The 51021-nt window shown below is 65.3% G+C and carries 55 protein-coding genes and 2 riboswitches; of the genes, 15 read left to right on the top strand and 40 right to left on the bottom strand.

Going from position 1 to position 51021, the window contains the following annotated elements; all coding sequences use genetic code 11:
• Positions 1 to 837: ComEC/Rec2 family competence protein (locus tag PMI02_RS07045; RefSeq protein ID WP_007680748.1), on the bottom strand; the 837-nt coding region annotated here is incomplete at its 3' end.
• A 195-nt stretch (positions 838 to 1032) separates the two neighbouring features.
• On the opposite strand from PMI02_RS07045, the gene gltX reads away from it, so the two are divergent.
• From gltX to PMI02_RS07030, 3 genes are all read left to right on the top strand, one after another.
• Positions 1033 to 2472, top strand: coding sequence for a glutamate--tRNA ligase (gene gltX / locus PMI02_RS07040; RefSeq protein ID WP_007680743.1), 1440 nt, complete (start codon positions 1033 to 1035; stop codon positions 2470 to 2472).
• A gap of 22 nt (positions 2473 to 2494) precedes the next feature.
• Entirely contained in the window at positions 2495 to 3778 is a 1284-nt protein-coding gene (locus PMI02_RS07035; RefSeq protein WP_007680740.1) for a citrate synthase, read from the top strand.
• 155 nt (positions 3779 to 3933) lie between these two features.
• On the top strand, positions 3934 to 4131 hold the full coding sequence (locus PMI02_RS07030) for a hypothetical protein (protein ID WP_007680737.1): 198 nt from the start codon (positions 3934 to 3936) through the stop codon (positions 4129 to 4131).
• A 3-nt stretch (positions 4132 to 4134) separates the two neighbouring features.
• Here the strand turns inward: PMI02_RS07030 and PMI02_RS07025 are convergent, their stop codons facing one another.
• From PMI02_RS07025 to PMI02_RS07010, 4 genes are read right to left on the bottom strand one after another with little or no spacing between them, the layout of a single operon-like run.
• The gene (locus PMI02_RS07025; RefSeq protein WP_007680734.1) at positions 4135 to 5511 is read right to left on the bottom strand and encodes a sensor histidine kinase KdpD; all 1377 of its coding nucleotides are present in this window, start codon (positions 5509 to 5511) and stop codon (positions 4135 to 4137) included.
• Positions 5511 to 6473 (bottom strand): hypothetical protein, encoded by a 963-nt coding sequence (locus PMI02_RS07020; protein WP_007680732.1) that lies wholly within the window; start codon positions 6471 to 6473, stop codon positions 5511 to 5513. The genes PMI02_RS07025 and PMI02_RS07020 overlap by 1 nt, the downstream gene beginning before the upstream one ends.
• Positions 6474 to 6508: 35 nt before the next feature.
• The gene (locus PMI02_RS07015; RefSeq protein WP_238539013.1) at positions 6509 to 7762 is read right to left on the bottom strand and encodes a hypothetical protein; all 1254 of its coding nucleotides are present in this window, start codon (positions 7760 to 7762) and stop codon (positions 6509 to 6511) included.
• Positions 7763 to 7776: 14 nt separating this feature from the next.
• On the bottom strand, positions 7777 to 8079 hold the full coding sequence (locus PMI02_RS07010) for a hypothetical protein (RefSeq protein ID WP_007680727.1): 303 nt from the start codon (positions 8077 to 8079) through the stop codon (positions 7777 to 7779).
• Between the two features lie 123 nt (positions 8080 to 8202).
• On the opposite strand from PMI02_RS07010, the gene PMI02_RS07005 reads away from it, so the two are divergent.
• Together PMI02_RS07005 and PMI02_RS07000 are read left to right on the top strand one after the other, a co-directional pair.
• The gene (locus tag PMI02_RS07005; protein ID WP_238539012.1) at positions 8203 to 10788 is read left to right on the top strand and encodes an ATPase; all 2586 of its coding nucleotides are present in this window, start codon (positions 8203 to 8205) and stop codon (positions 10786 to 10788) included.
• A gap of 465 nt (positions 10789 to 11253) precedes the next feature.
• Positions 11254 to 11766 carry an energy transducer TonB gene (locus PMI02_RS07000; RefSeq protein ID WP_007680721.1) on the top strand — a complete coding sequence of 171 codons (513 nt, stop codon included), beginning with the start codon at positions 11254 to 11256 and terminating at the stop codon, positions 11764 to 11766.
• A gap of 68 nt (positions 11767 to 11834) precedes the next feature.
• Here the strand turns inward: PMI02_RS07000 and PMI02_RS06995 are convergent, their stop codons facing one another.
• The 20 genes from PMI02_RS06995 to PMI02_RS06900 are packed head-to-tail and all read right to left on the bottom strand — an operon-like array spanning position 11835 to position 30404.
• Positions 11835 to 12125 carry a DUF1467 family protein gene (locus PMI02_RS06995; protein WP_036502706.1) on the bottom strand — a complete coding sequence of 97 codons (291 nt, stop codon included), beginning with the start codon at positions 12123 to 12125 and terminating at the stop codon, positions 11835 to 11837.
• A gap of 12 nt (positions 12126 to 12137) precedes the next feature.
• On the bottom strand, positions 12138 to 13763 hold the full coding sequence (locus tag PMI02_RS06990) for a ribonuclease J (protein ID WP_007680714.1): 1626 nt from the start codon (positions 13761 to 13763) through the stop codon (positions 12138 to 12140).
• Positions 13760 to 14539 carry a type III pantothenate kinase gene (locus tag PMI02_RS06985; protein ID WP_007680712.1) on the bottom strand — a complete coding sequence of 260 codons (780 nt, stop codon included), beginning with the start codon at positions 14537 to 14539 and terminating at the stop codon, positions 13760 to 13762. The genes PMI02_RS06990 and PMI02_RS06985 overlap by 4 nt, the downstream gene beginning before the upstream one ends.
• A gap of 23 nt (positions 14540 to 14562) precedes the next feature.
• Positions 14563 to 15279, bottom strand: a complete 717-nt coding sequence (locus PMI02_RS06980) for a biotin--[acetyl-CoA-carboxylase] ligase (protein ID WP_007680709.1) — start codon at positions 15277 to 15279, stop codon at positions 14563 to 14565.
• Positions 15276 to 16739, bottom strand: coding sequence for an NADH-quinone oxidoreductase subunit NuoN (gene nuoN / locus PMI02_RS06975; protein WP_007680707.1), 1464 nt, complete (start codon positions 16737 to 16739; stop codon positions 15276 to 15278). The genes PMI02_RS06980 and nuoN overlap by 4 nt, the downstream gene beginning before the upstream one ends.
• Entirely contained in the window at positions 16739 to 18271 is a 1533-nt protein-coding gene (locus PMI02_RS06970) for an NADH-quinone oxidoreductase subunit M (RefSeq protein WP_007680706.1), read from the bottom strand. The genes nuoN and PMI02_RS06970 overlap by 1 nt, the downstream gene beginning before the upstream one ends.
• Before the next feature lie 4 nt (positions 18272 to 18275).
• A complete protein-coding gene (gene nuoL, locus PMI02_RS06965; RefSeq protein WP_007680704.1) occupies positions 18276 to 20399 on the bottom strand; it encodes an NADH-quinone oxidoreductase subunit L in 2124 nt (707 codons plus the stop codon).
• A gap of 4 nt (positions 20400 to 20403) precedes the next feature.
• Positions 20404 to 20709: an NADH-quinone oxidoreductase subunit NuoK gene (gene nuoK, locus PMI02_RS06960; RefSeq protein ID WP_007680703.1), complete on the bottom strand. Its 306-nt coding sequence runs from the start codon at positions 20707 to 20709 to the stop codon at positions 20404 to 20406.
• Positions 20706 to 21323 carry an NADH-quinone oxidoreductase subunit J gene (locus PMI02_RS06955; RefSeq protein ID WP_007680701.1) on the bottom strand — a complete coding sequence of 206 codons (618 nt, stop codon included), beginning with the start codon at positions 21321 to 21323 and terminating at the stop codon, positions 20706 to 20708. Before PMI02_RS06955 ends, nuoK begins: the two co-directional genes overlap by 4 nt.
• 27 nt (positions 21324 to 21350) lie before the next feature.
• Complete coding sequence (nuoI, locus tag PMI02_RS06950) at positions 21351 to 21836, bottom strand: NADH-quinone oxidoreductase subunit NuoI (protein WP_007680699.1); 486 nt, start codon at positions 21834 to 21836, stop codon at positions 21351 to 21353.
• Positions 21833 to 22879, bottom strand: a complete 1047-nt coding sequence (gene nuoH, locus PMI02_RS06945; protein WP_007680683.1) for an NADH-quinone oxidoreductase subunit NuoH — start codon at positions 22877 to 22879, stop codon at positions 21833 to 21835. Before nuoH ends, nuoI begins: the two co-directional genes overlap by 4 nt.
• Positions 22876 to 24894 (bottom strand): NADH-quinone oxidoreductase subunit NuoG, encoded by a 2019-nt coding sequence (gene nuoG, locus PMI02_RS06940; RefSeq protein WP_007680673.1) that lies wholly within the window; start codon positions 24892 to 24894, stop codon positions 22876 to 22878. The genes nuoH and nuoG overlap by 4 nt, the downstream gene beginning before the upstream one ends.
• Positions 24894 to 26204, bottom strand: coding sequence for an NADH-quinone oxidoreductase subunit NuoF (nuoF, locus tag PMI02_RS06935; RefSeq protein WP_007680671.1), 1311 nt, complete (start codon positions 26202 to 26204; stop codon positions 24894 to 24896). The genes nuoG and nuoF overlap by 1 nt, the downstream gene beginning before the upstream one ends.
• On the bottom strand, positions 26204 to 26872 hold the full coding sequence (locus tag PMI02_RS06930) for an NAD(P)H-dependent oxidoreductase subunit E (RefSeq protein ID WP_007680669.1): 669 nt from the start codon (positions 26870 to 26872) through the stop codon (positions 26204 to 26206). The genes nuoF and PMI02_RS06930 overlap by 1 nt, the downstream gene beginning before the upstream one ends.
• Positions 26865 to 27068, bottom strand: coding sequence for a hypothetical protein (locus PMI02_RS06925; RefSeq protein WP_007680667.1), 204 nt, complete (start codon positions 27066 to 27068; stop codon positions 26865 to 26867). The genes PMI02_RS06930 and PMI02_RS06925 overlap by 8 nt, the downstream gene beginning before the upstream one ends.
• Before the next feature lie 17 nt (positions 27069 to 27085).
• Positions 27086 to 27436: a nuclear transport factor 2 family protein gene (locus PMI02_RS06920; protein ID WP_007680665.1), complete on the bottom strand. Its 351-nt coding sequence runs from the start codon at positions 27434 to 27436 to the stop codon at positions 27086 to 27088.
• A complete protein-coding gene (locus PMI02_RS06915) occupies positions 27433 to 28644 on the bottom strand; it encodes an NADH-quinone oxidoreductase subunit D (RefSeq protein ID WP_007680663.1) in 1212 nt (403 codons plus the stop codon). The genes PMI02_RS06920 and PMI02_RS06915 overlap by 4 nt, the downstream gene beginning before the upstream one ends.
• Complete coding sequence (locus tag PMI02_RS06910) at positions 28641 to 29450, bottom strand: NADH-quinone oxidoreductase subunit C (protein ID WP_007680661.1); 810 nt, start codon at positions 29448 to 29450, stop codon at positions 28641 to 28643. Before PMI02_RS06910 ends, PMI02_RS06915 begins: the two co-directional genes overlap by 4 nt.
• Positions 29451 to 29457: 7 nt before the next feature.
• The gene (locus PMI02_RS06905) at positions 29458 to 30033 is read right to left on the bottom strand and encodes an NADH-quinone oxidoreductase subunit B family protein (RefSeq protein ID WP_007680658.1); all 576 of its coding nucleotides are present in this window, start codon (positions 30031 to 30033) and stop codon (positions 29458 to 29460) included.
• A complete protein-coding gene (locus PMI02_RS06900; RefSeq protein ID WP_007680655.1) occupies positions 30030 to 30404 on the bottom strand; it encodes an NADH-quinone oxidoreductase subunit A in 375 nt (124 codons plus the stop codon). Before PMI02_RS06900 ends, PMI02_RS06905 begins: the two co-directional genes overlap by 4 nt.
• A 455-nt stretch (positions 30405 to 30859) precedes the next feature.
• On the opposite strand from PMI02_RS06900, the gene PMI02_RS06895 reads away from it, so the two are divergent.
• A complete protein-coding gene (locus tag PMI02_RS06895) occupies positions 30860 to 32053 on the top strand; it encodes an acetyl-CoA C-acyltransferase (protein WP_007680652.1) in 1194 nt (397 codons plus the stop codon).
• 88 nt (positions 32054 to 32141) lie between these two features.
• Here the strand turns inward: PMI02_RS06895 and PMI02_RS06890 are convergent, their stop codons facing one another.
• A complete protein-coding gene (locus PMI02_RS06890) occupies positions 32142 to 32759 on the bottom strand; it encodes a YceI family protein (protein WP_007680649.1) in 618 nt (205 codons plus the stop codon).
• 113 nt (positions 32760 to 32872) lie between these two features.
• Positions 32873 to 33079 carry a hypothetical protein gene (locus tag PMI02_RS06885; RefSeq protein WP_007680646.1) on the bottom strand — a complete coding sequence of 69 codons (207 nt, stop codon included), beginning with the start codon at positions 33077 to 33079 and terminating at the stop codon, positions 32873 to 32875.
• 45 nt (positions 33080 to 33124) lie between these two features.
• On the opposite strand from PMI02_RS06885, the gene PMI02_RS06880 reads away from it, so the two are divergent.
• The 3 genes from PMI02_RS06880 (at position 33125) to PMI02_RS06870 (ending at position 34554) form a co-directional block, all read left to right on the top strand.
• Positions 33125 to 34096 (top strand): DMT family transporter, encoded by a 972-nt coding sequence (locus PMI02_RS06880; RefSeq protein ID WP_238539011.1) that lies wholly within the window; start codon positions 33125 to 33127, stop codon positions 34094 to 34096.
• Between the two features lie 70 nt (positions 34097 to 34166).
• Positions 34167 to 34301 carry an entericidin A/B family lipoprotein gene (locus tag PMI02_RS06875; protein ID WP_007680639.1) on the top strand — a complete coding sequence of 45 codons (135 nt, stop codon included), beginning with the start codon at positions 34167 to 34169 and terminating at the stop codon, positions 34299 to 34301.
• 121 nt (positions 34302 to 34422) lie between these two features.
• On the top strand, positions 34423 to 34554 hold the full coding sequence (locus PMI02_RS06870; protein ID WP_007680636.1) for an entericidin A/B family lipoprotein: 132 nt from the start codon (positions 34423 to 34425) through the stop codon (positions 34552 to 34554).
• A gap of 6 nt (positions 34555 to 34560) precedes the next feature.
• On the opposite strand, the gene PMI02_RS06865 is transcribed toward PMI02_RS06870, so the two are convergent.
• From PMI02_RS06865 to PMI02_RS26270, 9 genes are all read right to left on the bottom strand, one after another.
• Complete coding sequence (locus tag PMI02_RS06865; protein ID WP_007680633.1) at positions 34561 to 35085, bottom strand: CcdC protein domain-containing protein; 525 nt, start codon at positions 35083 to 35085, stop codon at positions 34561 to 34563.
• A gap of 3 nt (positions 35086 to 35088) precedes the next feature.
• Positions 35089 to 36690 (bottom strand): aminomethyl-transferring glycine dehydrogenase subunit GcvPB, encoded by a 1602-nt coding sequence (gene gcvPB, locus PMI02_RS06860; RefSeq protein ID WP_007680631.1) that lies wholly within the window; start codon positions 36688 to 36690, stop codon positions 35089 to 35091.
• Complete coding sequence (gene gcvPA, locus PMI02_RS06855) at positions 36687 to 38057, bottom strand: aminomethyl-transferring glycine dehydrogenase subunit GcvPA (RefSeq protein ID WP_007680629.1); 1371 nt, start codon at positions 38055 to 38057, stop codon at positions 36687 to 36689. Before gcvPA ends, gcvPB begins: the two co-directional genes overlap by 4 nt.
• Positions 38058 to 38172: 115 nt before the next feature.
• Positions 38173 to 38544 (bottom strand): glycine cleavage system protein GcvH, encoded by a 372-nt coding sequence (gene gcvH, locus PMI02_RS06850; protein ID WP_007680624.1) that lies wholly within the window; start codon positions 38542 to 38544, stop codon positions 38173 to 38175.
• A 10-nt stretch (positions 38545 to 38554) separates the two neighbouring features.
• On the bottom strand, positions 38555 to 39724 hold the full coding sequence (gene gcvT, locus PMI02_RS06845) for a glycine cleavage system aminomethyltransferase GcvT (protein WP_007680621.1): 1170 nt from the start codon (positions 39722 to 39724) through the stop codon (positions 38555 to 38557).
• A 35-nt stretch (positions 39725 to 39759) separates the two neighbouring features.
• A riboswitch (glycine riboswitch) is annotated at positions 39760 to 39880 on the bottom strand.
• Position 39881: 1 nt separating this feature from the next.
• A riboswitch (glycine riboswitch) is annotated at positions 39882 to 39988 on the bottom strand.
• A 36-nt stretch (positions 39989 to 40024) separates the two neighbouring features.
• The gene (locus PMI02_RS06840; RefSeq protein WP_007680620.1) at positions 40025 to 40765 is read right to left on the bottom strand and encodes an NAD(P)H-binding protein; all 741 of its coding nucleotides are present in this window, start codon (positions 40763 to 40765) and stop codon (positions 40025 to 40027) included.
• 12 nt (positions 40766 to 40777) lie between these two features.
• Complete coding sequence (locus tag PMI02_RS06835) at positions 40778 to 41938, bottom strand: deoxyguanosinetriphosphate triphosphohydrolase (RefSeq protein ID WP_007680619.1); 1161 nt, start codon at positions 41936 to 41938, stop codon at positions 40778 to 40780.
• A gap of 43 nt (positions 41939 to 41981) precedes the next feature.
• Positions 41982 to 42299 carry a hypothetical protein gene (locus tag PMI02_RS06830; protein ID WP_007680618.1) on the bottom strand — a complete coding sequence of 106 codons (318 nt, stop codon included), beginning with the start codon at positions 42297 to 42299 and terminating at the stop codon, positions 41982 to 41984.
• Positions 42300 to 42354: 55 nt separating this feature from the next.
• Positions 42355 to 42480: an aa3-type cytochrome c oxidase subunit IV gene (locus PMI02_RS26270; protein WP_007680617.1), complete on the bottom strand. Its 126-nt coding sequence runs from the start codon at positions 42478 to 42480 to the stop codon at positions 42355 to 42357.
• A gap of 162 nt (positions 42481 to 42642) precedes the next feature.
• Here PMI02_RS26270 and PMI02_RS06825 point away from each other — a divergent pair, with 162 nt between their 5' ends.
• Together PMI02_RS06825 and PMI02_RS06820 are read left to right on the top strand one after the other, a co-directional pair.
• Positions 42643 to 44067 (top strand): sigma-54 dependent transcriptional regulator, encoded by a 1425-nt coding sequence (locus PMI02_RS06825; protein WP_007680616.1) that lies wholly within the window; start codon positions 42643 to 42645, stop codon positions 44065 to 44067.
• A 37-nt stretch (positions 44068 to 44104) separates the two neighbouring features.
• Complete coding sequence (locus PMI02_RS06820) at positions 44105 to 44569, top strand: nuclear transport factor 2 family protein (RefSeq protein ID WP_007680615.1); 465 nt, start codon at positions 44105 to 44107, stop codon at positions 44567 to 44569.
• Positions 44570 to 44644: 75 nt separating this feature from the next.
• On the opposite strand, the gene PMI02_RS06815 is transcribed toward PMI02_RS06820, so the two are convergent.
• The 3 genes from PMI02_RS06815 to PMI02_RS06805 form a co-directional block, all read right to left on the bottom strand.
• Complete coding sequence (locus PMI02_RS06815; protein ID WP_007680614.1) at positions 44645 to 45001, bottom strand: hypothetical protein; 357 nt, start codon at positions 44999 to 45001, stop codon at positions 44645 to 44647.
• A 207-nt stretch (positions 45002 to 45208) separates the two neighbouring features.
• The gene (folP, locus tag PMI02_RS06810; protein ID WP_007680613.1) at positions 45209 to 46321 is read right to left on the bottom strand and encodes a dihydropteroate synthase; all 1113 of its coding nucleotides are present in this window, start codon (positions 46319 to 46321) and stop codon (positions 45209 to 45211) included.
• A 78-nt stretch (positions 46322 to 46399) separates the two neighbouring features.
• Positions 46400 to 47533, bottom strand: coding sequence for a site-specific DNA-methyltransferase (locus PMI02_RS06805; protein ID WP_007680612.1), 1134 nt, complete (start codon positions 47531 to 47533; stop codon positions 46400 to 46402).
• 358 nt (positions 47534 to 47891) lie between these two features.
• Here PMI02_RS06805 and PMI02_RS27580 point away from each other — a divergent pair, with 358 nt between their 5' ends.
• Positions 47892 to 48047: a hypothetical protein gene (locus PMI02_RS27580; protein ID WP_007680611.1), complete on the top strand. Its 156-nt coding sequence runs from the start codon at positions 47892 to 47894 to the stop codon at positions 48045 to 48047.
• A gap of 1 nt (position 48048) precedes the next feature.
• Here PMI02_RS27580 and PMI02_RS06795 read toward each other — a convergent pair whose 3' ends face one another.
• Positions 48049 to 48648: a ribonuclease HII gene (locus PMI02_RS06795; protein ID WP_007680609.1), complete on the bottom strand. Its 600-nt coding sequence runs from the start codon at positions 48646 to 48648 to the stop codon at positions 48049 to 48051.
• A gap of 34 nt (positions 48649 to 48682) precedes the next feature.
• Here PMI02_RS06795 and PMI02_RS06790 point away from each other — a divergent pair, with 34 nt between their 5' ends.
• The 3 genes from PMI02_RS06790 to PMI02_RS06780 form a co-directional block, all read left to right on the top strand.
• Complete coding sequence (locus tag PMI02_RS06790) at positions 48683 to 49858, top strand: PQQ-dependent sugar dehydrogenase (RefSeq protein ID WP_007680607.1); 1176 nt, start codon at positions 48683 to 48685, stop codon at positions 49856 to 49858.
• Positions 49859 to 49897: 39 nt separating this feature from the next.
• Positions 49898 to 50422 (top strand): GNAT family N-acetyltransferase, encoded by a 525-nt coding sequence (locus tag PMI02_RS06785; RefSeq protein ID WP_007680605.1) that lies wholly within the window; start codon positions 49898 to 49900, stop codon positions 50420 to 50422.
• Positions 50423 to 50489: 67 nt separating this feature from the next.
• Positions 50490 to 51021, top strand: a 532-nt coding sequence (locus PMI02_RS06780; protein ID WP_007680587.1) for a DUF1285 domain-containing protein, incomplete at its 3' end; no start/stop codon positions are given.

Raw genomic sequence — 51021 nt, 5'->3', positions numbered from 1 at the left:
GGCGGCCGCCGCAACGGGAAGTCTCACGCGCAATGCGAGCCAGGGAGACAGGGCCAGCACCCTCACGAACAGCACATACACCGCACCTACCACGGCGCCGACATGCAACCCGCTCACTGAGAGGAGGTGCGCCAGTCCGGAATCGCGCATCGCCTCGTCATCCGCCTTGGAAATGCCGCCTCGGTCGCCCGTCACAAATGCAGTGGCTATGCCGGCGCGTTCATCGCCGATCCTGGCGCGGATGTGGTCCGCGAGCGAGCGGCGCAGGCCCGACAACCACCCTGCGGGAACCGCGCCGGGTTCGACGACCTCGACCTCTCCGATTACGGAGCCGCTACCGGCGATGCCTGCGAACCACGCCGTCCGTGCAAAGTTGTAGGCGCCCGGCAACATGGGCGGTGCCGGCGGCATGAGCCGGCCCTTGAAGCGCACGACATCGCCAATACCGACGTGGGCCGCCAGGTTCTTGCCGGGGACGTTCACCCGCACCTTGATGGCCCGGCCTGTCCCTGGTTCTCGCATGGCAAGGATGAGGCGATCGCGGTCGAGGGCGGGCTGAGGCTCGATCTCGAGCACCCTCGCGGCGAAAGTTCCGGCGATGGGATGGTCCAGCGGCGGCTCCCCGATCACAGTGGACCGCGCCCAGATCGCCAGGCATCCTGCCATGGCGAGCAATGGCAGGACCAGCAAGGCCCTAAGCAGCTGCGGATAGTGCTCGCGGCCCGACCATGGCGCGGCGGCTGCGGCGCCGAGAACTCCACAGACCACGCAAAATGCGCTCCACCACACCAGCGAGGGCAGCGAGAACCAGCTTACGATACCTCCGGCGAAGGCCACGGTCAGCCATGGTCCGCGATCAAATCGCGCACTCGAAAGAAATCGCTCGAGAGCACCCAAAACCCTCGACAAGTCGCTCCCGCTGTTCCATGGCCGATGCTGCAATGCAGCGGCTCCGGCGCCTTTCGGAGACGAATTTTCGACGGTTGCGGCCTGGTTCCCCATGGCGCGCATTAGGACAGCAAGGTGGTATCGATGGCAAGCGGCAGTGCAACGGGCGGAGCGACGGGCACCAAAGCCGTCGTCACGCGGTTTGCCCCCTCGCCTACCGGTTACCTGCACATCGGCGGCGCCCGTACCGCGCTTTTCAACTGGCTGTTCGCGCGCCACCACGGCGGCAAATATCTCCTCCGCATCGAGGATACCGACCGCGCCCGCTCGACCGAGCCGGCAATCGACGCGATCTTTGACGGTCTCACCTGGCTGGGGCTTGAGGGCGACGAGGAACCCGTCTTCCAGTTCGCGCGCTCCGACCGCCATGCGGAAGTGGCGGCGCGGATGCTGGAAAGCGGCCATGCCTACCGCTGCTACCTGACCAGCGAAGAACTCGCCGAGCGCCGCCAGAAGGCGCAGGAAGAACGCCGTCCGTTCCGTATCGACAGCGAATGGCGTGACGCCGATCCCTCGACCTGGCCCGCCGACAGGTCCTACGTCGTGCGCATGAAGGCCCCGCGTGAGGGTGAGACGACGATCGACGACCTTGTCCAGGGCGCGGTCACCGTCCAGAACGTCGAGATCGACGATTTCGTCATCCTGCGCAGCGACGGCACACCCACTTACATGCTTGCCGTCGTCGTCGACGACAACGACATGGGCGTGACCCACGTCCTGCGCGGCGACGACCATCTCAACAACGCCTTCCGCCAGTTAATCGTCATCCAGGCGATGGGCTGGGAGGTGCCGGTCTACGGCCACGTTCCGCTGATCCACGGTTCCGACGGCGCGAAGCTGTCCAAGCGTCACGGCGCGCTGGGCGTCGATGCCTACCGCGACGAACTCGGCATCCTGCCCGAGGCGGTCTTCAACTACCTGCTGCGCCTCGGCTGGGGCCACGGCGACGAGGAGATCATCTCGCGCGAGCAGGCGATCGATTGGTTCGACATGGTCGACGTGGGCAAGTCGCCCTCGCGCTTCGACCTCGCCAAGCTTCACAATCTCAACGGGCATTACCTGCGCGAGGCCGACGACGCTCGGCTCGCCGCGTTGGTCGCGCCGCGCCTGAACGGGGCCGCCGACGCGGATCTCGGCCTTCTGACGCGCGCCATGCCCGTGCTCAAGGTCCGCGCAAAGGACCTCAACGAACTTGCAGAAGGCTCTGCCTTCCTGTTCGCCCAGCGCCCGCTCGCCATGAGCGAGAAGGCGCTTGGCCTCCTGAACGACGAGGCGCGTGGCCGCCTTGCCGCGATTCACGAGCGCCTGTCCGGTCTTGGTGACTGGACATTGGAGGGACTGGAAGGAAACCTGAAGGCAATGGCCGAGACACTGGGACTGGGGCTCGGCAAGCTCGCACAACCGTTGCGGGCGGCCCTGACAGGTCAGACGACCTCGCCGGGGATTTTCGACGTACTGGTTTTGCTCGGACGGGAAGAGAGCCTCGCACGTATCGGTGCGCAGGCGGACGTTCCTGTCGGGTAACCGTCATAAGGAGATATAACTGGTGGGTGATCAGGCTAAACTGAGCGCTGGTGGCGCGGACTTCGAATACCCGATCCTTAAGGGCAGCGTCGGTCCGGATGTCGTCGACATCCGCAAGCTCTATGCCCAGACCGGCAAGTTCACGTTCGACCCCGGCTTCACCTCGACCGCGAGCTGCGAGTCGGCGCTGACCTACATCGACGGCGACGAAGGCGTTCTGCTGCACCGCGGCTACCCGATTGGCCAGCTGGCCGAGAATTCCTCGTTCATGGAAGTCAGCTACCTGCTTCTGAATGGTGAACTGCCGAGCAAGGATGAGCTCGACAAGTTCAGCTACACCATCAGCCGCCACACGATGCTCCACGAGCAGCTTGCGACCTTCTATCGCGGCTTCCGCCGTGACGCGCACCCGATGGCGATCATGTGCGGCGTGGTCGGCGCGCTTTCCGCGTTCTATCACGATTCGACCGACATCGCGGATCCCGAACATCGCAAGATCAGCTCGCACCGTCTGATCGCGAAGATGCCGACGATCGCGGCGATGGCCTACAAGTATTCGGTCGGCCAGCCGTTCCTCTATCCCGACAACTCGCTCAGCTACACCGGCAACTTCCTGCGCATGACCTTTGGTGTGCCCGCAGAAGAGTACGTGGTGCACCCGGCGATCGAGAAGGCGATGGACCGGATCTTCATCCTCCACGCCGACCACGAGCAGAACGCCTCGACCTCGACCGTGCGCCTTGCAGGGTCGTCGGGCGCGAACCCGTTCGCATGCATCGCGGCCGGCATCGCTTGCCTCTGGGGCCCCGCGCATGGCGGCGCCAACGAGGCGGCGCTCAACATGCTCAAGGAAATCGGCACGCCCGACCGCATTCCGCACTACATCGAGCGCGCCAAGGACAAGAACGACCCGTTCCGCCTGATGGGCTTCGGTCACCGCGTCTACAAGAACTACGACCCGCGCGCGACGGTCATGCAGTCGACCCTGCGGGAAGTGTTCGACGCGCTCAAGGTCACCGATCCGCTCTTCGAGACCGCCCTGCGCCTCGAAGAACTCGCGCTGAACGATCCGTACTTCATCGAGAAGAAGCTGTTCCCGAACGTCGACTTCTACTCCGGCATCATCCTGTCCGCGATCGGCTTCCCGACCACCATGTTCACCGTGCTCTTCGCCCTCGCCCGTACCGTGGGCTGGGTCGCGCAGTGGAACGAGATGATCTCCGATCCCGGCCAGAAGATCGGTCGCCCGCGCCAGCTCTACACGGGCCCGACGCAGCGCGACTACCTGCCCATCGGCCAGCGCTGATAGACCAGTTCCGCGAGCAGTCGCGGTACCCGAGAAAGGCCCTCGCGAAAGCGGGGGCCTTTTTTCGTTGGCCTTACCGCGCAGACAGGCCACTCTCGCCATAATCCGGCCGCATCCAGGGGGCACCCTGGCGCAAGCAAACGGGGCGCGACGACATGCTTTTCATTCGAATACTGGCGATGATCCTGGGCGTCCTGCTCATTGCCGCAGGTCTGCTTTTCGTGGCTCAGGGCACCGGCGTGATCATGTGGCCGGCAGACAGTTTCATGCTTTCCGACCGAGGCTGGGCCGTGCGGGGCGCAGTCCTGGCAGCCGTCGGCGGGATCATCGTCTGGCTGGGGCGGCGCTGTTGAGCCTCAGGCGTCGGGGTCGACCGGAACGTCAAGACTGAAGCGGGCGCCATCGCCCGCCACGCTTTCCACTGTCAGATCGCCGCCCATGGTGCGCGCCAGGCTCCGTGAGATATAGAGGCCAAGGCCCGATCCGCCGTCGCCGCTGCGGCCGAGGCGCTCGAACTTCTCGAACACGCGCTCCTGATCCTGATCCGCAAGGCCAGGACCCTCATCGGCTACGATCACGCGAGCAAGCTCATCCCGATGCTGGAGCGATACGGTAATGCGCGAGCCCTCCGGCGAATAATGGATCGCGTTGCCGATAAGGTTCAGCAGTATCTGAAGGACGCGGCGAAACTCGGCGAAGGCGGGCAGCGTCTGCTCGGGCGAAGGCACTTCGATGACGATGCCCTTCTCCCGGGCCCGAACGCCGAGGATGCCTGCCGCCTGCCGCGCCACTTCGGACAGATCTATGGGGTCTGGCATGGTGGAGAAGCTGTCCGATTCGACCATCTCGAGATCGGCCATGTCCTCCAGCAGTCCCAGCAGCAGCTTGCCCGCGCTGGCGATTTCGCCCGCATATTCAGCGTATGCGTCCGGCAGCGGCCCTGCGAGGCGCGTGCGGATCGTCTCGGCATTGGCGATGATGCGCGAGATCGGCTGCTTGAGCACGGGCGCAAGGTCCTGGCCGACGAGACTGCGGCGCGGATTGCGGATGACAGGTTCAACAAGGACCGGGCCTTCGGCCGCCGGCTCATCCGACAGCAGCAGCAGCTCGAAACCGGCCGGCTCGAAGCCCGGCGACATGAGCGGAAGCAGCGATACGCGAAAGTTGCGTTCCGAGCCCGGCACGATGACCCGCGATCCGTCGAGCAGGCGCCAGTGGAGCGGCTGCTGGTGCGTCACGTTCTGCGGCGCGAGGAAATCGGTCCAGATCTGGCCTGCCCCCGCCTCCATGGCGGAGGTGATCTCCGTCAACTCGATCGAGTCGGACGTAACCGTCAGCACCCGCTGGCCGGCGTCGAGATAGGCGGAAAGCTCCGCGAGATGCCGGTCGATCCCTGCCCGGCGCTGCGCCGCGAGGGCGCCGTCCTCCTGCAGGACCTGTGCCGTCTGCCAGGTTCGCACACGGATGGCGCAGCCCCCTCCCTCGGCACCCGGCTCGACCTCGACCCAGGCGCTGACCGCATCGCTGCCGTCCTGCGCATTGACGGAGCGGGCGAGAGGGAAACCAGAGCTGCGAACCTTGCGGACCAGTTCGAGCAGTTCGGGCACCGCGATCGTGCCAGGCAATTCGCCCCCGCATCGCACCTGCAGGCCAGCCAGCGGCTCGCCCGCTTCGAGCAATCGGTCCTCGCCGTCGCTCATGGCCTGTGCCACGATAATGCCCCCGCCTCCCATCAGAGGGTATGATCCCGCACCGGACGCGCCGACGAAAGCATCGCCCCCGCCTCTTCGCAGCTCAACCGGGAGAGATCGTGGGGCGGCGGAATTTCGGGATGGAGCAGCAGGCACTGTTCTGCGACGGCGCCCGCGCCGAGGCCCGCTGCTCTCAGGGTAAGGCCCAAGCGGGCGGTCTGGGTCCGATGCATGGACAGCGCGGCGGCATCACGACCCTGTCCCGACCCGATCGCAATGGCGGTCAGGAAGAGCGGCACCCCGGCCTGGGCCACCCACAACGTCGGGGGCCTGTCCTGCACAAGATAGGCGACCAAGTGCGCGGCTCGCCCCAACCGGGTGGCCTGCTCATCGTACGAGCGGCGGATGTCGCCTTCGACCACCGTAGCCCTCTCTGCCAGCGCCGGTTCGATGCCGGCCAGTGTACGTAGAGTGTAGAGCGCGACGTTCAGCAGGTCCGCCGGCAATTCCGTCAGCGGCAGCGACATCCTCCGCTGCGCCTGACACCAGCGCGCCTGAGCCGCGAGAAAAGCCCGCGCCTTGTTTCGCGTCACTTCGTCCGGCGAGGCAATCAGCTCTTGCAGCAGCGGCGAAGCAACCGGATCAAGCCCGAGCGCCGCATACAGCCTTTCGGTCAACTGCCACTCCAGCGCCAGCGCATGGAGGTGCGAAACCAGGGCTGGATTGTCGAGCAGGGCATGGCCGACGACTTCCACTTCGCCCGCCGAGTGAGTGCGGCCCTGCCGGCCCATGAGAGCATCGAGCAATTGCCGCGCGATATCCGCCAGCATCGCCCTAAGCCGCGTGACGATCTCCTCGTTGAACAGCGAAACGTCGCCGGCCGCGATCAAATGGCGCAGAATTGGGACCGCCGTCCCCGCCACGGCATCGCCACGCACGAGTTGCTCTCGCAGCGCGGTTTCGACGCGTTCCGGGCTGGCCGGAGGGGCGGCTTGATCAATCATATGATCTGTCTAATCGGCATTTGGTTAAATCGACGTTAGCCGTTCCGCCGCGGCGGCAACAAAGCCGCGGCGAGGAGCACGACCGAAAGCAAGCGCACGACGAGCAGCACTTGTCCGAAACCCGAGGCCACGGCCAGCACCGCTCCAAGCAGCGCGCGGTCCCCTGCCCATCCCACCGCCCTGCCACCCGTCACGCGCGGAAGCAGCACAAGCGTCATCATCAGGATCGCCGGTGTGCACAGCCATGCGAGCACCGGCTCGCCTGGAAAACGCGGGGTGTCGAGCAGGATCATGGCGGCAAAAGCCGCGTCCACCAGCCAGACAAGTGCGTCGGCACGCGGAATCGCCGGCGCCGGCTGCCCCAGCGCCTCGCGCTCGGCCGCACGGAGCAACCGGCTCGCTTCAACCAGGAGCCAGGCGACCGCGACGAAAACGAACCCGCCCCAGACAAGGCCGAACCAGCCCAGACCTGCGGCGATCGCTATCGAAACCAGCACGGCGATCGAGACGACATTGCTGGCGTTACCGGCATGGAGCAACGACGAGCCGAAGCTGAGGACTCCGAAACGCGCAACCGCGCGTCCCGGCGAACCGCAGGTCCCCTCGCCGAAGCGCGAGCGCAGCCATTCGTCTTCCAACGCATAGGCCTCGGCCTCGCTCCGGATCATACGCCAGCCCGAACCGGCGCGCGCCGCAGCGGGAACCTCCCGCATCGCTATGCCGATCTGAAGGGCAATGCGTGTGAGAGCGGAAAGGACGTCGCAGTCGGCGGGCAGTTCATGGAGCCGTTCCACCAGTTCCCCGGGAATGCGCATCAAGCCGGCGCTGGCCCGGTTAATGTCGATTCGTTCGAACCCGGCCACAAGCGCGCCTTCGACAGGCTGCACCAGGACAACAGGTGCCCTGCCCTCGAGCAAGGCGACCGCCTGCGAGGGATCCGCGAACAGTCCTTCGGAAATGACGACCAGTTCGTCGGTCGCCGTCACCAGCCCGGCAAGCTGCCCCGGCCCCGTGGCGATGGTGAACTGCAATCCTGCATTTTCAGCATCATGCTGAAGCGCAATCAATTCGGGCGATGTGCCTCGCGCCATGCAGATCACCCTCTGGCAATCCAGCGCGAGAGCCATGCCGAGCTGATGCTGGGCGACGCTCGCCCCCGCAACGCGCAGAAACGCACGCGGAAACGGCTGCCCTGCTCCCGCAGGCTCCGTCATTGCCAGCAATGCTATCCGCAAACTCGAACTCCACCGCCCACAGCATGATGTAGGCAGCTGCCGGGCCGGTGCCAAGCGGAACCAAACAATCAGGCGGCGGAAAACTCCGAGAGGTAGGCCTTCAGCCTGCGGACGGCGGTAGGTTCTCCCGGCGCGGCGTCGAGAGCATGGTCTGCCAGCACAAGCAGTCGGTCCGAATGAAAGCTTGCCGCCAGCCCCTTCAGCCGCATGGCTGCCACCAGCCAGTTGCCGTCGCAGCGCGAGCGCTCAAGCAAGTCCACCTGCCGAGCCACGCTTTCCACGAAAGCCTGGCGCAGTTCGTCCATGAGGATAGGGTCGCCGCCCGCGGCAGCGGCGAGAGTCGCTTCGAGGGCGCCTGCTTCATAAGCCATTTCCCCAGGATAGTGGGCAATGGGTTAAGCTGGGGTTTATTGCCGCGCCACTCGTGATATCCTGCACGGATGGTTGGGGAACACAGGATCATCTCATTCGGGTTGGGCAACGGCGAAGGGTCCGTGACCGAGCACGACAAGTCTGCCGAAGCAGCGGAATTCGCCTCGGTCCGCGAAAGCTGGGACGATGCTTGGGTCGCGGCCGAGGACGAGGGAGAGCATGCGTACACGCCCGCACCGAAGGCTTGGCTGATGCCGACCCTTGCTGGAATTGCGGTGGCTGCGTGGTCTGCTCTGTTCGTTGCTGCACAACTTCCGGCATTTCGCGCGGGCTTGCCGCTCTCAGCGGTTCCGGCGCTTGTGACCCAATGGTGCGTGCCGGTACTGCTGATCGGGACCATCTGGCTGCTTGCCATGCGCCACAGCGCTCGCGAAGGCCGCCGCTTCGGACAGATCGCGCGGACATTGTCGAACGAATCGGCGCTGCTCGAGACCCGGCTGACCACCGTCAATCGTGAACTCAGCCTCGCCCGCGAATTCATCGCGGCGCAGTCGCGCGACCTGGAAGCGCTGGGCCGGATCGCGGCGGAGCGCCTTTCGCAGAATGCAGAGCGGCTTCAGGACCTCGTGCGCGAAAATGGTGCCCGCGTCGATTCGATCAGTAGCGTCAGCAACGCCGCGCTGGAAAACATGGAGAAGCTGCGCGGCCAGCTCCCTGTCATCGCCAGCTCGGCAAAGGACGTGACCAACAACATCGCCAATGCCGGCCGCACCGCCCATGCGCAGCTGGAAGACATGGTCGCCGGGTTCAACCGCCTTAACGAGTTCGGCACCGCCAGCACACGGCAGGTCGCGATGCTGCGCGAGCAGGTGGGTGAGACGCTCGATGGCTTCACCCGCCAATGCGAACAACTTGAAGCGATGGCCTCTGCCCGCTTCGTCGAACTTGCGGCGCGCGGGGAGGAATTCCGTTCCCAGCTCGACAGGCAGGAAGTCGACGCGCTTGACGCGATGCGCACCCGGGCTAGCTCACTGGCCGAAGAAATCCAGGGAACCCGGCAACAGCTCGACCATCACGAGGCCGAGAGCCTCACCTCGCTGCGTGCCCGTCTGGGTGCCCTGCGCGACGAGAGCGAAGTCGTCTCCCGCGCCCTTCACGATGCGGAAGACCGCGCAAGCGAGACGCTTCGTAACTCTCTAGCCGACCTGTCATGCGAACAATCCGCCGTCAGCGAGGCGATAACGGAAGCCCAGAATACTGCCATCGACGCATTGGCTGGCCGTCTCGCCCATATCTCGTCCGAGGCCCGGCAGATCGACGAGTCGATCGGTCTTCGTGCCGAGCGACTGGCGATGGAAGCCGAGGAACGGCAGTCCAGGCAGGTGGAGCAGGAACGCCACGCCATTGCCCGGATCGAGCATATGCTGGGCGAACTCGACGCCGGCATCGCCGAGCGCCTCGAACGCCACCGCATCCAGGCATCAAACCTGGCCGAGCGAGCTGCCGCCGTCACCGAGGAACTGTCGCGCTACGACACCCGGCTTGCGACCATCGCGCAGGCGACAGTCGATTCCGAAGCCCGCCTCGATGGCAGCCTCGGCGCTCTCACCCAGCGGCTCACCGCCGCGCGCGCCACGCTGGTGGCGACGGACGGCGAGGTCGAGAAGCTGACCGGCGACAGCGTGCGCCTGCTGGAACTGATCCAGGCCAGTGCCAAGCAGACCCACAACGCACTTCCCGAAGCTCTCGCATTGTCCGAGGACAGGCTCCTGCGGTTGCAAGAAGGCGTGGGCGCTCTCGTCGGCCAATTGCGCCTTTCCGCAAAGGGCAGCGAAGACATTTCGGCGGGTATCGGCGCCTCCGGGCGCGACCTTGATGTGCTGCTCGCCGGTCTCGAAAGGGCCCAGACGGCCATCACCGGGCGCGGAGCCGACCATGCGGCCCTGTTTGCAAGCCTTCACTCCACCATGAATGAGATCGATGAGGCCACCCGGCAGGCCGCCGACCGCGCTGGCGGCGCATTGACCGAAGCGATTGGCGCGCTGCGTGTCAGTCTTGAGCATGCCGTCGCCTCAGTCGAGGAAGACAGCGCCGAACGGATCGCGCGTGTCGCCGAGACACTGGGAGCCGAAAGCGCCTCGGCCATAGACAGGGCGATGCGCACCAAAGTTGCCGAAATTTCGGGGCAGCTGGAGCAGGCTGTGGCCCACTCTTCCGGCGTCACTCGCGAGGCGGCAGGACAGCTGCGTGAGCAGGTCGCAAAGGTCGACGAACTGGTCGGAAACCTCGAAACCCGCGTATCCGATGCCCGCCGCCAAGCCGAGGACCAGGTCGACAACGACTTCGCCCGCCGCGCTGCCATCATCACCGAATCGCTCAATTCCAACGCCATCGACATCGCCTCGGTTCTGTCCAGCGACATCGCCGACACTGCCTGGGCAGCCTACCTGCGCGGCGACCGGGGCATTTTCACGCGCCGCGCCGTCAACCTGCTGGACGCCGGCGAAGCCAAGGCGATCCAGCACGTGTTCGAACGCGACGACACCTTCCGCGCCAACGTCAGCCGCTACATCCACGATTTCGAGGCGATCCTGCGGCAGGTCCTGTCGACGCGTGACGGCAACGCACTGGGCGTGACCCTGCTTTCGTCGGACATGGGCAAGCTCTACGTAGCACTGGCACAGGGTGTCGAGCGGCTTCGCGCCTGAACGCGGCTCACTAAAATCATACGAGCGTGAATGTGCGAGTGTCATGCTCGTACCTTTACGATGGCCGGCGCTTGCGTCCGTGGGCCCTCAACGCGCCTGAGCGCCATGTCGAAACTTCGCCCGCCCCTTCGCTCTTCTCGGAGGCTGGGTGCGGACGAGACCCATTCATTCAGTTTTTTAAGTAGAATATTTGGAATCTACCTTAAGTTCGCGGCACAAATCGAACCTAAATTATGAACATTCTCGCATTGCAGAAATATCGGCGCCACTTCATTGTGTTATCTGCTCGAGGCATGCCAGTCGGTTCAAATAAGTAGACTCTTTTAGATCGCAGGTTCAATCAGCGTCGCGGTCGCCGACGACTCCGTTCGCGAGAGTCGGGCATGACATTCAAGCCACAAAAAATCATGGTTCTGCGCCATCCCTCGAAGTCTGCCGATGGCGTTGCTTTGGGAGGTTACTGAAATGGAACGTCGATTTTCATTGGCCATCTCCTTGATGGCCCTGTTGGTGTCCTTGCCTGTCCAGGCAGACCCTGCAGCGACCCACGACAATGCGATAGTTGTCGTCTCGCCTTCGCTCGAAGCCTGGTCTGCACAACTGTTCAAGGATCTGGACAGCAAGCTTCAATATCCACCGAGCCTCGCCGGCATGCCGCTTCACACCGGCGTCGTAGCGGTCAAATTCAACTGCAGCGACAGCGGCGCACCGGCCGGCATCGAACTGCAGAAGTCATCGGGCCACCGCGACCTCGACTTTGCGACCATGCGCGCGGTGAAGCGGATTTCGACTCTTCACCCTCTTCCACGCGGCCTCACCGATGACCAGAAGTACATCGTGCGAGTGCTCTTCTCAGACACGCCCGAAGACATGCGCGCGCAAGGCGAGAAAATGCGGTCCGAAGCAGCGCGCAGCAACGCGTGGTTTACGAAGGGCGGAAATGTCGCCGCGCTGGAGATCGTACCATTAGGCGGTTGAACGACCGGCAAGTGCAATACGGTCGCGAGAGGCGTCTGCTACCCGCGTAGCTTGGCGCCTCCAGCGCATCAGTATCCGAGATCGTCCACAGGCGGCTTGCCGAAGAAATTGAGGTCGTCGGTCGTGACCCACTGATTGGCGTAGTTGAGGTAGTAGAGCCCGAACAGCACCACCGCGAGCACCGTCGCGCGCAACGCGATCAGTTTCGGGCGGAAGTTGACCGGCGCGCTCGTCGCATGACCTTTCTCGATCTGATGGCCCTCGACCTCGTCAGGCGTGCGCAGGCCGAAGGGCATGACGAGAAACGCGCTCAGCACCCAGAACAGGGTGTAGATCGCCAGCATCGAGGTCCATCTCATCGCCATCTCGCGTCAATCCTCCAGTAGCAGGATCGAAACCTGTGGCTTCTTACCCGACCAGCGCGTGGCAGCGCGGCGAGCGGCAAGGCGGGCTGCCTCGACGCGGACGCTGCGTTCTGCCTTCTTGGCACGGCCCAGTGCGTCAGCAATATCCTTCTTCGCCTCGGCGACGAAGGCGTCGTAATCTTCGTCCAGTGGCAGGCCAAGTGCCGAGACTTCGACGTGCCCCTTCCGGTCTGCGGCCACCGACACGATGCCGTTGGCAGCGATCCGCCGGCGCATGACGATGGCGTCGCCGTCGGCAGGCGAGATGATATCGCCGTCGAGCAACAGGCGGCCGGCGCGCACTTCACCGAACTTACCGGCGTGGTCGGGGGCAAGGCGCACCAGGTCGCCATTCTTCTGGTAGATCGCCTTGGGAATGCCGCAGGCGATGCCAAGGCGTGCCTGCTCCTTCATGTGGCGGATTTCGCCATGGACCGGCATCAGGATCTGCGGACGAATCCAGCTGTAGAGCGCTTCCAGCTCCGGACGCCCCGGGTGACCGGAGACGTGGATAGGGCTCTGCCGATCGGTGACGACGACGATGCCGCTCTCGGCGAGGCGGTTCTGGATGCGGCCGATCTGGATTTCGTTGCCGGGAATCTGGCGGCTGGAGAACAGCACCACATCACCGCGTTCCAGCTTGATCGGGTGGTTGCCCTCGGCGATGCGGGCGAGCGCCGCCCGGGGCTCCCCCTGCCCGCCGGTCGCGACGATCAGCACGTCCTCACGCGCGAGCCCCATCGCCGTGTCGACGTCGATCAGCTCGGGCAAGTCCTTCAGGTACCCGCACGACTTGCCCACCGCGATGATCCGGTCCAGCGAACGGCCGGCGACGCATAGTTGCCGCCCAGTCTTTTTTGCTACGTCGCCCAGCGTCTGCAGGCGTGCGACGTTGGAGGCGAAAGTGGTCACCGCGACGCGGCGGCCCTTGTGTCGCTGCACCTCGGCGAGCAGCCCGCGATAGACCTCGCCTTCCGAGCCCGACGCCTCAGGATTGAAGACGTTGGTGGAATCGCAGACCAGTGCCAGCACGCCCTCGTCGCCGATGGCGGTGAGTTCGGCCTGGGTCGCCGGGGTGCCGACCTGCGGTTCGTCGTCGAGCTTCCAGTCGCCGGTGTGGAAGATCCGGCCGTAAGGCGTCTCGATGACCAGCGCATTGCCCTCGGCGATCGAGTGCGCGAGCGGCACGTATCGTATGCCGAAGGGTCCGATGTCGAAATTCTCGAGGTCGTGGACGACATTGAGTTCGACCTCGTCGAGGATACCGGCTTCCTCCAGCTTGGCCGCGACCAGCTTGGCGGTGAACGGCGTTGCGTAGAGCGGTACGTCCAGTTCCTGCGCGAAGTAGGGCACGGCGCCAATGTGGTCCTCGTGCGCGTGGGTAAGCACGATGCCCAGCAGGTTTTCCCGCTCGTTCTCGATGAATTCGAGGTCGGCGAAGACGAGATCGACGCCGGGGTATTCATTGCCCGAGAAGGTCATGCCGAGATCGACCATGAGCCACTTGCCCTGGCAGCCGTAGAGATTGACGTTCATGCCGATCTCGCCCGAGCCGCCGAGCGCACAGAACAGCAGTTCTTTACCTGGAATCACTTAGATGCGGCCCTTTGCGCAAGAATGGCGAGGCCGTCGATCGTGAGATCCGCATCGACGGCGTCGAAGATGTTGGTTGCTTCGTGGAACAGGACGGCGAGGCCGCCCGTGGCGATGACCTTGGCGGGGCGCCCGATTTCGGCGCGGATGCGGGCGATCAGGCCCTCCATCATCGCGACGTAACCCCAGAACACCCCGATCAGCATCTGGTCCTCGGTATTGCGGCCGACCACGCTGTCGGTCTTCGGTACCTCGATCGCGATGCGCGGGAGCTTGGCGGTGTTGCCTACCAGCGCGTCCAGCGAGAGGTTGATGCCGGGTGCGATGATGCCGCCCTTGTAGGCACCGTTGAAGTCGATCACGTCGAACGTGGTAGCTGTGCCGAAGTCGACGACGATGAGGTCGCCGGGGTGCTTCGCATGCGCGGCGATGGCGTTGACCGCACGGTCGGCGCCCAGTGAACGGGGCTCGTCGACGTCGATATCGATGCCATAGTCGGCCTTGTCCATGCCGGCGATCATCGGCTCGACGTTGAAATAGTGGCGCGCGAGGATTTCGAGGTTGTGCAGGGCGCGCGGCACGACCGTGGAGATGATGATCTGGTCCACCTCCTCCGCCTTCACGCCGCGGATGGCGAGCAGTTGCATCAGCCAGACCGCATATTCGTCGCCGGTGCGACGCGGATCGGTCGCGATGCGCCAGCGCCCCTTGATGGCGCGGCCGTCCAGCAAGGCGAAAACGACATTGGTGTTGCCGGCATCAATCGCGAGCAGCATGGCTTCTTCCGGTTCCTCGAGACTCAGGCGTTCGCAAGCAAGACGTCGCCGGCGTGGATCGTGCGGATCGAACCGTCCGGCAGGGCGAGACGGAGGTTGCCGTCGTCCGCCAGCCCGGCGAAGGTGCCGTGTAGCGCGTCCTCTCCGGGCGGCAGCACCGTCAGCGGCGTTCCCTTGGGATGCGCCGCACTCTGCCAGCGACGCAGGAGCGGGGCAAGGCCGACGGAGCGCCAGCGCTGCAGTTCGCGGTCGAAACACTCCGCCAGCGCCCCGGCGAACAGGTCGCGCGATGATGGTGGGGCGAAGTCGGACAGCGCGGCGACCTTACGGTCGGGCACTTCGGGCGCGCTCGCTAGGTTGACGCCGATGCCGACGATTACAGTGCCGGCCTTCATTTCGAGCAGGATACCGGCTACCTTGGCGTCGTCGACCAGTAGGTCGTTCGGCCACTTCAGGCGAAGCACCCTGCCCTTGGCCACGAAACCAGCAAGCGCATCGTGAACCGCCAGGCCAGTCAACAGCGCAAGGCTGGCCGGTGAAGGATCGCCGGGTGCCAGGCGCACCACGGTCGATCCCATGAAGTTGCCGAAACCATCACTCCAGACCCGGCCGAGGCGGCCCCGACCGGCGGTCTGGCGGTCGGCGACCAGCCAGTCGCCTTCGGGCAGGTAGTCCCCGCACGCGATCCGGGCGGCCAGGTCCGCGTTGGTGGAGCCGGTCTGCTCGACGCTATGGATCAAGACGCGAAGAACAGCGCCGTCGCCGCCGTGCCGGCAAGACCGCCCAGCCACTTGGTGAGCAGGTAGCCGAGCGGCGAGATGAACACGCAGGAGACCGCGAGGATCGCCTTGTGCCACACGTCGCTCTCACCCTTGATCACGTCGGCGGGCTCGTCGAAGTACATGACCTTGACGACCTTGAGGTAGTAGAACGCGCCGATCACCGAGGCGGCGAAGCCGATCGCAGCGAGCGGCATCAGGCCGGCGTCGACGGCAGCCTGGAACACCAGGAACTTGCCCCAGAAACCGAACAGCGGCGGGATGCCGGCAAGGCTGAACATGATGATCGCGAGGCCAAGCGCCAGTCCCGGACGCGTGCGCGACAGGCCGGCAAGGCTGGCGATGTCTTCCACGGCGTCGCCTTGCTCGTCCTTGAGCATCAGGATGGCGGCGAAGCCGCCCAGCGTCATGGCGACGTAGATCGTCAGGTAGAACAGCATCGCGGCTGCGCCCTGCGGGTTGGCCGCAGCGAGGCCCACCAACATGAAGCCGACGTTGTTGATCGACGAATAGGCCATCAGGCGCTTGATGTTCTTCTGGCCGATGGCGCCGAGCGCACCCACCACGATCGAAGCCAGCGCCACGAACACGATGATCTGCTGCCAGGCGGCTGCCTGCTCGCCAAAGGCGTCGAGCAGCACGCGCATGGTCAGGCCCAGCGCCGCGACCTTAGGCGCGGTGGCGAAGAAGGTCGTCACCGGGGTCGGCGCGCCCTCGTAGACGTCGGGCGTCCACATGTGGAACGGCACGGCGCTAATCTTGAAGGCAAGGCCGGCCAGCATGAAGACGATGCCGAACAGCGCGCCGTGGCTGAGTTCACCCGACAGCGCGGCGTTGATGCCGCTGAACGAGGTGGTGCCGGTGAAGCCGTAGGTCAGGCTCATGCCGAACAGCAGGATACCCGAGGCCAGCGCGCCCAGCACGAAGTACTTGAGGCCTGCTTCCGCCGAACGTCCGTCGGTGCGCAGGAACGCGGCGAGGACGTAGGCGGCGAGCGAGTTCATCTCGAGGCCGATGTACAGCGTCAGCAGGTCGGTGGCCGAGACCATGATGCCCATGCCCAGCGCCGCGAAGACCACGAGTACCGGGAATTCGGCGCGCATGGCGCCGAGGCGCTCGAAGAAGGCGGGCGCGATCACCAGCGTGGCGGCAGCCGAAAGGTAGATCAGGATCTTGGCGTAGCTGGCGAAGGCGTCGGCGCGGTACTGTCCGAAGAAAGCGGAAGTGTCCGGGCCCATCGCATGACCGCACAGGGCGGGCGCGACGAGCGCCATGGCCGCGACCAGCGCCGCTACGGCGAGGATCGAGATCAGGCGGCTTGCCTTGTCACCGCCCCAGGCGGAGATCAGCAGCAGGACGAGGCCCGCGATGCTCAGCGTTTCTTCCGGCGCGATAAGGCGCAGGGAGTGCGACCAGTCCATCAGTGTGACCCCTCATGCGCAGCGGCTTCTTCGTGCGCAGGCTTTGCTTTTCCGATTGTCGGCTTGCTGTCCCCGGCCGGCTTCGCACGGGCGAGGCGGGCGTCGAGCGCGGCGATGTCGGCGCGCATCGGAGCGATGAAGCTCTCGGGGTAGACGCCCATCCACAGGACCGCGAGGGCGAGCGGAACCACCATCAGCAGTTCGCGCAGGTCGAGGTCAGGCATGGCGGCGGCGTCGGCGTTCTTCTGTTCGCCGAAGACGACCCGGCGATAGAGATAGAGCATGTAGGCGGCGCCCAGGATGATGCCGGTGGTGCAGATCAGCGCCGTCCCCGTCGAAACCTGGTATATGCCGCCGAGGCTCAGGAACTCGCCGACGAACCCGCTGGTACCCGGGAGGCCGATGGAGGCCATCGTGAACAGCAGGAAGAACAGCGCGTAGCGCGGCATGTTGATGGCGAGACCGCCGTAGCGGCTGATCTCGCGGGTGTGGAGACGGTCGTAGATGACGCCCACGCAAAGGAACAGCGCGCCGGCGACGAGGCCGTGGCTCAGCATGACCAGCATCGAGCCTTCGAGGCCCTGCGTGTTGAAGGCGAACAGGCCGATCGTCACGATCGCCATGTGCGCGACCGAGGAATAGGCGATCAGCTTCTTCATGTCGCTCTGCACCAGCGCGATCAGCGAGGTGATGACGACGGCGGCCATCGACAGGCCCCAGACCAGCGGCGCGAAGTAGGCGGAGGCCTCGGGGAACATCGGTAGCGAGAAGCGGATGAAGCCGTAGCCACCCATCTTCAACAGCACGCCGGCCAGGATGACCGAGCCGCCCGTCGGCGCCTGGACGTGGGCTGCCGGCAGCCAGGTGTGGACCGGCCACATCGGCATCTTCACCGCGAAGCTGGCGAAGAAGGCGAGCCACAGCCAGGTCTGGACATGCGGGTCGAAATCGTAGGCCATCAGCGTCGGGATGTCGCTGGTGCCGGCGGTGTGGACCATCCACAGCATCGCGACCAGCATCAGCACCGAGCCGAGCAGCGTGTAGAGGAAGAACTTGTAGCTCGCGTAGATGCGATCGGCGCCGCCCCAGATGCCGATGATCAGGTACATCGGGATCAGGCCGGCTTCGAAGAACATGTAGAACAGGTAAAGGTCCTGCGCCATGAACACGCCGAGCATGAACACTTCGACCAGCAGGAACGCGGCCATGTATTCGCCCACGCGCTTCTCGATCGAGCGGCTCGCACCGATGCAGATCGGCATGAGGAAGACCGAGAGCATGACCAGCAACAGGGCGATGCCGTCGATGCCGAGGGCGTAGGAGAAGCCGGAGAAGACCTCGGCGCGCTCGGTGAACTGCCACTGGGCGCCGCCGATGTCGAAGTTCATCCAGAGGATGACGCCGAGCACGAAGTCGACCAGCGTTGCCAGCAGCGCGACGGTGCGCGCTGCCTTGGCTTCGAGGAAGAGGCAGGCCAGTGCGCCGATCAGCGGCACGGCCAGCATCAGGCTGAGGATCGGAAAACCACTCATCATCTTATCCCGCGATCACCCAGCTGATGGCGCCGACGAGGCCCAGCAGCATGACAAGTGCGTAGCTGTACAGATAGCCCGACTGGACCTTCTGCGCGTAAGTCGAACCGCGTGAGACGACCCAGGCGGCGCCGTCGGGACCGAACTTGTCGATCACCCCGATGTCCAGGACCTTCCAGAACACGTTGCCGAGCCAGAATGCGGGGCGGACGAAGATGCGGTCGTAAAGCTCGTCGAACATCCACTTGCGGTACACGAAGGTGTAGACCGGCCCGATCTGGTCGACGACCGCCTTAGGGAAGGCGAGGTTCTTGATGTAGCCGTACCAGGCGGTCAGGAAGCCGATGGCCATGACCGTGAACGGTGCCCACTTCACCCAGACCGGCACGCCGTGCATGGCGTGAATCAGGTGCTCGTGGAACACCAGAGCGCCCTTCCAGAACTCGCCCTCGCCGTCCGACACGAAGTAGTGTTCGAACACGAAGCCGGCGAAGACCGCGCCCAGCGACAGCAGCAGCAGCGGCAGCAGCATGACCAGCGGGCTTTCGTGCGGGTGGTAGCCGCCCGTACCGTCGCCATGGTCGGCATAGTCGGGACCACTAGTGCCCGAAACGGGTGCCGCGTGGGCGTGCGCATCGTGATGGTCGGTGCTCTCGCCCGCGTCTTCCTCGGCGGGAGCGCCGTGGCCGTGCGCGTCGTGAGCGTGATCGGCGTGACCGTGCGCGTCATGGATAGCGTGCTGGATATGCTCGGACTGGTTCCAGCGCGGCTTGCCGAAGAAGGTCAGGAACACCAGGCGCCACGAGTAGAAGCTGGTCATCAGCGCGGCGAAGATGCCCATCCAGAAGGCAAAAGTGCCGACCGAGCTGCCCGAAGCGAAGGCCGCCTCTAAGATAGCGTCCTTCGAGTGGAAGCCCGCGAAGCCCGCGACACCGGCGATGCCGACGCCGGTGATGGCGAGCGTACCCGCCGTCATCGTCCAGAACGTGATCGGGATCTTCTTACGCAGGCCGCCATAGAAGCGCATGTCCTGCTCATGGTGCATCGCATGGATGACCGAACCGGCGCCGAGGAACAGCAGCGCCTTGAAGAAGGCGTGGGTGAACAGGTGGAACATCGCCGCGCCATAAGCGCCCGAGCCTGCCGCGAAGAACATGTAGCCCAGCTGCGAACAGGTCGAATAGGCGATGACGCGCTTGATGTCCCACTGCGTGCAGCCGACGGTGGCGGCGAAGAAGCAGGTGGCGGCACCGACGAAGGTGATGACGTGCATAGCGGTCGCGCTCTGCTCGAACATCGGCGAGAGGCGGCAGACCATGAAGACGCCGGCGGTGACCATCGTCGCCGCATGGATCAGCGCCGACACCGGGGTCGGGCCTTCCATCGCGTCGGGAAGCCAGGTGTGGAGGCCCAGCTGCGCCGACTTGCCCATGGCACCGATGAACAGCAGCAGGCAGATCACCGTCATCGTGTCGAAGCGGTGGCCGACGAAGCCGATCGTAGAGCCGGCCATCGAGGGCGCAGCGTGCAGGATCTCGGGGATCGAGACGGTGCCGAACACGAGGTAGGTCGCGAAGATGCCGAGCATGAAGCCGAGGTCACCGACGCGGTTGACCACGAAAGCCTTGATCGCGGCAGCGCCGGCCGAGGGCTTGCGGAACCAGAAGCCGATGAGGAGGTACGAGGCCAAGCCCACGCCTTCCCAACCGAAGAACATCTGCACCAGGTTGTCCGCGGTCACCAGCATGAGCATGGCGAAGGTGAACAGCGACAGGTATGCGAAGAAGCGGGGCTGGTCCGGCTCCTCGCTCATGTAGCCCCAGGAATAGAGGTGCACGAGCGCGGAAACCGAAGTGATCACGACGAGCATGACGGCGGTCAGTGCGTCGACCCGCAGTGCCCAGTCGAAGGTCATCGAACCCGACGCCACCCACTTGAGCACGGGGACGACGGTCGCCTCGGCGTTGCCGCTGAGGAAGCTGATGAAGATCGGCCACGATAGGGCGCAGGCGATGAACAGCGCGCCGGTCGTCAGCACCTTGGGCACGACGAAGCCCAGCGACTTGTTCGCGAACCCGGCAAGGATCGACGCCAGAAGCGGCAGGAAGACGATGAGGATGATGGACAACGTCTTACCCCTTCATCCGGTTGACGTCGTCGACGGCGATGGTGCCGCGCCCACGGAAGTAGATCACGAGGATTGCAAGCCCCACTGCGGCCTCGCCGGCGGCGACCGTCAGCACGAACATGGCGAAGATCTGGCCAGTGAGGTCGTGGAGGAAGGCGCTGAACGCGACGAGATTGATGTTCACCGCAAGCAGGATCAGTTCGATCGACATCAGGATGACGATGACGTTCTTGCGGTTGATGAAGATGCCGAGGACCCCGAGCACGAAGAGGATCGAGCTCACCACGACATAGTGTTCGATGCCGATCACAGCTGGACCCCCTTGCCCACTTCGGGCCTGACGTTGACGGTCGCCTCGTCCGGGCGGCGCATGTTCTGCTTGCGCACGTTCTGGCCGCGCGTGTCGCTGCGCTGGCGGTGCGTCAGCACGATCGCGCCGATCATGGCAACGAGCAGGACGATGCCCGCACTCTCGAACAGGAACAGGTAGCGGCTGTAGAGCAGCGCGCCGATCGCCTCGATGTTCGAAGCGCCAACCGGCGTCGCGGCGGTGCCGTCGGGCGTGCCGAGGTGCAGCGCGCCGGCGCGGTAGGCCCCGATGCCCAGGACGATCTCGGCCAGCAGCACGAGGGCCACCAGCGCACCGAACGGGAAATAGCGCACGAAGCCGGCCCGCAGTTCGGCGAAGTCGATGTCGAGCATCATGACGACGAACAGGAACAGCACCGCGACAGCGCCCACGTAGACGATGACCAGCAGCATGGCGATGAACTCGGCGCCCACCAGAACCATCAGGCCGGCGGCGTTGAAGAACGCCAGGATCAACCAGAGGACCGAGTGGACCGGGTTCCGCGCGAGAATGGTGATCGCGCCGGAGGCGACGGTCAGCACCGCGAAGAGATAGAAGGCGATTACGTGAATCATGGAGCCCTGTTTCCTTGCGCGCGCCGGTTAGCGGTACGGAGCATCGGCTTCAAGGTTCGCGGCGATCGCCCGCTCCCACTTGTCCCCGTTCGCCAAGAGCTTGGCCTTGTCATAGAGCAGTTCCTCGCGCGTTTCGGTCGCGTACTCGAAGTTCGGCCCCTCGACGATGGCATCCACCGGGCAGGCTTCCTGGCAGAAACCGCAGTAGATGCACTTCGTCATGTCGATGTCGTAGCGCGTGGTGCGGCGCGAACCGTCGACGCGGGGAGCCGCTTCGATGGTGATCGCCTGCGCCGGGCAGATCGCCTCGCACAGCTTGCAGGCGATGCAGCGTTCCTCGCCGTTGGGATAACGGCGCAGGGCGTGCTCGCCGCGGAAGCGGGGCGACAGCGGGTTCTTCTCGAACGGGTAGTTGATCGTCGCCTTGGGCCTGAAGAAGTACTTCAAGGTCAGCAAGTGCGCCTTCACGAACTCCCAGAGCGTGAAGCTCTTGATGAGATATGCGACGGTCATGCGAAGTGTCCGGTAGCCATGAGGTAGCCGCTGACGATGACGACGAACAGCAGCGAGGTAGGCAGGAAGATCTTCCAGCCCAGGCGCATCAGCTGGTCGTAGCGGTAGCGCGGAACGGTCGCCTTCACCCAGCTGAACACGAAGAAGAAGAACAGGACCTTGAGCAGGAACCACACGAAGCCCGGCACGATGTACAGGAACGGAATGTCGAGCGGCGGCAGCCAGCCACCCCAGAACAGCGTCGCGTTCAGCGCGCACATCAGCAGCACGTTCGCGTATTCGCCCAGCCAGTAGGCGGCGAAGGCCATCGACGAGTATTCGGTCTGGTAACCGGCGACGAGCTCGGATTCCGCCTCGGTCAGGTCGAACGGCGCACGGCCGGTCTCGGCCATGCCCGAGATCAGGAACATCACCCACATCGGGAACAGCAGCGGGTTCGCGACGAAACCGTTGATGATGCCGAAGACGTGGCCCTTCTGGGCCATGACGATGCCGTTGAGGTTGAAGGTGCCCGACCACAGAACGACGCAGATCAGGATGAAGCCGATCGAGACTTCGTAGCTGATCATCTGTGCCGAGGCGCGCATCGCCGAGAAGAACGGGTACTTCGAGTTCGAAGCCCAGCCCGCCATAATCGTGCCGTAGACGCCCAGCGAACTGATCGCGAGAACGTAAAGCAGGCCGACGTTGATGTTGGCCAGAACGCCGTTTGAGTTGAACGGGATCACCGCCCAGGCCATCAGTGCTACCGTGAAGGTCACCACCGGCGCGATCAGGAAGATGCCTTTGTTCGCGGCCGAGGGAACGATGGTTTCCTGGAGGAAGACCTTCAGGCCGTCCGCGAAAGACTGCAACAGGCCGAACGGGCCGACGACGTTGGGACCACGGCGCAGTGCCATGGCCGCCCAGATCTTGCGGTCTGCGTAGATGATCATCGCGACGCTGAGCATCAGCGGGAGCGCGATCAGCAGGATGCCGCAGATTGTGGAGAGACCCCACGCCCACTCATAGGACATCCCGAGGGACTGGAAGAACGAAGTCATTCCGCCGCCTCCGCGAATTCCTCGCCGTGCAGCAGTTCAGCCGAACAGCGCTGCATCGTCGCGCTGGCGCGCGCGATCGGGTTGGTCATGTAGAAGTCCTTGATCGGATAGGCGATCGCGCCCGAGGCGGAGCCGCCACCGGCCGGAAGAGCGCTGCCGTAATCGGCCAGCCCCTCGACGCCGAGAGCGGGAACCGCAGCGATCATCGCATCGCGCAGGGCGTCGAAGCTGTCGAAGCCGACCGAGACGCCGAAGGCATCGGCCAGCGCGCGCAGGATCGTCCAGTCCTCTCGCGCGTCGCCGGGCGCGAAGACGGCCTTGTCGGCGAACTGCACGCGGCCCTCGGTGTTGACGTAAGTGCCGGCCTTCTCGGTATAGGCCGAGGCCGGCAGGATCACGTCGGCGGCGTGGGCCGCCTTGTCGCCGTGGTGGCCGATGTAGACGATCATCGAGTCCGCGAACTTGGCGTAGTCCACTTCGTCGGCGCCGAGCGAGATGAGCACCTTGGGCTTGGCGGCGACGAGGTCGGCGATGCCGCCCTTCTGCGCGAAGCCGAGCATCAGGCCGCCCATGCGCGAGGCCGCCATGTGAAGGACGTTGAAACCGTTCCAGGCCGAGCCGTCTTCAAGCTCGCGAACGAGGTTGAACTGGCCCGACAGCGCGAGCGCCGCCTCGAGCCCGCCGCGCCCGAGCGCTGCACCGCCGACGATCACCGCCGGGCGCTTGGCCCCGGAAAGCGCGTCCGCGACATGCTGCGGCAGACCGCCGAGCAGCGAAAGGTCTTCGCCGATGAACTCGCCGCCGAACGTGGTTTCCCACTCCGGACCGATCAGGAACACCTTGGCGCCGCGCTTGACCGCCTTGCGCAGGCGGACGTTGACGGACGGCGCTTCCCAGCGGACCATCGAGCCGACGACCAGGATGGCATCCGCCGTCTCGATCCCGTTGAAGGTCGTGTTGAAGTTCACCGCCGAGAGGCTCGACGTGTCGTAGTCCATGCCGGTCTGGCGGCCTTCGATCAGTGTCGAGCCCAGCGCGCCTACGAGCGCCTTGGCGGCGAACATCGTCTCGCAGTCGACCATGTCGCCGGCGACGGCGGCGATCGAGTTGCCGGGGTTCAGCGTGGCGATCGCGGCGAAGGCGTCGTTCCAGCTGACCTGGACCAGCTTGCCGTCACGGCGCAGGAACGGCTTGTCGAGGCGGCGGCGAACGAGGCCGTCGACCTGGTAGCGCGCCTTGTCGCTGATCCATTCCTCGTTGACGTCGTCGTTGTTGCGCGGAAGCGCGCGGAGCACTTCGCGGCCACGGCTGTCGATGCGGATGTTGGCGCCGGTCGCGTCCGAGACGTCGATGCCGAGCGTCTTCTTCAGCTCCCACGGACGCGCTTCGAACGCATAGGGACGGCTGGTGAGCGCGCCGACCGGGCACAGGTCGATCACGTTCGCGCTCATCTCGTGATGGGCGGCGCGTTCCAGATAGGTCGTGATCTGCATCGACTCGCCGCGATAGAGCGCGCCGATCTCGTCCACGCCGGCGACTTCTTCCGAGAAGCGCACGCAGCGGGTGCAGTGAATGCAGCGCGTCATCTGGGTCTTGATCAGCGGACCCATGTACTTCTCGGTCACCGCGCGCTTGTGCTCGTGGTAACGCGAGCCGCCGCGGCCGTAGGCGACCGACTGGTCCTGCAGGTCGCACTCGCCACCCTGGTCGCAGATCGGGCAGTCGAGCGGGTGGTTGATGAGGAGGAACTCCATCACCCCTTCCCGCGCCTTCTTGACCATCTCGGAATCGGTGCGGATTTCCTGGCCCTCGGTGGCAGGAAGCGCACAGGATGCCTGCGGCTTGGGCGGTCCGGGCTTCACTTCGACCAGGCACATGCGGCAGTTGCCAGCGATGCTCAGGCGCTCGTGATAGCAGAAGCGGGGGATTTCCTTGCCGGCCAGCTCGCAGGCCTGCAGCACCGTGGCGCCGGCAGGAACTTCGAGCTCTACGCCGTCTACTTTGACCTTCGGCATTATTCGGCAGCCTCTTGCAGCGATCCCGTGCGCGCTTCGATACGGCGCTCGATCTCGGGGCGGAAGTGCTTGATGAGGCCCTGGATCGGCCACGCCGCAGCGTCGCCCAGGGCGCAGATGGTGTGGCCTTCGACCTGCTTGGTAACCTGCTGGAGCATGTCGATTTCCTCGACATGCGCATCGCCGGTACGCAGGCGCTCCATCACGCGCCACATCCAGCCGGTGCCTTCGCGGCACGGGGTGCACTGGCCGCAGCTCTCGTGCTTGTAGAAGTACGAGAGGCGGCTGATGGCGCGGACGATGTCGGTGGACTTGTCCATGACGATGACGGCGGCGGTGCCGAGGCCCGAGCCGACCGCCTTGAGGCCGTCGAAGTCCATCGGCGCGTCCCAGATGTCGGCCGACGGCACCAGCGGCACCGACGAGCCGCCGGGAATCACCGCCAGCAGGTTGTCACGGCCGCCGCGAATGCCGCCGCAGTGACGCTCGATCAGCTCGGTGAACGGGATCGACATCTCTTCCTCGACCACGCAGGGACGGTTCACGTGCCCCGAGATCTGGAAGAGCTTGGTGCCCTTATTGTTCTCGCGCCCGAAGGACGAGAACCACGCGGCGCCGCGGCGCAGGATGGTGGGAGCCACCGCGATCGATTCCACGTTGTTCACCGTGGTCGGGCAGCCATAGAGGCCCGCGCCGGCCGGGAACGGCGGCTTGAGGCGGGGCTGGCCCTTCTTGCCTTCGAGGCTCTCGATCATCGCGGTCTCTTCGCCGCAGATGTAGGCGCCGGCGCCGCGGTGGACGAAAACGTCGAAATCGTAGCCCGAACCGCAGGCGTTCTTGCCCAGCAGACCGGCGGCGTAAGCCTCGTCACGCGCGGCGAACAGGGTCTCGGCCTCGCGGATGTATTCGCCGCGAATGTAGATGTAGGCCGCGCGCGCACCCATCGCGAAGCCCGCGACCAGCGCGCCTTCGAGCAGCATGTGCGGGTCGTGGCGGATGATCTCGCGATCCTTGCACGAACCGGGCTCGGATTCGTCGGCATTGATGACGAGGAAGCTGGGCTTGGGGTTGCCGTTCTGATCGAGCGGGGGCTGCTTGGGCATGAAGGACCACTTCATGCCGGTGGGGAAGCCCGCACCGCCGCGACCGCGCAGCCCCGAGGCCTTCATCTCGTCGATGATGGCCGCGTTGCCGCGCTCGATCAGCGCCTTTGTGTTATCCCAGGCGCCGCGTGCCTGCGCTTCCTTCAGGTTCCACGGCTGATAGCCGTAGACATTCGTGAAGATGCGATCCTTATCGGCGAGAGCCATTACCACTCACTCCGGTAGTCATGATTGGCGGAGACCATCGCCGCGAGGTTGGTGGGTTCGCCCACCGGCTCGACGGTGTGGCGCGCCGGGTCCTGCGTACCGGCCTTGGGGCTTTCGCCCCGGGCCAGCGCGTCGAGCACCGCGTTCATGCGCTCGGGCGTCAGGTCTTCGAAGTTGTCGTCGTTGATCTGGACCATCGGGGCCGAGGCGCAGTTGCCCATGCACTCGACCTCGGTGAACGACCACATGCCGTCCGCCGTGGTGTGGCCCTTCTTCATGCCCCGGGACTTGCAGGTCTCGATGATGTCGTCAGAGCCGCGCAGCATGCACGGCGTGGTGCCGCAGACCTGGACGTGGAAGCGGCCGATCGGCGCGATGTTGTACATCGTGTAGAACGAGGCGACCTCGACCACGCGGATCACCGGCATGGCGAGCTCGGCCGCGATGAATTCCATCACCGGGATCGGCAGCCAACCTTGCGTGTTCAGCTCCGCACCGACCTGGCGCTGGGCAAGGTCGAGGAACGGCATCACCGCCGAGCGCTGGCGCCCATCGGGATAACGCGAAAGGATGTCCTTCGCCTTTGCGGCGTTGGCCTCGGTCCAGGCAAAATTGCCCCAACGTGCCCGCAATTCGGGCGTATCGGGTTCGATAAAGCGGTCAGCCATGCTTACCTCTGCGCTTCAGCCACTGATCCTGGCCGAAAAAGAAAATCTCGAAACCACCGATGGCGGTCGCCAGCATTGCTATCATCGGAGAGGGCTCGATCCCCGCCCAGAGCACCATGAAGTACAAACCAATCAGGAACAGCCCGGTCAGGCTTGCCCAGATGCGGATCATGTCGACAGTGTTGAACTTGGTCATCGGCCCCACTCCCACGCTTACCGGATGAACTCGACACGAGAGCAGAGATCGCCCTCGAAACTGTAGACCGCGACCACGTCGAACGGCTCGACCAGAGCCGAACCATCAGTGGCGGGGCCGCGTGTCACGTGCTCGCGCATCAGCACGTAAGCGCCGATCTGCTGAGCTTCGACGATCTCGGCGTTGTTCTGCGGCCAGCGCACGAATGCGGCGGCGAGGCCCGAACGCGTGCCTTCCTTGCCCTCGCGGACGACGTCGCCGCGATAGTTCGCCTCACAGGCCTCGTCAGTCATGTACGAGACGTACAGGTCGACGTCCTGCGCGTTGTAGGCGGCGATCATAGCCTTGGCGGTGTCGAGGTTGCTCAACGGTCGCACTCCCCGAACACGACGTCGATGGCACCTAGGATCGCGGTCGCGTCCGGCAGCATGTGGCCCTTGGACATGAAGTCCATCGCCTGCAGGTGGCTGAATGCGGTCGGTCGGATCTTGCAGCGGTACGGCTTGTTCGAGCCGTCCGACACGAGATAGACGCCGAATTCGCCCTTGGGGCTTTCGGTGGCGACGTAGACTTCGCCCGCGGGGACGTGGAAGCCCTCGGTGTAGAGCTTGAAGTGATGGATCAACGATTCCATCGAGCTCTTCATCTCGGCGCGCTTGGGTGGAACAACCTTGCGGTCGTCCGACGCGACGGGGCCTTCGGGCATCTCGCGAAGGCACTGCTTCATGATCTTGGCCGACTGGCGCACTTCCTCGACGCGGACCATGAAGCGGTCGTAGCAGTCCGAATTGGTGCCGACGGGTATCTCGAAGTCCATGCGGTCGTAGACGTCGTAGGGCTGCGACTTGCGGATGTCCCAAGGGATGCCTGCGGCGCGGATCATCGGGCCCGAGAAGCCCCAGGCCAGCGAATCTTCCCTGCTGGTGATCGCGATGTCCACGTTACGCTGCTTGAAGATGCGGTTGTCGACCACAAGGCTCATGGCATCCTCGAACAGGCGCGGCAGGCGCGTGTCGAGCCAGTCGGCGAGGTCGGTCAGCAGCTTGAGCGGCACGTCCTGATGGACACCGCCGGGGCGGAACCAGGCCGAGTGCATACGCGCGCCGGACGCACGCTCGAAGAAGTTGAGGCAGTCCTCGCGGATTTCGAACAGCCACAGGTTCGGGGTCATGGCGCCGACGTCCATGACGTGGCTGCCCATGTTGAGCATGTGGTTGCAGATGCGGGTCAGCTCGGCGAATAGCACGCGCAGGTACTGGGCGCGGAGCGGCACCTCGAGGTTCAGCAGCTTCTCGATGGCGAGCACGTAGGAGTGCTCCATCGCCAGCGGCGAGCAGTAGTCCAGGCGGTCGAAATACGGCAGCGCCTGGAGGTAGGTCTTGTGCTCGATCAGCTTCTCGGTGCCGCGGTGGAGCAGTCCGACATGCGGGTCGATCCGCTCGATGATCTCGCCGTCGAGCTCCATGACCATGCGCAGCACGCCGTGCGCCGCCGGGTGCTGAGGGCCGAAGTTGATAGTGTAGTTGGTGATGACCTCGTCGCCGGTGGTGGGCGACGTCTCGAGCTGCATGCTCACTTGTCGTCCTCCTTGGCCGGACGGCTCTCGGTATCCTGGGGCGCCTCGGGGGCTTTACCGCCTTCGGCCTTGGCCGGGGCGTCCGCCGGAGACTTGTCGGCGGCCTTGTCGTTCGCCTTGTCGCCGGCGCCGGTGTCGGCCTTGGTCTCGGTGGCCTTGGGCGTCGCGACCGGCGGCGGGGCAGCGGCCTCGGCCGCCTTCTCGTCACCCGGGAGCACGTAGTCTGCACCTTCCCACGGACTCATGAAGTCGAACGTTCGCAGGTCCTGCGCCAGCTTGACCGGCTCGTAGACGACGCGCTTGTCCTCTTCCGAGTAGCGCAGTTCGACGTAGCCGGTGAGCGGGAAGTCCTTGCGGAACGGATGACCCTCGAAACCGTAGTCGGTGAGGATGCGGCGCAGGTCCCGGTTGCCGGCGAATATCACGCCGTACATGTCGAACACTTCGCGCTCGAGCCAGCCCGCGTTGGGCCACAGCGTCGTGACGGTCGGCACAGGCGTGTTCTCGGCGGCGGTGACCTTCACCATGAGGCGATGGTTCTTCGTAACCGACAGCAGCATGTAGACGACTTCGAAGCGTTCGGCGCGCGACGGATAGTCGACGCCGGCCATCTCCATTAGCTGCTGATAGCCGTGGTCGTCACGCAGCGCGCGCAAGGCGTTCTCGATCTCGAGCCGGTCGATGGTGAGCACGATCTCACCGTGCTCCTCCTTCGAGGCGACGACCTTGTTGCCGAGCGCGGCGACGAGGGCGTCCAGGACACCCTCGTTCGAGGCGATCTTCGGAGCGGAATGCAGAACAGGCATCTGGTCCTTACCTCTCGACCGTACCGACGCGGCGGATCTTGCGCTGCAGCTGCATCACGCCATAGAGCAGCGCTTCGGCCGTCGGCGGGCAACCCGGCACGTAGATGTCGACCGGCACGATGCGATCGCAGCCGCGCACGACCGAGTAGCTGTAGTGGTAATAGCCGCCGCCGTTGGCGCAACTGCCCATGGAGATGACGTACTTCGGCTCCGACATCTGGTCGTAAACCTTGCGGAGCGCCGGAGCCATCTTGTTGCACAGCGTGCCGGCGACGATCATCACGTCCGACTGCCGCGGGGACGCGCGCGGCGCGGCGCCGAAGCGCTCCATGTCGTAGCGGGGCATGTTGACGTGGATCATCTCAACCGCGCAGCAGGCGAGGCCGAAGGTCATCCACCACAGCGAGCCGGTGCGGGCCCACTGGAACAGTTCCTCTGTGCTGGTGACGAGGAAGCCCTTGTCGGACACTTCCTGGTTGAGATCCTTGAAGAACGACTGGTCGGGCGCGGTGATCGCGCCAACGGGTCCAGGGTGGGCGGCGCGGGCCAGAGGCTGGCCGGCAGAGTTCACGAGCGTGCTCATTCCCAGTCCAGAGCTCCCTTTTTCCATGCATAGGCGAGGCCGATGGCCAGTTCGCCAAGGAACACCATCATTGTCAGCCAACCGGCCCAGCCGGTCATCTTGAGCGAGACGGCCCAGGGGAACAGGAACGCGGCTTCGAGATCGAAAATGATGAACAGGATCGCGACTAGGTAGAAGCGCACGTCGAACTGGCTGCGCGGATCCTCGAACGCGGGGAAGCCGCATTCATATTCGCTGTTCTTGTCGATGCTCGGCTGGTGCGTGCCGGTTAGGCGAGCGACGCCCATCGGCAGGAACACGATCACCGAGGAAAGCCCCAGCGCGATCACCAGGAAAATCAGGATCGGCAGGTATTGTGACAGATCGGTCAATGGTCTCTTGCCTCATACCGGATGCGACGTTGACGGACTCGGAAAGGTCATGGGCGAATGCCGTCAAGTTGGGCGCGCTCTTAGGCCAGCCCTCACAACGCTGCAAGGTGTACGGTTGGATAAATCCGCCCATTCGCACCGCATTGCAACACGGATGAGGCCGGAACTGCGGGATTTCCCAGAGAAAGAGGGCGCGGTGCCGGTTTGCGCAAATGGGCTAGGCGATTTACGCAACTATTTGCGCACATTACTGCGAAACATTCGCGACACGGCTTGGCAATTCCCACAGCGCCACCATCTCCTCCCATGAGCGGCAAGCGCGCTTCGAAAGAAAACCCGGCCCGGCGATGAAGGCCTGAGCGAGGTGGTCACGAAAGCGTCGCATCATTGCAATTGACGCATCGCAACATTACCGAAGCGACAACCATCCAGATTTCCAGTGCGAAAGGCAATTCATGGCCCAGATTTCCGCATCCGACCCGATCGTCATCCTCAGCTATGCGCGCACGCCGATGGGCGGGCTTCAGGGCGTTTTCGCCGAAGTCTCCGCGACAGATCTCGGCGCCACTGCGGTCAAGGCAGCGGTCGAGCGCGCGGGCGTCGCCGGAGAGGACATCGAGCGCATTTACATGGGCTGCGTTTTGCCCGCCGGCCTCGGCCAGGCCCCTGCCCGTCAGGCCGCCATCAAGGCTGGTCTGCCCAAGTCGGTCCAGGCGACCACGGTCAACAAGGTATGCGGCTCTGGCATGCAGACGGTCATCATGGGCGCCGAAGCCCTGGCCTCTGGCTCGCTCGACGTCGTGATCGCCGGCGGCATGGAATCGATGACCAACGCGCCGTACCTCTCCAAGAAGCACCGCTCGGGCGCGCGCGCCGGCCACGACACCCTCTATGATCACATGTTCCTCGATGGCCTGGAAGACGCCTATGAGGGCGGCTCGATGGGCTCCTTCGCGCAAGTCACCGCCGACGAATACCAGCTCACCCGTGAGAACCAGGACGACTACTCGATCGAGTCGCTCCGCCGTGCGCAGGAAGCCATCAACAGCGGTGCCTTCAAGGACGAGGTCGTCCCCGTGACCGTAAAGACGCGCAAGGGCGAAGTGGTCGTCGACACCGACGAGCAGCCGCCCAAGGGCAATCCGGACAAGATCCGCACCCTTCGCGCTGCTTTCGCCAAGGACGGCACCATCACCGCTGCCAGCTCCAGCTCAATCTCCGACGGTGCGGCCGCTGTTGTGCTGACCCGCAAAAGCGTGGCGGAAGCCAAGGGTCTGACCCCGCTCGCCACTGTCGTCGGCGTTTCCGCCCACGCGCAGGAGCCTTCGAAGTTCACCACCGCCCCGGTCGGTGCCATCACCAAGCTGATGGACAAGGTGGGCTGGCAGCTGTCGGACGTTGACCTGTTCGAGGTGAACGAGGCTTTCGCCTGCGTCGCCATGTTCGCCATGCATGACCTCGGCATCCCGCACGACAAGGTGAACATCCACGGCGGCGCCACCGCGCTGGGCCACCCGATCGGCGCCTCGGGCACCCGCATCATCGTGACCCTCATCAACGCCCTCAAGGAAAAGGGCCTGAAGAAGGGCGTCGCCAGCCTCTGCATCGGCGGCGGCGAAGCCACGGCGGTCGCGATCGAAATCGTCTGACCCGAATTGAAATAGAAAACCCCCGCCTCGTCGGCGGGGGTTTTTGTTTGTCCCTAGGGACTCCGGAAGCGCACCGCACTTCCCCAAATCAGTTGGATGGCTGCTTCTCGAAAGCGGCATTGATCGAGAGCGTCGTCTCGTCGCTGACGAGCGGGGCGTACTTGCTGACGCCGAACTCGGTGCGCTTGATGACGCCCGTCGCATTGAAGCCCAGTGTGTAGGCCTTGTTCATCGGATTGACGGCCGCTGCCTTGAAGGTCGCCTTGAGCGTAACCGGGCGGGTGACGCCATGAAGCGTCAGGTTGCCGGTGACGTCGGCTGAGTTCGCCCCAGTCTTCGCCACCTTGGTCGAGACGAAGCGCATCGTCGGGTACTTCGCTGCATCCAGCCACTCCGCGCCGGCCAACTCCTCGTCGAGCGTCTTGTTGGTCGTCGAGACAGTCGAGACTGGGACGCTCACGTCGAGCCTGGCCGACGAGATCGCCTCGGGATCAAGCGAGAGCGTACCGGTGGCGCCTGGAAGCGTGCCGAAGAACTCGCTGATCCCGAAGTGGTCGACGGTGAACCGCACCAGGGTATGCGAGTGATCGAGCGCATACTTACCGGCCTCGACCTGTGCGGCATTGTTGTTGGCCTGCTGCGCGATGATCGGCGCGGACACGGCGAATGAAACGGCCAGAATGGCCGACGCGAACATGCGCTTCATGTGAAATTCTCCAGCGGAGTGAGGGGGCTGACGCCTGTTCCCACCCGTGACGGCCACTGGCCAGCCGGATAAATTCGATCTGCTTGTTCGAGATTCTCGAACAAGTTCGGACCTTACCTCCCTAACGCCTGCCTCGCCGACAGCCCAAGCAACAAAACCGCCGCCAGCAGTGACCAGAAGAACATTGCGGTCCACGGCATGAAGCCCACCCGGTCGAGGTCGGCGCGGCGGTGTCTGCGCCGGTCCCCGAGCCATGCGACGACGGTCATCACGGCTGCAAAGCCACCGAAAATAGCCATGATCAGTGTCGAGTCGTCCATCGACTGCACTTGCCTCCAAGCGTGGCCAAGTTAAAGCCCCGAGTCGTGAAGGCCTCCCCCAAACCCGAACGTGCAGAGCGCCCCATGCTCGCCATCGCCCTGCGGGTCGCGGCGATGGCAATGCTTTCGACGATGTTCATGCTCGTCAAGGTTTCGGGCGAGGCCGGCGTCTCGCTCCCGGAACTGGTCTTCTGGCGACAGGCGATGAGCCTTCCGATTATCGTCACGGCACTGCTGCTGACGGGAAAGCTGGGCCTGCTTGCAACCCGCCGCATGAGCAGCCACGCCAAGCGCGCGACTACCGGGACCGCCGGACTGTGCTGCAACATCGGCGCAGCCACTCTGCTGCCGCTCCCCGTAGCGACGACGCTGGGATTTACGACGCCGTTGTTCGCCGTATTGATAACAGCCCTCGTCCTACGCGAGACGGTCGGAAAATGGCGCTGGACCGCAGTCCTTCTGGGTTTCATCGGAGTCCTCGTCATCACTCGCCCCGGGGACGTTCCGGTGCCCGCGCTCGGACTTGCAGCCGGTCTCGGCGCTGGCGTCATCGTCGCTATCGTCAGCTTCCAGATCCGTGATCTCGCCCGCACCGAAGAGCCGATAGCCTGTGTGTTCTGGTTCGCATTCTACGGATCGTTGTTCAGTGCCTTCCTGCTGCCGTTTTACGTCCGCCCCCACGGAGCCTATGAGTGGCTACTGCTCGTAGGAGTGGGGCTGACTGGTACTCTTGCCCAGTTCCTCATCACCGCGGCGCTGCGCTTCGGACAGGTCGCGACGGTCGTGGTCATGGATTACACGGCGCTGATCTGGTCGACATTCTACGGCTGGGCGATCTGGGACCACCTGCCATCCTACACGACGTGGCTCGGCGCGCCTGTGATCGTTGCCGCCGGCCTTATCATCACGTCACGGGAGCATTTCCTGTCGCGCCGCATATCCCCCACTTCCGCCCTAGACGAGAGCGCGACCGAAGAAGCGGAGCCCGTTCCCTCCGCTCAGAGCAAGGGAACTTGATCCTTGCGTGCGTGTTTGCACGGGGCGCGCACCCGGAAAACTGGGTCGCACCGCTAGAAGGAACATGAACATGGTCAAGAAGCTAGTCCTCGCCCTCGTCGCCGGCGGCATCGTTTTCTCGGCTTCGGCCTGCAACACCGTCAAGGGCGCCGGACAGGACGTCGAGTCGGTCGGACAGGCCGGCGACGACGCAATCAACAAGTAAGCAGCTAGCGCGCAGGCTGGTTTCAAGCCACCGACCGAAGCCGGCCTGCAGCTTTGCAAGAGCGCTTTCCTCAATGCGATCCTTGAGATAACCGAGGTCACCACCAAGGAATGCGTATCACATGATTCAGAAGATTATTTTCGCTCTTGTTGCCGGCGGAATCGTTTTCTCGGCTTCGGCCTGCAACACCGTCAAGGGCGTCGGCCGCGACATAGAGTCTGTCGGTCAAGCCGGATCGAACGCGATCAACTGAGCGCCGTCAGGCGTCGAAGACGTGGGCCACCGCCATGGCCCGCGCACGCTGCCACAACACCATTCGGCTTAAAACCGCCATCCCGAGCACCAGCCCGAACATGGCGTCGGTCATGAGTAGCGCTGTTGCCGATGGGTGGCTGTCTTGCAGAGCCGCGCCCGTCGGTAACAACATCCGGCGCGCGGCGAAGACTGCAAGGATAAGCGCCAGCGCCAGCGGAGACTGACGCAGCATTATCCGCGCCTCAGCCTCCTCGCCTTCGATGTGAAGGCGCATCAGCCGTGAGCGCTGCATGCCAATCCCGCCGCCAACGCCGAAACCGGTAGCCAGCACCAGCCAGCCAGGCCCTGTGGGCGGCATAGCCGCAACGGCGAGGCACAACGCGGCGGTCACGATCAGTGGCATGATCCAGAGCAATGGCAGCCGCAGCGGCCGGGCTTTCTGGAGATTGCGGAAGCGCCACGCCATGACCCCTGCGAAGATCAGCAGCGGCAGGTGAGCCGTCCAGCCCGCCCCGGCACTTCCGCCCATATCTCAGCTTCCCCCGATTTCGCTCAGCGATGGCGTTCCTGGAACGCCAGCCTCACCCTGCCACACCAGCACAGGCTTGCGCGCGGCGAGGGTCTCGTCAAGCCGGCGGCGCGGCGCGAAGTGCGGCGCGGAGTGCAGGCTCTCGTCACCGGCCTTGGCCCGCTCGGCAAGGCTGCGCAGGGATGCAATGAAGCGATCAAGGCCGGCTTTGCTCTCGGTTTCGGTCGGCTCGACCAGCATCGCGCCCTTGACCACCAAGGGGAAATAGACGGTCATCGGATGGAATCCCTCGTCGATCAGGCCCTTGGCGATGTCGAGCGTCGAAAAGCCGTCGGCCAGCCCCGCATCACTGAACAGCGCCTCATGCATGCACGGGCCGCTGTCTGCGAAGGGCGCGGGCAGCAGGTCCTCGCACGAACGCAGCACATAGTTAGCGTTGAGGACCGCATCTTCGGCGACCTGTCGCAGGCCGTCCGCGCCGTGGCTGAGTATGTAGGTCAGCGCGCGGGTGAACATGCCCATCTGACCGTGAAAGGCGACCATGCGGCCAAATGCCTGGGCATGGCCCTCGCTGGCATTCTCCTCCTCGACGAGGTGGATCGACCCGTCATCGCCGCGTGTGACGAACGGTAGCGGCGCGAAGGGCGCCAGCGCCTCGGACAGCACCACCGGACCCGCCCCGGGACCGCCGCCGCCGTGGGGCGTGGAGAAGGTCTTGTGCAGGTTGATGTGCATGGCATCGACACCGAGATCGCCGGGGCGCACCTTGCCGACGATCGCGTTGAAGTTCGCACCGTCGCAGTACACGTAGCCGCCCGCCGCATGGACGGCATCGGCGATCTCCCGCATGTCGGGCTCGAACAGGCCACAGGTGTTGGGGTTGGTGATCATCACCCCCGCCACGTTGGGGCCGAGCTTGGCCTTGAGCGCCGCGACATCGACCCGGCCGGCCGGCGTCGCGGGGATCGATTCGACCTTGAAGCCGGCAAAAGCTGCCGTCGCAGGGTTGGTGCCGTGGGCGCTCTCGGGGACCAGCACGACGTCACGAACCTCGCCGCGCGCGTCAAGCGCTGCACGGATGCACAGCAAGCCGCACAGTTCACCGTGCGCGCCTGCCTTGGGGCTCATCGCCACCGAGGCCATGCCGGTCAGCGTGATCAGCCAGTCGGCCAGCTGCTCGATGACCTCGAGCGCGCCCTCGATGGTCTTCTGCGGCTGCATCGGGTGGAGATCCGCGAAGCCGGCAAGGCGGGCCATCTTCTCGTTCAGGCGCGGGTTGTGCTTCATCGTGCACGACCCTAGCGGAAACGGCCCGAGGTCGATGGCGTAGTTCTGCCGCGACAGGCGCGTGTAGTGACGCACCGTCTCGGGCTCCGTCAGGCCCGGCAGCGCCGGTGCGGCCTTGCGCAGGAACCGGCCCAGACCACTAACTGGAGCGCGATCCGCGTCGTCGATATCCACGCCGCACTTATCGGCAGAGCCCAACTCGAAGCTCAGAGCTTCTTCCAGCATCAGCCCGTAATCACCGCTGGACGTTGCGAATTTCGCCTCGCCGGCACCTTCACCCATCGAGGGGCGCCAACCGCTTGCGTTCACTGCGCTCATGCCGAAGCTCCTTCCAGCACTACTTCCAGTTCCAAGGCAAATGCCTCGATATCCTCGTCGGTGGTGGTCTCCGTAGCGGCGACCAGCAGGCCATTGTGCAGCCCGTCGGCAACCGGGAACAGGCGGCCCAGCGAAACGCCGCCAAGGACGCGCTTCTCCGCCAGTTCACGTACCACCTCGCGAGCGTCGCGCGGCAGGATCAGCGTCGCCTCGTTGAAGTAGGCCGTGTTCAGCAGCGAGACGCCCGGAATGCGGGTCAGCCGTTCGAACGTCGCTTGTGCGCGCGCATGGTTGACGCCAGCCAGTTTCGCCAAGCCGTCGCCGCCAAGCAAGGTCAGGTGGATACTGAAAGCCAAGGCACAAAGCCCTGAATTGGTACAGATATTGCTCGTCGCCTTCTCGCGGCGAATGTGCTGCTCACGGGTGGAGAGAGTTAGCACGAAACCGCGCTTGCCATCCGCATCGACGGTTTGACCACAGAGACGGCCGGGCATCTGGCGCACGAATTTTTCACGGCAGCCGAACAGGCCGAGATATGGTCCGCCGAATTGCAGGCCGACGCCCAGGGACTGGCCCTCGCCCACGACGATGTCGGCGCCCAGCGCGCCTGGCGCCTCGATCAGCCCCAGCGCCACCGGCTCGGTGACGACCGCCACCACCAGCGCGCCTTTGGCGTGGGCCGCCTCTGCGATCGCGGCGAGGTCGGGGATGCGGCCAAGCACGTCGGGATACTGGACCACGACGCAGGAGGTCTTGTCGTCGATCGAGGCGATAACCGCGGCGTCGTCTGGATCGGCGGTCAGCTCGGGCGTCAGCGAGACAATGTCGTCCTTGGTGAACTTGGCCATGGTGCGCACGACCTCGCCGTAATGCGGGTGCAGGCCGCCCGACATGACCGCACGGCCCTTGCGGGTTACGCGCGCGGCCATCAGGATGGCTTCCCAGCACGCGGTCGACCCGTCGTACATCGAGGCGTTGGCGATGTCGGTGCCGAACAGACGCGCGACCTGGGTTTGGAATTCGAACAGGACCTGCAGCGTGCCCTGCGCGATTTCCGGCTGGTACGGCGTGTAGGCGGTGAGGAACTCGCCGCGCTGGATCAGGTGGTCGACCGATGCGGGGACATGGTGCCGGTAGGCGCCCGCACCCAGGAAGAACGGCGCGGAACCCGCGCTCACGTTCTTGGCGGCCAGCGTAGTCATGTGGCGCTCGACAGCCATTTCGCTCGCATGGGCGGGAAGGCCTTGGATCGGGCCGGCAAGCCGCGCCTCGGTGGGCACATCGACGAACAGGTCATCGACGGTGGCGGCACCGATGGTCTCCAGCATGGAGGTGCGGTCGGCCGCGGTCAGGGGAAGGTAGCGCATGAGGATGGAATCTCTCGTTCGTTCGCCGGAGGGGGCGGCGCAGGCTCTGGCCTGCCCCCGCCCGTCATCCCCGCGGGCTGCGGGATCACGGGCGAGGTAGTGGTCTCGAAGGCAATCAGAGGCTGTCGACGTAGCTCTTGTATGCGGCTTCATCCATCAGCGCGCCGATTTCGGCGGTGTCGGAGAGCGTCACGCGGAACAACCAGCCACCGGTTTCGGCTTCGGTGTTAACGAGTTCCGGAGCATCGGCCAGAGCGGCGTTCACTTCCGCGATCGTGCCGGAAACCGGGGTGTAGACGTCCGAGGCGGCCTTCACCGAGTCGACCACCGACACGGAATCCCCTTTGCCGACGCTTGCACCTTCAGCGGGAAGGTCGACGAACGTGATGTCACCGAGCTGGCCCTGGGCGTAGTCGGTGATGCCGACGGTGCCGAGGTCGCCTTCGACTTCGATCCACTCGTGGTCTTCGGAAAAGTAGCGGGTCATGGGGAGTTCCTCAGCGATGGTAGCGATGGGGGACGAAGGGCATCGGCACGACCTTGCAGTCGAGCTTCTTGCCCCGCATTTCGATGGTGAGGGAAGTGCCTTCCGCGGCCAATTCTGCGTCAATGTAGGCCATGGCGATCGGTTGTTGCAGTGACGGTGAGAAACCACCAGAAGTCACGACGCCAACCTCCTGATCTTCGCGGAAAACCTTGGCACCTTCGCGTGCCGCCATGCGGCCTTCGACCACCAGACCTACACGCGACCTAGGCGTACCTTGGGCCAACATGGGCAGCACCTTGTCGGCACCGAGGAAGCCTCCCTCGGCCTTGCGGCGCTTCGAGATGGCGAAGGTCAGTCCGGCGGCGACCGGATCGGTCTCGGGCGAGAGGTCGTGGCCATAGAGCGGCAGGCCCGCTTCGAGGCGCAGCGAGTCGCGCGCGCCGAGGCCGATCGGCTTCACTTCGTCCTGAGCGACCAGCGCGTCCGCCAGCGCGGCGACGTCCTCTGCACGAACGGAGATTTCGAAGCCGTCCTCGCCGGTGTAGCCCGAGCGGCTGACGCCGAGCGGGCGGCCTTCCCAGAAGAATGGCGCAGACTGCATGAACTTGAGCTCCTCGAGCCTGGGCATGCCTGGGAACGCGGGCTCGAGGCCGAGGCGGCTGAATGCATCGGCGGCCTTGGGGCCCTGCAGCGCGAGGAGTGCGTGCTCGTCGAGGTGGTTGAGCGTGATCTCGTCGGGCAGGTATTCGCGCAAATGGGCGATGTCATCCCACTTGGTCGCGCCGTTGACGACCACGTAGTATTCGCCGCCGCGGTTGGTCACCATCAGGTCGTCGAGGATGCCGCCGTTCTCGTCGAGCAGCAGCGAATAGCGCTGGCGTCCTGCCTTGAGCGCGGAAATATCGCCCGGCAGCAGCGCTTCGAGCGCCTCGGCGGCGCCCTCACCGCTCACCTCCAGCTGGCCCATGTGGCTGACGTCGAACAGGCCGGCGCTCTCGCGCGTCCAGAGATGTTCCGCCATGATGCCTTCATACTGGACGGGCATCATGTAGCCGGCGAATTCGACCATGCGGCCGCCCTGCTCGCGGTGCCAGGCATCGAGCGGCAGGTTCAGCGGGGCGAGGTCTTCGACGAAGTCCTCCGAGCCATTTTCGTCATCGGAAACAGGGTATTCGCTCAAGACACGACTCCGCAACAAGCATGGCACACCATTTCGGTGCCCCCTCTGTCACGGAAACCTGAGAGCTTCCCCGGCGTCATCCGCTATGGGACGGACCGGGTTACACCGTCGGCGGCCACGACCTTACGGCACGGGGCACTTTCCAGAGTATCGCTGTAGACGCCGCGCGGTCCTTTTGCCTGAGAGATTCCGGGGCGGTTGCTCCTTCGGCGCCTTGTCCGTTCCGGTGAACCGAATCGGCAAGGTCTCTCCCGCGCGTGTCAGCGAGTGCCCCAGCCTTGGTTCAGCGCACTCGCCAAGTCAACGCCGGGCTAAGCGAAGGCCAGTGGTTTCAACGGATTCGTGCATGTCCGCAGCATCGGCAGCCCTGACAGACCTCGCCCAGCCCCTTAGCTCGGCATGTTCATGCACGAAGCGTCCCCCCGCCTGCTCCCGCGCGAGCGAGAGGATGGCGCGGGCCACGTCCCGGGCACGGATGGAACGGAAACGGGTCAGGCGGCTCAGCAGGACGAGGTCCACGAGGGGGGCGGCGATCTGCCACGCGCGTTCGAGAGGGCGGCGCTCGCGGCGTGCGCCGCGCAGGAGGCTCGGACGCAGCAGGTCGAGCCGCCGGAAGCCGAGCCTGCCCAGCGCGTCCTCTGTCTCGCCTTTGACGCTCAGGTAGAAGCTCTTGGCCATCCGGTCGGCGCCGACCGAGGAAACCATCATCATGTGCTCGATGCCCGCCTCGCGCGCGGCTTCGGCGCTGAAGCGGACGAGATCGTGGTCGATGGCGCGGAACTGCTCCGGGCTTCCGGCGGCCTTGATCGTGGTCCCCAGCGCGCAGACGATCACGTCGGCGCGGGCGGCGCGGATGAGCTGCGGCCAGTCGATCGGCTCGCCCACCAGCATCTCCATGCGCGCGCCGCGCGGCAGCACGGCCTCGCTCCGGCCGACACCGATGACGCGCACGTCATCGCGCCCGATGGCCTCGGCGATCAGCGCGGAACCTATGAGCCCGGTCGCCCCGACCAGGCATATGCGAACAGCCCCCTGTTCCATGGTCAGCCGCGCTCAGACATTGCTGAGGCCCTCGGGCGTGCGGCCGTAAATGTCGGCGTGGCGGGCGATGGCGAAGCGGTCGGTCATGCCGGCGATGTAGTCGGCGATGTGGCGGCTGCGGTCGGGCTCGAAGCGGGGCATGTTGTCGATCCAGCTTTCCTCCATCAGCACCGGCTCCTGCGAGTAGGCGGCATAGAGTTCGGCGAGCACCGCCCTCGCCCGCTTCGCGGTCTCCATCTGCTCGGGATGGTAGTAGAGCTTCTCGTACATGAAGCGCTTGAAGGCGCGTTCGCCCTCCGCCATTTCCGGCGAGAACGCGACCAGCGCCCGGCCCGCGGCGCGCACTTCATCGACGCTGCCTACGCCGACGAGGTTCGCCTGGGTCTGCGCGACGAGGTCGTTGACCATGACGCCGATCTGGCTGCGGATGAGTTCGGCCAGCTGGCGCTGGATATCGACGCCGGGATAGCGGCGCTCCACCTCGGCCCACTGAGACGCGACGAAGGGGTGGGCGAGCAGTTCGTCGAGGTCGAGGAAGCCCGCGCGCAAGCCATCGTCGATGTCGTGGTTGTCGTAGGCAATGTCGTCCGACAGCGCCGCCACCTGCGCCTCCAGCGAGGCGTGGGTGTGGAGGTCGAGCGGATAGGCAGCATCGAGGCCGGTCAGCGCCCAGCCCGGTTCGGTGACGGGGCCATTGTGCTTGGCCAGCCCCTCCAGCGTTTCCCACGTCAGGTTGAGGCCGTCGTGCTCGCAATAGGGGCTGTCTACCCGCATCAGCGTGCGCAGCGTATGCGCGTTGTGGTCGAAGCCGCCGGCCTTGTGGAGCGCGGCGTTCAGCGCGTCCTCGCCGGCATGGCCGAACGGGGGGTGGCCGATGTCGTGCGCCAGCGCCAGTGCCTCGGTCAGATCCTCGTCGAGCCCGAGGATGCGGGCGATGACGCGGGCGATCTGCGCGACTTCGAGGCTGTGGGTCAGTCGCACGCGGTAGTGGTCGCCGTCCGGGGCGATGAAGACCTGGGTCTTGTAGCGCAGGCGGCGGAAGGCGATCGAGTGGATGATGCGGTCGCGGTCGCGCTGGTACGGGCTGCGAGGGCCGCGGGCGAGGCCGTCGCCGGTCGGAAACTCGCGCCCGCGCGAACGGGCGGGATCGGAAGCGTAGGGAGCTAGTGTCAAGCGCGCGGTCTCCGCGTGTGCGACGAAGGGCAGAGCCTGCGCCCTAGCGGGCAAGGCCGGTCGAGCACAAGAGCGCGGAACTGGCCGTCACCCTCACGATCCTGCGGTCGTCCAGGCTCTGTACGGCGCGTAGCAACTGGTCGGCGTCGTGCGCTTCGTCCCGCAGTGTGGTCAGCTGATAGAGCTGGCGCAGCGTGAGCCGTTCGGCAAGGCGGCGACCCATGCAGGCCGCGGCCTCATCCGTCATCCCGGCTTCTGCGAAGGCGGCCTGCACGCGGTGCTCGGCATAGCGATGAGCGCCGTACCACAGCGCTCCGCCCAAAGCGGCGAGGATCAGCAAGACCTTGAAGAGGCGTACCATCGCCGGGACTACGCCCCAGGGTAGGCCGGGCGCGGTGCGTCCCGGCCGAGTTGGATCAGGATGCGATCAGGCCGACCACGCCCGCCGCAATGACCACGCAGGCGATCGTGCCCCAGGTCGCCATCTTGATGAACGAGTTGTAGGTGGCGGTGGCCGCCTTGATGTCGTTGCCCGAAGCCATGATCGCTTATCCCCTGTCCGTTTGTTCGATGGCCTGCTCTAGCGGGGGTGCGGCGCCGGCTCAAGAGTGAACGCGCGCGTCTATCTCAGGCTTAATCCCGTATTTACCGGTTGCCTCTAGACATGACATTCCACTCCCCGGAGGCGATGCAAGCGGCGAACAATGGCGGAACTCGATCAACGCCTCCTCATGCTCATCGACGATGAACCGGCGCAGAGCCGGCTCATTTCGGCGCTCGCCTCGCGCGAGGGATGGCGCACGCTCATCGTCCGCGACGCCGAGACCGCCATCGCCACGCTCGGCACGCGGCAGGGCATGCAGCTCGCCGCGATCATTCTCGACCAGTGGGTACCGGGCGACGACGCCTGCACGCTGATCGCCGAACTCAAGTCCCGCCGCCCGGCGCTGCCCATCCTGATGCTGACCGCCAGTACCTCGCCGCTGCTAGCAGTAGAGGCGATGCGGGCCGGGGCCACCGACTACCTCATCAAGCCCGTCGCGCCCGACCGGCTCATGCACGCCCTGCGCTCGGCGACGCAGCACGAGGCGCCGCGCGACGAGCTTGCGCCTCTCACCGAGAAGATGACCGCCAACCCCGATTTCGAATCGATGATCGGGGCCTCGCCGAACTTCCGAAAAGCGCTGGCCGTCGCCGCCAAGGCCGCGCGCGGACACTCCCCCGTGCTGATCGAGGGCGAGAGCGGGTCGGGCAAGGAAATGCTCATCCGGGCGATGCACGCGGCTTCGCCCCGTACCCGGATGCCACTGCGGATCGTGAACGTCGGCGGGATGCCGGCGAACTCGATCGAATCCGTCCTGTTCGGCCACGAGAAGGGCGCCTTCCCCGGCGCGTTCGACCGCCAAATCGGCGCGATGCAGCACTGCGACGGCGCCACCCTTGCGCTCGACGAGATCGACAGCCTGCCGCTGTCGGTGCAGGAGCGCTTGCTCGAAGCGATCCGCAAGGGCGACTGCCGGCCGATCGGCGCGCGCCACTCGTTCCGCGTCGACGTGCGCATCATCGCCGCCAGCAACCTGCCGCTTGCCGACATGGTGAGCCAGGACCTGTTCCTGCCTGAACTCCTCGAAGCGCTGTCCGCCACCAAGGTTCACCTCCCTGCCCTGCGCGAACGGCCGGGCGACCTGCCTGCCCTCACCCGCTACTTCCTCGCCCGCATCGGCGAGCAGCCGGGGCTGCGCGAACTGGGCGTGACGGACGGCGCGCTGTCGCTTCTCGCCGCCTACGACTGGCCGGGCAACGTGCGCCAGCTCCAGGCCGTGCTGTTCCGAGCAGCGGTGTTCTGCGACGGCGACGCGCTGACCTCGGAAGATTTTCCACAGCTTCTCAACATCCTTGGCACAGGTTCATCCACAATCGCGGGCAACCCGATGCAGGAGAGTTCGGGGGTCATGCTCTACACCCCCGACGGTCACCTGCGCCCGCTCGAGGAGATCGAGGCCGACGTGATCCGCCTCGCCATCGGCCTGTACCGCGGCCGCATGACCGAAGTGGCGCGGCGGCTGGGCATCGGGCGGTCCACGCTCTATCGCAAGCTCACTGAACTGGGCATCGACAACGCCGCCTGAGCCCGCCAGTCTCCCGTGAAAAGGGAGAAGGACAGGCATGGACACGCTCGCGCGGCTCGCCGCCATCGAGGACATCAGGCAGCTCAAGGCCCGCTACTGGCGCGGTGTGGACGACGGCGACGCTGCGCTGGTCCGCTCCATCCTCGCCGAGGACTGCGTGCTCGACTACAGGGGCTGCTGCGCCGACCCGGCCACCGGGATCGACCACATGCCGGCGATGAACATGGTGCTCGAGGGACGCGACAACTGGCCCGATGCCGCAAGCCCAGTAGGGCCGCGCATCGTCACCGTCCATCAGGGCAACGACCCCGACATCACCATCGAGAGCGCCAGCACGGCTAGCGGCATATGGTGCTTCACGGACCGCTTCTTTCCGCCCTCGGGTGGGCCTTTCAAGCGCCTCACCGGTTGGGGCCGCTACCACGAGACATACTCCAACCGGGGAGACGGCTGGAAACTCGCGACCACCCGGATCGAACGCCTGCGCGTCGAGGTCGAATAAACGCCAGCTGGACAGCCGAAGGGCGGACCGTGCTGTCGCATGGCCCGCCCTTAAAATTGTCGAAGCGGTGAAGGCTCAGAGACCTTCGATGTAGACGGTCGGAACGCGATAGCCCTTCTTGGCCATGGCCTTCACGTACTTCCCGCGTTCACCGCGCAGTTCGGTGCCGTATTCTTCCCAGGCATCGCGCTGGTCCTCGATGTCGCTGGCGTGGCGCAAGTCGCTCGAAAGCTCCTTCTGGGTTTCGTTGACGTTGGCGCGGTAGTTGTACCAGTTCTTGCCCTCGATGCCGCCGATCGGAGCCTGAATGATCCGGTCTTCCTCGGCGCGGGCGGCGCTCTCTTCGTACATCGTAGGCACGACGGCCATGGCGGTAACGGGGATGGCGGCGAAGGCCAGCGCAGCGGCGCTGATGATCTTGGTCTGCTTCATGGGAAACTCCCTTTCGCTTTCCATGCCGGGCGACATTGCCTCGGCGGTTCGAAGGGGAAAACGGGCGCAATCGGAAATTGACCCAGCCCGAGGGACGAACCGGGCCTCAGACGCGATGCGGCGGTGTTATGACGACTGGGTCACACAGAAAACACCGGTTCGTTCATCCGGCTGAAATCCGAGGTTAATCCGAGGTCCAGATTTGTATCAGCTCGGCAGCTGCGAGAAGTCCGTCAGCGCCGCGTCGCGAAGGCCGCGCCATACCCGGACCGCCTGCACGGTTTCGAACACGTCGTGGACCCGCAGGATATGTGCCCCCGCCTCCATTGCCTTGACCGCCAGCGTCAGCGACCCGCCGAGGCGCTGGTGCGCCGCCGCCTCGTTCGACAGTGCGCCGATCATGCGCTTGCGGCTGACACCCACCAGCAGCGGGTGGCCAAGCGCGTGGAACAGCGGCAGCGCGTTGAACAGCGCGAGGTTCTGCGCCAGCGTCAGCCCGAAGCCGAGCCCAGGGTCGAGGATGATCCGGTCCGCCGCGATGCCCGCAGCCACCGCCGCGTCTCGGCGCTCTTCGAGCCAGTCGAACACGCCGATTGCGATGTCCTCGTAGGCGGCGGGAGAGTGGAGGTCGTCCGCCTTGCCCGGCGCGTGCATCAACACAACGGGCGCGTCGGTGGAGGCAGCGAGTTCCAGGCTGCGCGGGTCGTGGCGTAATGCGGAAACATCGTTGATGATGTGGGCGCCCGCTGCAAGGCCCGCCTCCATCACCGCAGGCCGCCGCGTGTCGAGGCTGATCGCCGCGCCCATGGCAGCGAGCTTGCCGACCATCGGTACCACGCGCCTGATCTCGTCGCCTTCCCAGACCGCGCCGGCTCCGGGCCGCGTGGACTCTCCGCCGATGTCGATGATCGCGGCGCCCGCCTCCAGCATAGCCGAGGCATGGGCGGAGGCTTCGGCCTCGTCGTCGAGGAACTGCCCCCCATCTGAGAAGCTGTCGGGCGTCATGTTGAGGATGCCCATGACCTGCGGCTGGTCTAGCCGCACCATACGCGGCCCGCACTTCAGCGGCGCATGGACCTTGCGCAGGTTCGCCCATTGCGCCTCGCCCGCCGCGCCGAGGTCGGCCGGCAGCGCGCCCAGCACCGAGGCTATCCGGCCCGCCGACACCCGCTCGCGCGAGACGATCCGGCTGTTCTCGCGCACGATCAGCGCGAAGCGGCTCGCCCAGACCATCGCCCCGCCAAGGCGCACCGCGTCGCCTTCCTCGCTCTGCGGGCTGTCGGCGAAGGCGATCGGGCGGATGTAGAGCTTGCGGGTCATGGCGCGGCCTTAGCGTCTTAAAGGCTCAGGCTGAACCCGTTTCCGGACGGCGGCAGAACACCGCAGTCCAGAAAGGCCTCACGGCTCCGTGGCGAGCAGATACAACTGGCGGATCGCGTCGAGCGGCTTGACCTCGCCCTCGTGCTGAAGATGCCAGAAGGTCCAGCCGTTGCACGACGGCGCGCCCTGCACGGTCGAGCCGACGCCGTGGATCGAGCCTATGACGTCGCCCGCCGCGAGCGAGCCATCGGCGCGCACCGTGGCGACGTGACGGCGCTTCTTGTCCCACACCTCGGTCCCGGGCTGGATCCAGCCGGTCTCCACCAGCGTACCGAAGGCGACCTTGGGCGCAGTGCGCTTTGACTGCATGGTCTTGAGCGCGCTTTCATCGAGCGGCAGCGCCATCTCGATGCGCTCCAGCGCGGCTTCGCGGTAGTCGCTCTCGCGCTCGCAGCCGATCCACTCGCGGCCCAGGCGCTTGGCGACCGCGCCGGTGGTGCCGGTGCCGAAGAACGGGTCGAGCACGACGTCGCCCTTGTTGGTGGTCGCCAGCATCACGCGGTACAGCAGCGCCTCGGGCTTCTGCGTCGGGTGAACCTTGCGACCGTCCTTCTTGAGGCGCTCGGCGCCGTTGCAGATCGGCAGCACCCAGTCGGAGCGCATCTGCAGCTCGTCGTTCAGGGTCTTCATCGCGCGGTAGTTGAACGTGTACTTCGACTTCTCGCCCATCGACGCCCAGATCAGCGTTTCGTGCGCGTTGGTGAAGCGGGTGCCCTTGAAGTTCGGCATCGGGTTGGCCTTGCGCCACACGATGTCGTTGAGGATCCAGAACCCCATGTCCTGCATGATCGCGCCGAGGCGGAAGATGTTGTGGTAAGAACCGATCACCCATAGCGAGCCCTCGGGCTTGAGCACGCGGCGCGCCTCTGTGAGCCAGTCACGGGTGAACTGGTCGTAGGTGGCGAAGCTGGTGAACTTGTCCCAGTCGTTCGTCACCGCATCGACGTGGCTGCCGTCCGGGCGCGAGAGGTCGCCGCCCAGCTGCAGGTTATAGGGCGGGTCGGCGAAGACCATGTCGACGCTGGCGTCGGGGATGGTGCGCATCGCCTCGATGCAGTCGCCCGTCAGGATGCGGCCGAGCGGAAGCAGTTCCTTCGGCGTGGGTGCAGGCGCCCGCGCACGAATCCGTTCCTTGACCAAAATCTGACCCATGACTGCTCCGATAAACTGTGGATATGCCTCTAGGGTGAGTCATCGCGGACTCCGCGTCAAGCCGCGACTCGTTGGGATTCCTTGTGATTCAGGTGTTCAGCACGAGGGAACAAAAGGAATCCGACACTACATATCGAGTCTGGGCGACTCGGCGCGACTCAAGATGTGGTGGCTGTGGCAGCAGGGACTCGTGGAAAACTTTTTGATCGCGGCATGTGCCGAGCAGCCCGTCCCGATGGCTTCAGATGCACGTTATGCAACTCCGATCCTCATCGTTGCATTTGCCGCAACGGCCTGCACAATCCAAATGGCTGGCAGATGCTGCACCGCAGCAAACCCCTTTGTCTTCGAGGTCGCCATGTTTTCCCTGATTTCGCTCTATTTCGCCTCGCGCCGTGACGTCGTCCTTGCCGAGCGCCACATGGCTGGCCTGGCCGAGGCCCCCGCAGCAGCTCCTGCCGCTCCCGTGATCGAGCAGCCGGTCGTCGCCGTGCCGCTTCCGCTCGCCGCCTGAACTAGACCAGCAGCTGTAGCTGCGCCACGGGCGCGAAGCTGCGGCGGTGGTGCGGGGTGGCGCCGTGCCTGCGCAGCGCCGCGAGGTGCTCGGACGTGCCATAGCCCGCATTGCGCTCCCAGCCATAGTGCGGGTGCGCCAGTGCGAGATCGCGCATCAGGCGGTCCCGGTGCTCCTTGGCAATGATCGAGGCGGCCGAGATGCACGGCTCGATGGCATCGCCTCCGACGATCGCGCGGGCCTTCCAGCGCCATTCCTCGCGCCGGCCATGCGGCGTCAGGTTGCCGTCCACCAGCACTTCGCCCGGCTCCTCGCCCAGCGCTTCGCATAGCGAGAGCACCGCGCGTGTCATCGCGAGCATCGTCGCGCCGAAGATGTTGAGCCGGTCGATCTCGTCGACCTCCACCACACCCACCGCCCATCGGCAGCGCCGCTTGATGACTGCTTCGAGTTCGCCGCGGCGGATGCGCGAGAGCTTCTTGGAATCGTCGAGCCCCGAAGGCCGCGGCTTGCACAGCACCACCGCGCCCGCGACCACCGGCCCCGCGAGAGGTCCGCGCCCGGCCTCGTCCACGCCGATAACGTGACGTTTCGTGTCCATGGAACCAGTGGTGGAAACAAGCATTGGGCTGGGCATGATCGCTGAAAGACTCGTTTTCGCCCTATCGCCGCTCACGGTGATCCTCGCAAGCTGCGGCAGCGCGGCGACAGGGGAAAAATCTGCCGTGCCGGCGGCGACCGAAGGCGGCGCTCCCTTCAAGGTCGAGCGTGTCGCCCAGTTCGACGAGCCCTGGGCCATGGCCTTCGATGAAGGCACCGGCACCCTGTTCGTCACCGAGCGCAAGGGCGCGATCCGCTTCATGACGCCAGACCGCAGGATCGGCGAAGTCTCGGGCGTGCCCAAGGTCGACTATGGCGGCCAGGGCGGCCTAGGCGATTTCATCTTCGCTCCCGGCCAGCGCAGCGAAAAGCTCGACCGCCGTGTGGTCTACCTGAGCTGGGCCGAGGCCGGACAGGGCGACACGCGCGGCGCGGTCGTGGGCAAGGCCGACCTTGTCTGCGCCGAAGCGCTGAAGTGCCGGCTCGACAACCTCAAGGTCATCTGGCGCCAGACACCCAAGGTCACCGGGCGCGGCCACTATTCGCACCGCCTCGCGTTCTCGCCCGACGGCCAATACCTGTTCGTCGCGTCGGGCGAGCGGCAGAAGTTCACGCCCGCGCAGGACCTGAAAACCAACCTCGGCAAGATCGTGCGTCTGCTGCCCGACGGCACCCCCGCCCCAGGCAACCCCTATGCCGGCAAGGGATCTCCCACCGACCAGATCTGGTCCTACGGCCACCGCAACATCCTGGGCCTCGCGTTCGATCCGCAGGGCGGGCTCTGGGACCTCGAGCATGGCCCGGCGGGCGGCGACGAACTGAACCTCGTCAAGCCCGGCGCCAACTACGGCTGGCCGCTGGTCTCGGACGGCGACCACTACGACGGCAAGCCGATCCCGCGCAATTCCACCCGTCCCGATCTCGCCCAGCCCGCGATCAGCTGGAACCCGGTGATCGCGCCGGGCGACTACATCTTCTACACCGGGGACAGGTTCCCCGCGTGGAAGGGACAGGCGATCATCACCGGCCTCGTCGCCACCGGCCTCGTGCGCGTGCGCATTGACGGCGACAAGGCGGTCGAGGAAGGGCGCTACCCCATGGACAACCGCATCCGCGATATCGCACAGGGGCCCGACGGCGCGATCTGGCTGATCGAGGACGGCGAAGGTTCCGACAGCGGGCACCTGCTGAAGCTCGATCCGGCGAATTGAATCGACACGGGGCCCGCGCACTTCTATCCGGCGCGCGCCATGACTTCGCCAGACACCGCCACCATCATCCCGCTCGACAATGTCGATCCCGCCCTCGTCGAGACGCTGCTCGACTCCGCGTTCGAGCCGGGCCGCCACAAGCGCACCGCCTACAAGGTGCGCGAGGGGACCGACTGGCTGCCGGGCCTGAGCTTCGCCGCGCTCGACGGTGACGAGATGCTGGTCGGCTCGATCCAGTGCTGGCCGGTCGCGCTCAACGATCCCGGCGGCCGCGCCCATCCGATGATCATGGTCGGCCCCGTCGCGGTGCTGCCCGAGCATCAAGGCCAGGGCTACGGCAAGGCGCTGATGTCCGCCTGCATGGCCGGCATCGACGACCGGGCGCCGCTGCCGCAGGTCATGATCGGCGACCCCGAGTACTACGGCCGCTTCTGGGGCTTCACCAACGAATATACCGGCGCCTGGACGCTTCCCGGCCCCTTTGAGCGCCGCCGCCTGCTCGTCCGCGCCGCAAACCCGGTAGTGCTGCCCCCGGCGGGCGCGCTGGGCCCCTGGCTCAGGTAGCCTTCGCGCGCGCCGGGTTCCAAAACTGGACCTTGGCGCAGGCCACCCTATCTGGCATCGCGAGACGATGCCCTACGAACCGCCCCCCGAACTCGCCGGTCTCTCGCTGGCTGAAGTGGCCGAATTGGTCGCCGCGCGCAAGTTGCCGCCGGTCGACCAGTGGTCCCCTGCCAACGAGGGCGACAGCGAGATGCGCATCGCCGCCGATGGCCGCTGGTTTCACCAGGAAGGCGAGATCCGCCGCCCCGCCATGGTCCGCGCCTTCGCCTCGCTGCTATTTCGCGACGACGATGGTCAGCACTGGCTGGTAACCCCGACGCAGAAGCTGTCGATCGAAGTCGAGGACGCCGCCTTCATCGCCATCGACGTGAAGCGCGAGGGCGACGCGCTGGCCTTCCGTTTGAACTCGGACGACCTCGTGATCGCCGGACCGGAACACCCGATCGAGGCCGAGGGCGATCCCGAGACACCCGCGCTCTATCTCCAGGTCCGTCACGGAATGCGGGCTCGACTCAATCGCAGTACTTACGCCCAATTGATTGAAATCGCGCTGGAACAGAGCACAGACAACGATCTCGCCGTCACCAGCGGCGGCAGCC

The organism is Novosphingobium sp. AP12, from assembly GCF_000281975.1.
Taxonomy (GTDB): Bacteria; Pseudomonadota; Alphaproteobacteria; order Sphingomonadales; family Sphingomonadaceae; genus Novosphingobium.
The sequence above is the reverse complement of the archived record's forward strand: the minus strand, read 5'-3'. Positions and strand labels throughout refer to the sequence as shown.

Bases quoted from the DNA above. Each gene is read 5' to 3' on its own strand.
- PMI02_RS06895 (WP_007680652.1), top strand. From the start codon at position 30,860: ATGGCCCAGATTTCCGCATCCGACCCGATCGTCATCCTCAGCTATGCG.
- PMI02_RS06985 (WP_007680712.1), bottom strand. From the start codon at position 14,539: ATGCTGCTCGCGATTGATGCCGGCAACACCAATGTCGTTTTCGCCTTG.
- gltX (WP_007680743.1), top strand. From the start codon at position 1,033: ATGGCAAGCGGCAGTGCAACGGGCGGAGCGACGGGCACCAAAGCCGTC.
- nuoI (WP_007680699.1), bottom strand. From the start codon at position 21,836: ATGACCGTCGCATATCTCATCAAGAGCTTCACGCTCTGGGAGTTCGTG.
- PMI02_RS06955 (WP_007680701.1), bottom strand. From the start codon at position 21,323: ATGATTCACGTAATCGCCTTCTATCTCTTCGCGGTGCTGACCGTCGCC.
- PMI02_RS06995 (WP_036502706.1), bottom strand. From the start codon at position 12,125: ATGAGATGGACCTCGATGCTGGCGATCTACACCCTGTTCTGGGTGCTG.
- PMI02_RS06970 (WP_007680706.1), bottom strand. From the start codon at position 18,271: ATGAGTGGTTTTCCGATCCTCAGCCTGATGCTGGCCGTGCCGCTGATC.
- PMI02_RS26270 (WP_007680617.1), bottom strand. From the start codon at position 42,480: ATGGCTTCGGGCAACGACATCAAGGCGGCCACCGCCACCTACAACTCG.
- PMI02_RS06830 (WP_007680618.1), bottom strand. From the start codon at position 42,299: ATGGTACGCCTCTTCAAGGTCTTGCTGATCCTCGCCGCTTTGGGCGGA.
- PMI02_RS06840 (WP_007680620.1), bottom strand. From the start codon at position 40,765: ATGGAACAGGGGGCTGTTCGCATATGCCTGGTCGGGGCGACCGGGCTC.
- PMI02_RS06815 (WP_007680614.1), bottom strand. From the start codon at position 45,001: ATGAAGCAGACCAAGATCATCAGCGCCGCTGCGCTGGCCTTCGCCGCC.
- nuoG (WP_007680673.1), bottom strand. From the start codon at position 24,894: ATGCCGAAGGTCAAAGTAGACGGCGTAGAGCTCGAAGTTCCTGCCGGC.
- PMI02_RS06785 (WP_007680605.1), top strand. From the start codon at position 49,898: ATGACTTCGCCAGACACCGCCACCATCATCCCGCTCGACAATGTCGAT.
- PMI02_RS06925 (WP_007680667.1), bottom strand. From the start codon at position 27,068: ATGACCAAGTTCAACACTGTCGACATGATCCGCATCTGGGCAAGCCTG.
- PMI02_RS07000 (WP_007680721.1), top strand. From the start codon at position 11,254: ATGGAACGTCGATTTTCATTGGCCATCTCCTTGATGGCCCTGTTGGTG.
- nuoF (WP_007680671.1), bottom strand. From the start codon at position 26,204: ATGGCTCTCGCCGATAAGGATCGCATCTTCACGAATGTCTACGGCTAT.
- PMI02_RS06825 (WP_007680616.1), top strand. From the start codon at position 42,643: ATGGCGGAACTCGATCAACGCCTCCTCATGCTCATCGACGATGAACCG.
- folP (WP_007680613.1), bottom strand. From the start codon at position 46,321: ATGACCCGCAAGCTCTACATCCGCCCGATCGCCTTCGCCGACAGCCCG.
- PMI02_RS06905 (WP_007680658.1), bottom strand. From the start codon at position 30,033: ATGAGCACGCTCGTGAACTCTGCCGGCCAGCCTCTGGCCCGCGCCGCC.
- PMI02_RS07025 (WP_007680734.1), bottom strand. From the start codon at position 5,511: ATGGGAGGCGGGGGCATTATCGTGGCACAGGCCATGAGCGACGGCGAG.
- nuoN (WP_007680707.1), bottom strand. From the start codon at position 16,739: ATGGACTGGTCGCACTCCCTGCGCCTTATCGCGCCGGAAGAAACGCTG.
- PMI02_RS06820 (WP_007680615.1), top strand. From the start codon at position 44,105: ATGGACACGCTCGCGCGGCTCGCCGCCATCGAGGACATCAGGCAGCTC.
- PMI02_RS06910 (WP_007680661.1), bottom strand. From the start codon at position 29,450: ATGCCTGTTCTGCATTCCGCTCCGAAGATCGCCTCGAACGAGGGTGTC.
- PMI02_RS06805 (WP_007680612.1), bottom strand. From the start codon at position 47,533: ATGGGTCAGATTTTGGTCAAGGAACGGATTCGTGCGCGGGCGCCTGCA.
- PMI02_RS06790 (WP_007680607.1), top strand. From the start codon at position 48,683: ATGATCGCTGAAAGACTCGTTTTCGCCCTATCGCCGCTCACGGTGATC.
- gcvH (WP_007680624.1), bottom strand. From the start codon at position 38,544: ATGACCCGCTACTTTTCCGAAGACCACGAGTGGATCGAAGTCGAAGGC.
- PMI02_RS07030 (WP_007680737.1), top strand. From the start codon at position 3,934: ATGCTTTTCATTCGAATACTGGCGATGATCCTGGGCGTCCTGCTCATT.
- PMI02_RS27580 (WP_007680611.1), top strand. From the start codon at position 47,892: ATGTTTTCCCTGATTTCGCTCTATTTCGCCTCGCGCCGTGACGTCGTC.
- gcvPA (WP_007680629.1), bottom strand. From the start codon at position 38,057: ATGCGCTACCTTCCCCTGACCGCGGCCGACCGCACCTCCATGCTGGAG.
- PMI02_RS06795 (WP_007680609.1), bottom strand. From the start codon at position 48,648: ATGGACACGAAACGTCACGTTATCGGCGTGGACGAGGCCGGGCGCGGA.
- PMI02_RS06865 (WP_007680633.1), bottom strand. From the start codon at position 35,085: ATGGGCGGAAGTGCCGGGGCGGGCTGGACGGCTCACCTGCCGCTGCTG.
- gcvPB (WP_007680631.1), bottom strand. From the start codon at position 36,690: ATGAGCGCAGTGAACGCAAGCGGTTGGCGCCCCTCGATGGGTGAAGGT.
- PMI02_RS06875 (WP_007680639.1), top strand. From the start codon at position 34,167: ATGGTCAAGAAGCTAGTCCTCGCCCTCGTCGCCGGCGGCATCGTTTTC.
- nuoH (WP_007680683.1), bottom strand. From the start codon at position 22,879: ATGACTTCGTTCTTCCAGTCCCTCGGGATGTCCTATGAGTGGGCGTGG.
- PMI02_RS06870 (WP_007680636.1), top strand. From the start codon at position 34,423: ATGATTCAGAAGATTATTTTCGCTCTTGTTGCCGGCGGAATCGTTTTC.
- PMI02_RS07020 (WP_007680732.1), bottom strand. From the start codon at position 6,473: ATGATTGATCAAGCCGCCCCTCCGGCCAGCCCGGAACGCGTCGAAACC.
- PMI02_RS06890 (WP_007680649.1), bottom strand. From the start codon at position 32,759: ATGAAGCGCATGTTCGCGTCGGCCATTCTGGCCGTTTCATTCGCCGTG.
- PMI02_RS07010 (WP_007680727.1), bottom strand. From the start codon at position 8,079: ATGGCTTATGAAGCAGGCGCCCTCGAAGCGACTCTCGCCGCTGCCGCG.
- PMI02_RS06930 (WP_007680669.1), bottom strand. From the start codon at position 26,872: ATGGCTGACCGCTTTATCGAACCCGATACGCCCGAATTGCGGGCACGT.
- PMI02_RS06885 (WP_007680646.1), bottom strand. From the start codon at position 33,079: ATGGACGACTCGACACTGATCATGGCTATTTTCGGTGGCTTTGCAGCC.